Genomic DNA, 56478 nt, shown 5'->3' on the forward strand with positions numbered 1-56478 from the left:
AGCTATCAACAGTCGTTTCAGCAAAAGCCGCAGTAGAGCTGGCCATCACGGCCAATGCGCTAAAGATATGTTTCATGGGTTTGGTCCCGTATCAGAAGTATGAAGATCAAAGGTAAGGTGCTGCCGATCACTCACCGAAAGCGTTTCAACTTTCGTATGAACACCAAAGGCTTTGGCAACACGGTCAGACGTAAGAACATCAGTAGGGGGGCCGAACGCGATTTGTTCGCCCCGATGTAAAAGCAGAATATCGTCGCAGACGCTCGCCGCCATGTTCAAGTCATGCAGCGAGGTCACAATCGTAACTTCAAGATCGCCAATCAGCTTGAGAACCTCAAGCTGATGCCGAATGTCCAAGTGATTGGTTGGCTCGTCCAAAACCAAAACACTCGGTTCCTGCGCTAGGGCGCGCGCAACCATGGTGCGCTGACGTTCACCGCCCGATAGCGTGCCAAAGGCACGATCCGCCAGGTCACTCAGCTCCATTCGGGTCAGGCTGGCATCCACCGCTTCCGCGCATCGTTTACTCAGCGCGCCAAATCCCTGACGATGCGGAATACGTCCCAGCGAAACAACATCGCGCACGCTTAGGGCAAAATCATTCGGTTGTTCTTGCAGTACGGCCGCGATCTTACGGGCACAGGCGCGTGGCGACATCGCCCAAATTTCTTCGCCGCCCACTTCAACCGTGCCAGATAAGGGCCGAGCGTGGCGATAGATCATGCGCAATAGCGTGGTCTTGCCCGCGCCATTGGCTCCAACAACCCCCATGACCCGTCCGGCCTCTAGATGAAAAGACGTGGATTTTAGGATCAAAGGCGCAGAACGGCTTTGTCCCCAACTGACATTGTCTACGGTTAAACTGGCCGCTTTCATTCCGCGGCCTCCGCAGACATCGGATGGCTAAACAGCGTCGCAGGAATGCGCGCCAACGTGGACTTACGCAGCTTTCCGGGACGATCAACAGAAGAACACCAACCATCCTGTAACGTCGCATATTGCTTCGCAAAGGCGACAATATCCGCCACATCCTGCTCAGAAGTCATGTCACCAAACAGGTAGCTTGCCTTGCCCTGACCATGAAACCCAACCGTACACGGCCGGTCGCACCCCGCCATGCAGGCAACACCAGATACTTGAAATTGCGCATCAATCTGCGGGTCAGCAGCAATGGACGCTCGAAGCGTCTCAATCAAAGCATAGCCTTGGCGTTCGCCAGACTGTTTGTCTTTGCAACTCGTGCAAACCGCGATCCTACACGCCTTCTGGTCGAACATTCTGCCCTCCGCAGATTGACGAAACACTGGGCGAAAAGTTGACTGGATGTCTGAGGACCGCTCCCCGTTGCACATCTCAAGTATCAACCCCGCCCAGACACCCCGCCTGGGTTAAAAGTCATCTGGATGGCAGGTCTCCTGACTTACGGCGTTACACTCTGTCCCTTCCCAGCCCGAACAGGCCAGTGGTTATGACAAAGCGCATACCGCTCACAGTTGCGGGGGCAGTCGTGGACTATGCACATTCAGCGATGCAGCACCACGTTCCCTTTTCATCCAAGTTTGCCTTACGCATCCCCGGAACCATCCCCGAAGACGTGCACTTTCAGCCTTATGCTGTCAAGGGTGGAAGCATCCCGGTTAGCGCCATCAGAGCGCCTCCGCTGCAATGTTGATCATATCCAGCTTTAACAAGCAAAAGCCTGTGCCATCTAATCCTGCCGCGCTCAGTTATCCGCTTTCACAAAACCACCGGACAACGTAAGCATTCGCAACGCTGCTATTCTGGGAACCGTCATGGCGCAAAAATCCACGATCTATAAAGTTGAACTGTCCGTGTCTGATATGGATCGTCACTATTACGAAACCCACAAACTCACCGTAGCCAAACATCCGTCAGAAACGGACGAGCGGATGATGGTGCGCATTCTAGCCTTTGCGCTGAATGCACATGAGCAGTTGGAACTGACCAAAGGCCTGTCCACAGATGACGAGCCTGACATCTGGCAGAAAAGCCTTAGCGGCGAGCTTGAACTATGGATCGCGCTGGGCCTACCTAGCGAAAAGATTGTGCGCCAATCCTGTGCCAAAGCCAAGAATGTGATGATCTACAGCTATGGTGGTCGCACAGCAGAGATGTGGTGGGATAAACTCAAAAACAGCACCACGCGCTTTGACAACCTCCAAGTCTTCAACATCCCAGAGGACGCCACCCGTGAACTAGAGAAACTCGCCAGCCGTTCAATGAAGTTGCAAGTGAACATTCAAGACGGTGACGTGATGCTTAGTGTGGATGACAGCATTGTCTATGTGACGCCCGTCACATGGAAAGGCACTGATCACTAGGGGGCAACCCCGTCATGATCGACGCAGACAACCCTTTCGTGCAGTGATGCGGAATTTCTACCGCACCCCACTATCTTTCCCAGCCATTTAGCGTAATGGGGGAGAAACACTCAGGAGTATGAACAATGGGATCTTTGCAAAGCTTGCCAGAACTGGTCGCAGCGGCACAGGCGAATGCAAAAGCGTTAGAAGATCGCATTGCAGGTAATGCAACGCAGACAGACGGGCAGGGCGAAACCACCGATCATCACGCAGCGGTCAAAGCGCTAGAGCTGGCCGCCGTCGACATCCATTCTGTCTTTGAATCCCGCATGCAGCACCATTTCAAACGCGGCCCATTCTCGCGTAAGCTCAAAGCATTGCTGCTCGAAAACGGCAAAGCTGACCTCGCGGATCGGGCCTATCAGTCCTATCTGGCCATTAACGTGCTGAAACACGGCAAAGGCGCAAGCTATCGCGAGCTGCTGACCACACGCAAAGCCCGCTTCGCTGTTACACCTTCAGATAAGATAGCCACCGAAGGCCCAGACGCAGAGCTTGGCTTGGTTGATGTGACAAAACCCGGTTTCTTTGACGATCTCACCGCGACGATCCTAGAAGCGATTGATTTCCTCGAGGGTAAGTAACCCCCATATCGCCAATCGCGTTACCCCAAAAAGCTGGCCTTGATTTTGTCCTGTGTCGCGCGATCCTCAAACGCAAAGGCCCACAATGGCCCCTTAGGGTCCGTCGGATCATAGGGCAGGCCGTCATGGCTTTCGACGCGGCCCCCGCATTCCTCTAGCGCCAATATACCTGCCATGTGATCCCAAGGCTTTGACATCGGATTCAACGTAAAATCTGAATGCCCTGTCGCCATCATGCGATACTCATGGCACGAACACCGCAATGTCGTGATGCGTTTGAATTTCGGATAAGCCTGCGCAATGATCGGCTGCTGATCTTTCGGAAACAGATAAAGCGGTACGTATCCCTGCATTTGATCCATCGGCTTAACCGCTGGCACACGCAATTGCCGCGACTTCCCAGCCGCATTCACAAACTGCGTACCCTGGCCGCGCTCTGCAACCACCCAATCATCCATGATGGGATCATAAAGCAGCCCATATTCGGTTTGCCCATTCACGCGCACGGCCAACAGCACCCCAAAGGTGGCCAAGCCACTGACAAAAGCAGACGTTCCGTCAATCGGATCAATCACAACAGACACATCCGCATCCGCCATTTTCCCCAACAACGCGGGGTCGTCCGCCACTGCTTCCTCACCAATAATCAAGGCGCTGGGCAACAGCTTTGCGGCGCGCTCTGCAATCAGTAACTCAGATCGCTTATCGGCAATCGTCACCAAATCATCCGCATGGGCTTTGCTTTCAATCGACCCTTCAGGCAGGTTGCGAAACCGCGGCATAATCTCCGTTTTACCGGCCTCGCGCACGGCCGCCAGCAACCCATCTTTGACAGTCTGTGACAAAATCATATGCGTCATCCCATGCAGCTCTTCTTTCGCCAGACCATGCGCAAAAGGGCCAAGGCATACAAGCCCGCAAGCACCAGTTTAACAAAACGATCACAGAAGAATGGCAACTTATGAAAACAAAAAACGGACCCCGAAGGATCCGTCTTTTTGCATTTAGAATAAGCACTTATCGTGCTTAGTTAAATGGTGGGCGACCCTGGAATCGAACCAGGCGTGAGTCGCCTCGAGGGAGTTACAGTCCCCTGCCACACCTTGCGGCCTGTCGCCCACTGTCCAACGTTAAACGCTGAATGTGAGGCGCTGATTACAGGCCTTGTCTGGGGCCGTCAACAAGAAAATCTCTTGAAGATCGTCCGTCTTCACTGCATTGGTATGCCTCGCGTTTAAAGCGTTTCGAAATAGCCCTGAGGCACAGGGGGATTTCCAAACGCCCACACGGTCAAATGGGTCCAAACCGCTGTTGAAAAACAAGTGTTTTGGGATTCAAACAACGCTTTAGATAAGGCTTAAGACAATGAAAAAACCCAAGTGGGTCGTAGAGAAAGAGCAGGCGAAAAAAGTTGCAGCCGCTGAAACCGTTTGGCTATTTGGCCTCCATGCGGTGCGCGATGCGCTTTTAAACCCAGCCCGTGAAAAGCTTCGCCTTATCGTAACGCGCAACGCAGGCGATAAATTGGCCGAAGCAATCACCGAATCCGGCATGGAGCCTGAAATGGTCGATCCGCGCCGTTTCCCAAAGGTGTTGGACCCACAGTCCGTACACCAAGGCGCAGCACTAGAGGTGAAGCCGCTGAATTGGGGCTCTTTGCAAGACCGCGCCATCGGTGGCAATGCCGACCTTCCACCGCGTCTTGTGCTGCTGGATCGGGTCACTGATCCACATAATGTGGGCGCAATCCTACGATCTGCCGAAGTTTTTGGCGCCCAAGCCGTGATCGGCACACGCCACCATTCCGCGCCAGAAACCGGCGCCTTGGCAAAAACCGCCTCTGGCGCGCTGGAAAGACAGCCTTACCTACGGTTGCGCAATCTGTCTGACACCATCGTAGAGCTGCAAAACATGGGTTACATCGTGCTGGGGCTTGATGGCGAAGCAGAAACCACAATCGACGACGCCATGGAAGGCAAGCGCGACCGCGCGGTTGCATTGGTCATGGGCGCCGAAGGTCCCGGCCTGCGCGAAAAGACCAAAGAGACCGTGGATCAACTGGTGAAAATCGACTTCGCCAACAGCTTTGGGTCCCTAAACGTTTCCAACGCTGCCGCCGTCGCCCTTTATGCGGCACGCGCCAAAGGCTAACGTCTTGAAAGCGATGCCGCCGATGGCAATATCGGCGGCAACAATCAGGCAGAACAGGGCAGACCATGGGCACCAAAATCGCAACCTGCTGTTATTGCGGCACCCGCGCAGCACTTCGTTTGGGCGGAAAAGTGCAACATGAGCTGGCCTGCAGCTCTTGCGGCGCGCCCTTGCATGAATTGAAACAGATGCCGATCGAACCGCGCCGTGTTGAAAAACAACAGCACTACGACAAACCGCGATCCTACTCTAAGCCCTTGAAGAAAAACAAATACTACAAGAAGAAAAAGAAGAGTTGGAGCAAGCAGCTCTTTGATGGTCTCGACGACATCATTGATATTTTCGACTGAAACATTCGCTCGCGCACGATCACATCCGCGTAAGACCCCTTTGGGCCGGGGCAATGCCTGCCTATTCTCCAATCAGACACGAATGATGGAGACAGTCATGCTTAACCGCCGTACCTTTTTGATCAGCGCCGCCGCAGCGCCCGCCGCATTTACTTTGGCCACACCTGCGCTGGCCGCAAAACCCGAAATTTACGCCCCAAATGGCATCGCCATCAAAGGCTATGACACGGTCGCCTTTTTCACCCAGAAAACCCACGTAAAAGGCGATGCAGCCTTTGCCGTGAACCACAAAGGTGCGACATGGCACTTTGCCTCTGCCGATAATATGAAGGCCTTCCAAGCTGATCCATCTGCCTATGCCCCACAATACGGCGGCTACTGCGCCTTTGCCGTTGCCCATGGCGCAACTGCCAAAACAGATGCTGATGCTTGGACGATCCATGATGGCAAACTTTACCTGAATTTCAACAAATCTGTCCGCGCAAAATGGCGCAAAGACATTCCCGGATTCGTTGAACGCGCGGACGCAAATTGGCCGACAGTCCTAGAGGCCTGAGGCTAAATTGGAAAACTTGCTGAATTAACAAGTTGTTCACAAGTTTCTTACATCCTCTTTAAAGATCGAGATTAAGGCATATCTCAGTAACAGGAGGGCAAGACCGGAACTCTTGCTCTCACTTCACTGTCCCTCGTTCCGCACTGCGCCCGGAGTTTTTCCGGGCGCTTTTTTGTGCAGCCAATATGCAATAGCTAGGACTCATGGAAAATTATTCTGATTCTGATCTCTTAGAGATCTTTGAAAACACCAAAACCATCGCAGTTGTTGGCTTTTCAATGAACCCCTCGCGGCCCAGCCATTATGTGGCGAAGTACCTTGTGTCCCAAGGTTATAAGGTGATTCCGGTTAATCCCGGCCACGCAGGCACCGAAGTCTTTGGCACCACGATCCGCGCCTCGCTGGCGGATATTGATGAACCCGTAGACATGGTCGACGTCTTCCGCCGCTCTGATGCGGTGCCAGAGGTTGTGGATGCCGCGTTGGAACACCTACCGGGGCTTAAAACCATCTGGATGCAGCTTGGTGTGGAACACGAGGGTGCCGCCAAAAAAGCGCGCGCGCGCAAGGTGACAGTGGTGATGAACCGTTGCCCGAAAATCGAATACCCTCGGGTTATGCTAGGTCTTTAGGCCGGGCAGGGGGGCGTTGCCCCCCACGGCGAACCTGTGGTTCACCGCTCCCCCCAAGGTATTTGGATCAAGAAAAATCAGGACTTAGGGCGCGCAGCCTTTTCGGCGATGCCGCTGGTGCCTTGACGGCGGTCGAGTTCCGCCAGCACCTCGTCCAAGGCGATGCCGCGCGATTGCAGCATGACCAGCAGGTGAAAGAGCACGTCTGCGGATTCAGAGATCAGCCCCTCGCGGTTGTCTTTCACTGCTTCGATGATGGCTTCAACGGCTTCTTCGCCAAACTTTTCGGCACATTTTTCTGGGCCTTTGGCTAACAACTTGGCTGTCCAGCTGCTATCAGGGTCCGCTTTCGCGCGTTCGGTGATGGTTTGGGCAAGGGTATCTAGCGTGTTCATTGCAGCCTCATCGGAATGCCGTTGGCGATCATGTGTTCTTTGGCTTCTTGTACCGTGTATTCGCCAAAGTGGAAAATAGACGCGGCCAGCACAGCGGATGCACCGCCTTTGGTCACACCTTCGACGAGGTGATCCAAATTGCCAACACCACCCGAGGCAATCACCGGCACATTCACCGCATCAGAAATCGCTTTGGTCAGCGGCAGGTTAAAGCCAGACTTGGTGCCATCGCGATCCATGCTGGTCAGCAGGATTTCACCAGCCCCCTTGCTGGCCACAAGACGCGCAAATTCAACCGCATCAATGCCGGTTTCTTTTCGTCCGCCATGTGTGAAAATCTCCCACTTGCCGGGAGAGACGGTTTTGGCATCAATCGCGCAGACAATACATTGGCTGCCAAATTGATCGGCGCTTTCGGCGATCACATCAGGATTTGCGACTGCTGCAGAGTTAAACGACACCTTGTCAGCACCCGACAAAAGCAAGGCCCGCACATCATCTTTGGTGCGTACACCGCCACCAACTGTCAGCGGTACAAAACACTGTTCCGCCGTGCGACGCACCATATCAAACATCGTGCCGCGATTTTCATGAGTCGCGTGGATATCCAGAAAACAAATCTCGTCAGCGCCAGCCGCGTCATAGGCGCGGGCCGCTTCAACAGGGTCGCCAGCGTCACGCAGGCCGACAAAGTTCACGCCTTTGACCACACGGCCATCAGCAACATCCAGACAGGGGATCAGACGGGTTTTTAGCATTTGGGCACCTCTTGGGCGCCCTCATACCTGCTTATGGGGCGGTCGCCAATGGCGGAGTTTGCGCCGCAGCCGCCCGCGCGACACCATTGCGCGCAATCAAGATATGAAACGGTAAGATCGTCGCCAAATACAGCCGCCCGCCAAAATTATGCGGATGCACCCAAGTGGCCAGTGACAATCGCCCATCCCGGCACATCACGCTGACGCGAAAGTTCAGATGTTTGTCGTCAAAGCCTGCGATAATCTCATGCTCTGTTTCTTGATCAACTGGAAAAGGGCCCAGCTTATCTGCGGCTTCTGGTCCATCCTGACTTAGCCCAAAGGGCGATGTGATCAGGCTGCGCAGCTTTAACAGCGGTTGCGCCCAGCCGGGAAATTCCACGATGATCTCTGCCGCCTGCCGCGGGGAAATTGTGGCCGGGGCGGCAAAACAATCCACGAAGTCATCGCCAGACATATAGCCATGCAAAAGGCTATTGGTGGGCAAAGCAATTTTCCGAACACGCGTAGGCATGGCTTATCTCTGGTTGTGGTCTTTTAAAACAGATCACCCTGAAACCGGTTGATTTCAAGCCCATGCGCGCCCGTGTCGCAGCTTTATCGGTGGGACATTGCCCATGCCAAAAACGTGATTGGAAATCGTGCAAGTAGCCACTGAAAAAGGCACAGTGCATTCTTATTTGGAGATAGAAAATGAAGTCATTCTTACTTGCAGGAGTCATCGCCATGACCGCAGCCATCCCAGCCGCCGCAGAGCTGATCAAAGTGCCGACCGAAAAAACCGTGACCGCCGCACTTGATGCGCTTGAAGTCGCGCTTGGTAATGCCGGGGCCACCGTATTTGCGCGCGTCGATCACGCAGCCGGTGCCGCGAAAGTGGATCTAGAACTGGATGACGCGCAGGTCTTGATTTTCGGGAACCCAAAACTGGGCACGCCAGCGATGCAAGCTGATCCGCGTGCCGGTCTTTACCTGCCGCTCAAAGCGCTGGCGTACAAAGATGCCGATGGCCAGGTGTGGATCACTTACGAAGACCCAGCAGACATGTTTGCCGGTCTAGACATCGCAGCCGACGCCCCATTTGTTGCTAAAATGCAGGGCGCCTTGGGCAAGTTGACAGCCGCAGCTGCCAACTAAGTCGGCGAGTGCATGAAAAGACTGTTGTGAAATTGTTCTTCGCTAAAGTTTCCCAAGTTATGTCGTTGCTCTCAAAACTAACTTTGGTATCAATCACGTATTAATATTGGGAAAAGAATAATGATTTTACGCTCTCTTTTTGCAGCTAGTCTGGTTTGTGTAACAGTAGGGCAACCGCTCGCAGCGGCGTCCGCTGGGGTAGTTGCCGAATGCAAGCTGGCTGAAGCTGCTTACAAGGCTGTTCAAAAATCTGGCAGCTCACCGCTAAACGACATTTTGGTGGGTTGCCCGGGCTATGAAAGCTGGAAAGCTCAAATGACCTCGCGCCAAGACAGCAAAGCCTTTCGCAAGGCTGCGTTCGCAAAAAAACCGGCAGCTGTCAAAGCAGCTGGAAAACCAGGTACCTTAATTTTTCAACGCATGATTGCGCGTGGTGTGCCTGTTAAAGTCGCTCAAGAAATGACGGCAACCAAAGAATTCAAAAATGCGGTTGCCCAATTTGGGAAGTGATAAAAAAAGGCGCCAATCTCGGCGCCTTTTCAATTACGAAGGTGTCGGCTTAACCTTTGATCACCTTCAACGCTTCGGCCAGATCAATCGCACCATCATAGAGCGCCCGGCCAGAGATCGCGCCGTTCAGATCAGCACCACAGGATTTCAACGCGCGTAAGTCGTCCAAGGACGACACGCCACCAGAGGCAATCACCGGAATAGATACCGCATTCGCCAAATCAGCCGTCGCCTGAACGTTCGGTCCTTTCATCGCGCCATCGCGCAGAATGTCGGTGTAGATAATCGCCGCAACGCCAGCGTCCTCAAATGACTTCGCAAGGTCCGTCACCATCACGTCGGTCTCTTCAGCCCAACCTTTGGTCGCCACTTTGCCGTTGCGCGCGTCAATGCCCACAGCAACCTTACCTGGGAATTCACGCGCCGCTTCGCGCACCAGATCCGGGTTTTCCACGGCGACCGTGCCCAGAATAACCCGTGCCAATCCGCGATCAATCCAGCGCTCAATCGTGGCCATGTCACGAATACCGCCACCCAATTGGGCTGGCACTTTGCACTGTTTCAAAATCTCTTCGACGGGTGCGGCGTTCACTGGTTCCCCAGCAAAAGCGCCATTCAAATCCACCAAATGCAACCAGTCACAACCGGCTTCAACAAACTCAAGCGCTTGCGCGGCTGGGTTGTCATTGAACACGGTCGTTTTTTCCATATCCCCATGCAGCAATCGTACCGCTTGGCCGTCTTTCAGATCAATTGCAGGATAGAGGATCATGGCGCATTCCTTATGCATATCAACTGTTGCCGACCCTTTGGCATGACGCCACGCAAATTGCAACGTGACCCCAAGTCAATCTTGATCCAAAGCACCCGCCCAAGCCACCTTTCCCTCGTCAAACGGGAGAGAGACCACATGAAACGCGCATTTTTAGCAGTCACACTGTGCTTCGCAGCCACAACCGCACTGGCGGATAACGCGACCGGTACTTGGAAAACCGAAGCAGGCGATACAGGCGGCTATCTGCATGTGTCCATCGCCAAATGCGGCGCGGCGCTTTGCGGAACTATCGCCAAAGCCTTTGAAAAGGGCGGGGCGGCATCCAACACATACGAACACCTTGGCAAGAAAATGATCTGGGACATGCAGGCGGATGGCAATAACAGCTATTCCGGCGGCAAAATCTGGGCGCCAGACAAGGACAAAACCTACAAATCCAAGATGTCACTGAATGGCAATTCACTGACCGTCAAAGGCTGCGTCGCAGGTGGTGCTATTTGCAGGGGCCAAACATGGTCGCGGGTTAATTAAACATACCCAATTGCACAGGGATAACCGCATAACCATTCTTCAACTTGAGCGCCTTAAGCCGCTCAAGTTCTTTCACAGCCAAATCCGAGGCCGTCAGATAATCGCGCTGTTCTTGGCCAACACCATCAATCACACCCCATTCCCGCTCTAGGCAAAACTCACCAAACAACGTCTGCGTCAGTCGCAGGGCGTAGTACCGCTTTTGCTTGCGGGTGTGGTTGAATTTTTCAAGACGAATATGCACGAGATTGCCGAGGTTGATTCAGAGTATTGATCATATGCCCGGCGCGGCTGGCGCTGTCTATGTCACAAGAACACGTAACATAGACAGCGTCACCATTTGGTGACAGGGGATGGAAACTGCTCTGTCACCAAATAACATTAAACGGGGCCGGTATACTCGCCGCGCGCCGGATAGTTCTTGTCGATCGCGAAATCCAACGCGCCTAGCAATTCTTTGAAATGAGGGCGGACAAACGGCATCGTTTGAACCGCGCCGTAATACAGCGTCTGCTCTTGTGTTACCATGAACAGACCCGGTTCAGAGAACAGTGCAGGCTCTTCGATACCGATTGACGTCTTGCCGCGAGAGGTCGAAATATACAGGCCCCAATCCTTGGCTTGGCTCAACGGCAGATCATAGGCAAACCGCAAACCTTTTGCTTCGATCTTTTCAGCCATAGCAGCTGCGCGCTCTTCGCCATCGGAACTCACAGCAATGCAATTGACGCCACGCTCAGCAAAGTCTGCAACCAGCTTTTCAAACTCTTTCAAATAGGTCGCGCAAAGCGGGCAATGCAAACCGCGGTAGAAACAGATTACCGTGCCGCGTTCGCTGCCTTCAGTGGCCAGATCGAATGTTCCACCACCGACAAGTGGTAACGTGAGGCCAGGTGTTTTTTCGCGAGGGATCAGCATTTGGAAGTCTCCTGTTAGGTGCTTGCATTGAATAATATCAGAGTTTAATGTTTGAAAATTCCAATTTATCTAACCTAAAAGCCGAAAGTGACCCGATGGACCGCATCACAACCCTTATGAACCGGTTTCACCGTCATGTGCATGTCGCCACCTTAGATGGCGCGGATTTGGTGATTTTGGGGGATGCCAACAATCAACCCGCGCATATTCTGTTTTACCCGCGCAGCAAGGGTGCCCATCGCCCTACAGGGGCCGAGCTTTGGTACGCCAGCGTGGATTGGGCAGGGGACAACAATCCGATCCGCACGGCCTTACCCGAGGTCGTGGATTTCGACCTCACCCAAGATGTACAAACTCAGGCGCTGGTCAGCGTTATTTTGCAGGAAAGCGGTCAATCCCGTTGTGGCGCGCAATGGGTGTTGAACCGGTTGGGGGATGTGTTGTTGGTGCGTCTTCTGCGCGATCAATTGCAACGTGGGTCAACAGAGCCGGGCCTGATTGCTGGCCTCGCAGATGAACGCCTAAGCCGCGCGATTGTTGCCATGCATGATCACCCCGGAAAGATCTGGACGAATGCTGATCTCGCGACTGAAGCAGGCCTATCTTTATCAAGATTTAATGAACTCTTCGCACGCCAAGTTGGTGAAACCCCAATGAGTTATCTGCGCCGCTGGCGTCTGGCCTTAGCACAGCAAGATCTTGCACAGGGTCATCGCGTTGATAGCGTCGCTCGCCGCTATGGCTATTCCTCACCAGAGGCCTTTTCGCGGGCGTTCAAAAAATCCTACGGAACAACGCCGATCACCATGCGTGTGACATCACTAGCGGCAGAGTAGGGCGCAGCAAAAAGGAATCGTACGTTTCAGCGCGCGAAACGTACGAATTTCCACATTTTTCAACCGTTAAGTCACCGCGCGTTAAAGCGCAATTAAGGTTTCCACGTCAGGAAATTGCCGATCATCCGCAGGCCAACATGTTGGCTCTTTTCCGGGTGAAACTGCATGCCAACCATCGTGTCACGGCCAATAATTGCAGTAATATCACCAGCATAGTCCACATGGGCGATCCGCTCTTCGGGTTTTGCGACCTGAAACTGGTAGCTGTGCACAAAATATACGTGCTGCCCGCTTTCAACCCCATCCAAAAGCGCATGCGGTTGATCAATCACAAGGTCATTCCAACCCATGTGCGGAACCTTAAGGCTTTGATCTTTAGGGGAAATTTTAACAACATCACCCGCAACCCAGCCAAGGCCCTTGGTCTCTTCATACTCATGACCGGTTGTGGCCATCAGCTGCATTCCGACACAAATTCCCAGGAACGGACGGCCTTTTTGCTCCACCGCTTCAACCATTGCGTCATAAATTCCCTTATGACCCCGCAATTCTTCCGCACAGGCCGGAAACGCACCGTCACCCGGCAAAACCAAACGATCCGCTTTCGCAACAACATCCGCATCAGATGTAACAACCACATCCCCCGCATCAACCTCTAAGGCCATGCGTTGAAACGCTTTTTCCGCACTATGCAGGTTGCCGCTTTCGTAATCGATGATCGCTGTGAGCATGTGATTTACCCGAATTTTTGTGATGTCTTTCAACTGACGCCAAATCCGCTTCGGGTCAAGAGGGTGCAAGCCGATCCAGCAAAGCCATCACCTGATCAAACGGCCCATCGTCAATCTGAGTAACCTCACCTTGGTTCAAACGCCCCGAAAGGAACAATTGCGTGTACCCATGGATCAAGGACCAAACCTGAAACTCGACAATATGCGGCTCAACACCTTCTGGAACAAAGGGCGCGCAAGCCTGTCTAAGTACTTGATAAGAATTGGAATCCCCAAGGTCACCACGCAGCTTTGCAATCTCTGCAGGGGCGATGCCAAACATCACATCCAGCCAAGATTTGTGGTCGATCCCAAACTGAACGTAACCCCGGCAAATCCCTTTAAGTCGCGCAATGTCAGAGTCCCCCTCACGCGCGGCGGCATCCTGCATGTATTTGGAAAATATGGTAAAAACCTCAAATCCAATCGCACCTTTCAGCCCCGCAAGATTGCCAAAGTGATGGGCCGGCGCCGCATGCGACACCCCAGCCTTTGCCGCACATTTGCGCAAGCTCAGCCCCTCAAGGCCTTCTTCGTCAAGCAACGCCAGACCCGCTTTTACCAATGCGTTCTTTAGATCGCCATGATGATGTTTGGTTTTTGTCGTCATGGGCGCACCGTACTTGCAAACTTGACAGTGTCAAGGGAATCGTATCTTTACAGTGTAAAGTTTGCATTCACACAACGCAGGAGGCAGCCATGCTGACCCGTCAAAATATTACCCGCGCAATCGGTTTGTGGTTGTTTCCCATCCTTATCTCTTTGGTTTCATGGAGATTTATTGTCGGCGGCGTTGAGGTGACCATGCCGCATATGCTCTATCATTCGCTGGAGCGACCACTTGCATTCTACTTCCACGTCGGCTTCGCACCTGTCGCTTTGGCGCTGTTACCCTTCCAATTTTGGTCAAACCTACGCTTCCGCCGCCCACAGGTGCACCGCTGGCTTGGCCGTCTTTACGGCGTCTCAATCCTGTTTTCCGGAGTAGGGGGCCTGTTCATGGCTCTCGGAACAGAGGCAGGCCCCTTTGCCGCATGGGGATTTGGCTTGCTTGCCGTGCTGTGGTTGGCCGTCACCGCCAACGCCGTCTGGCTGGCCACACAACGCCGTATTTCAGAACACCGCGTTTGGATGATGCGGTCTGCCGCACTGACCTTTGCCGCCGTCACACTGCGGCTTTACCTGCCGTTCCTAATCATGGGGTTTGGATTTGAGCTGGGGTATTCCCTAGTTTCATGGCTTTGCTGGGTGCCGAATGTCTTAGTGATGGAATGGTTTTTGCGCCGCCGCGGGAAACAGTACGCATAAAAAAGGCCTGCAATTGCAGGCCTTTAATCAACATAGTTCTTGTAAATTCACAATGCGCCTTTGGTCGAGGGAATATCCTCGGCCTTACGCGGATCTGTTTCAACAGCGGTCCGCAACGCCCGCGCCACAGCCTTGAACGCAGCCTCCACAATGTGGTGGCTGTTCACGCCGTGCAGCTGATCAATGTGCAAGGTAATGCCGCCATGCGTCGCAAAGGCAGTAAAGAACTCGCGCACCAGTTCCGTATCAAAGGTGCCAATTTTTTGCGTCGGAATATCAACATTCCACACCAGAAACGGACGCGCCGACAAATCCAAAGCCGCACGCACCTGCGCATCATCCATCGGTAAGTGACATTCGCCATACCGATTGATTCCGCGTTTATCCCCAAGGGCTTGCACTAAAGCCTGTCCCAAAGCGATACCGGTGTCTTCGACGGTGTGGTGGTCATCAATGTGGTAATCGCCTTTGGCTCGGATCGTGAAGTCGATCAACGAGTGGCGCGAAAGCTGATCCAGCATATGGTCAAAGAACCCAACACCCGTTTGGTTGTCGTAGGTTCCTGTTCCATCCAGATTGATTTCAACGGAAATCTCTGTTTCCGCCGTCTGGCGTTTGACGCTGGCAGTCCGCATGCGCTTTATCCTTATTAAGAGTCAGCGCGCTTATACAAGGGCAGGGGCCACACGCCAAGACACCGGGTGAGTGTCTTTGTTACTGCGTGTCTATTTTGACAATGAAAACAACATTTTGGAGCGGGCGAGGCGATTCGAACGCCCGACCCTAACCTTGGCAAGGTTATGCTCTACCCCTGAGCTACGCCCGCGCTACAAAATGTCTGGAACCGATGGAGCGGGCGAGGCGATTCGAACGCCCGACCCTAACCTTGGCAAGGTTATGCTCTACCCCTGAGCTACGCCCGCACCGTCAGTTCTAGTTACTCGTTGGAGCGGGCGAGGCGATTCGAACGCCCGACCCTAACCTTGGCAAGGTTATGCTCTACCCCTGAGCTACGCCCGCTTCCTTGAGTGAGGCGTGAAATATAAACTCTATCCCCGCGCCGCAAGAGGAAAATAGCATTGCTGGGAAAAAAATACAAAACATGCGACGGAAATTGATCTGGCGCTCGTAATACTTGCCATGAGAAACGCAAAACTTATCCTATTTCGGCCCATTTTATCTTTGATAATAACGACATGGCTGACCTTAATCCCTTTGATTGTTAAGGCCCACCAGGGCCACGGCCAAATTTCGGTGGTTGCAGATGCCATAAACATCAAAGTGACCGAGCAATCGCTAGAGTTTGAGATTCAGCTCACAAACTATGGGCATAACGACGTCACTCTTGGAAACCTCACTGTCCCAGATGGCAAAGCTGAGCAGTTTACCCCCGAAACTTTAAGTGGCGGCGAGGCAAAGGTGATTCCTGTGCGTGTGATCTTTGATGGGCCAATGCCGGGGATATTTACCGCGATTCTTGATTTTGGCGAAGACGGGCAGGGCCCGCTTTTGGTGATGCCCTAGCAAACAGGTGGAACGATGATGATGAAATCAAAAGATAATATCCGAGTTGCGGTGCTTGTGATTGCGATTCTGACAGCCTTTGGCATTCAAGCGGATGCACAAGGCCGTCCAACACCTCGGAGGCACACGGTCACAGAGGCAGAGCCGCTTAACTTGGTCAAAGCCACCCAAAGCAATTCAAACGCGCGCGTGTCGATACAGGTAACGAATGGTCGGCGGATTATTCGATCCAACGGGCTACCGGATCACGCAGTAGGCCGTTTCCCGAACCGGGGAAATCCCCACAGGATCAAGGCGCAAAACTATTCGTTTTCTATGCCGATGACGCCAAGGGTTGGTCAAAGCAAGAGCATTAGCCGCAGTAGCTTGTTTGGCGTCGCTGTAAATGGCGTTCCATTTGATCCGGGCACCGCGGAGGTCTGGAAGGGCAACCGCCGCAGTGGATGGCACTATGAGGCGTTAGGAGGGGCTATCAGCCTTGGTCTGGACAGCAACTATGCCCACGTACAACCAAATGGCGCTTATCACTATCACGGGCTGCCTGTGGGGCTTATGCAAGAGCTTGGATGGACTTCGAAGGCGGCATCTCCGTTGATTGGATATGCGGCAGATGGGTTTCCGATTTATGCTGTGACGGCGACCGTGAATGGGGCGGTTCAGAAAATGACCAGCTCTTATCAGCTTAAATCGGGGGCACGGCCGAGGGGCAGTGGCCCATCCGGGCGGTATGATGGTGCGTTTGTTGAGGATTATACATTTGTTGCGGGATCGGGGACGTTAGATCAGTGCAACGGTACAACGCTGAAAACGGCTGAATATCCGAATGGAACCTATGCCTATTTCCTGACAGAGCATTTCCCTGTGGTGCCGAGATGCTTGGTAGGTCAGGCCAATGCGAGCTTCTCCAAGCGTCCACGGTAAAAGAAAACGCCCCTCACATTGTAAGGGGCGTTTCCTTGATCATTCTACGAAGAGTTCGATTACTCGAGTTCGACAAGTAGGTCTTTTGCGTCAATCTGGCCGCCGGCTGTTGCGTGAACGGCTTTGACAACCGCATCGCGTTCCGCGTGAATGCCAGTTTCCATTTTCATGGCTTCGATGGTCAGCAATAGATCACCTTCACAGACCTTCTGACCAGCTGTCACGCCAACAGATGCGACAACACCCGGCATAGGTGCGCCGATGTGGTTTGCGTTGCCGATCTCGGCTTTTGGACGTTGTGCCGTGGATGCTTTGACCAAGCGGTTTGGCACACGGATGACTCGTGGCTGACCGTTGAGTTCAAAGAACACTTTCACTTCGCCATCTTCACCGGTTTCACCGATGGCCTGCAGGCGAATTTCCAGTTTCTTACCCGGGTCGATTTCCGCAGTGATTTCTTCACCCGGTTCCATACCGTAGAAGAACGTCCGCGTTGGCAGGGTCCGAACTGGACCATACTGGCGATGACGCCCCATGTAATCCAAGAACACCTTTGGATACATAAGGTAGCCGTTCAGGTCCTCATCATCGACAGCAAAGCCGTTGAGTTCTTTGGACAATTCAGCGCGTGTGGCCTCTAGATCAACGGGTTCTAAGTGTTTGCCCGGACGCTCAACATTCGGTGCTTCGCCCTTGAGAACCTTGTTCACGATACCTGCAGGGAAACCACCCGGAGGCTGACCCAGGTTACCACGCATCATGTCGACAACTGAATCTGGGAACGCGACCTCTTTGTCAGCACTTTCAACGTCTTCGCGGGACAGACCTTGGCTAACCATCATTAGGGCCATGTCACCCACAACTTTGGATGATGGTGTGACTTTGACGATGTCGCCAAACATCTGGTTCACATCCGCATAGGTCTGCGCCACTTCGTGCCAACGCTCTTCAAGGCCTAGGCTGCGCGCTTGTGCCTTGAGGTTGGTGAACTGGCCACCTGGCATTTCGTGCAAGTAAACCTCAGAGGCTGGTGCCGCGAGACCGCTTTCAAAGGCCGCGTATTGTGCACGAACGCCTTCCCAATATTCACTGATTTCGCGGATGGATTTGATATCCAGTCCTGTGTCGCGGTCAGTATTGCGCAGGCCTTCGACGATTGAACCTAGGCAAGGCTGTGATGTCCCGCCTGAGAACGCATCCATCGCCGCATCAACCGCATCTACGCCCGCATCTGCAGCCGCTAGAATGGTCGCGCCGGCAATGCCAGAGGTATCATGCGTGTGGAAGTGGATTGGCAAGCCAGTCTCTTCTTTCAAGGCGCGGATCAGAACCTTGGCAGCCGCTGGTTTCAGCAAACCAGACATGTCCTTTAGGCCAAGGACATGTGCACCTGCTGCTTCAAGCTCTTTTGCCATGCCGACATAGTATTTTACGTCGTACTTCGCGCGGTTCGGATCAAGGATGTCGCCGGTGTAGCAAATTGTACCTTCGCAAACCTTGTTGGACTCGATCACGGCATCCATCGCAACGCGCATGTTTTCAACCCAGTTCAGGCTGTCAAATACGCGGAAGACGTCGATGCCCGAAGTCGCGGCTTGTTTAACAAAAGATTCAACAACGTTGTCTGGGTAGTTGGTGTAACCCACGCCATTGCTTGCGCGCAGCAACATCTGCGTCATGACGTTGGGCAAACGAGAGCGCAGATCACGCAAACGCTGCCATGGGCATTCTTGCAAGAAACGATAGGCTACATCGAATGTCGCACCGCCCCAGCATTCGACAGAGAAAAGCTGCGGCAGGTTCGCGGCATAGCTTGGCGCGACTTGCAACATATCAACGGAGCGCATGCGGGTCGCCAGCAATGACTGATGACCATCGCGCATGGTTGTGTCGGTCAACAACAGTTGCTTTTGTTGCTTCATCCAATCCGCAACCGCTTTTGGACCTTTTTGTTCCAAAAGATTGCGTGTGCCCATTGCCGGATCAGCCTTTGCCGCAGGTGCGACTGGTAATTTCAGATCCTCTGCAGGTGCTGGACGGTTTTCCGTTTCTGGGTGACCATTCACGGAAATATCGGCGATGTAGGTTAGAACCTTGGTGCCACGGTCCCGGCGCTTTTCAAATTTGAAAAGATCGGGCGTGTTGTCGATAAACTTGGTTGTATAGGAATAATCCAAGAATGTCGGGTGCTTTAAAAGGTTTTCCACAAAGGCGATATTGGTGGAAACCCCCCGAATACGGAATTCGCGCAGGGCCCGATCCATACGTTTGATTGCCTTTTCTGGGGTGGGGGCCCAGGCCGTTACTTTGGTCAGTAGCGAGTCATAGTAGCGCGTAATAACGCCGCCCGCATAAGCGGTGCCGCCGTCCAAACGGATGCCCATGCCCGTCGCTGAGCGATAAGCGGTAATGCGACCGTAATCAGGAATGAAGTTGTTGGATGGGTCTTCTGTGGTCACACGCGTTTGTAGAGCATGACCATTCAAGCGAATTTCGTCTTGAGAGTCTTTGCCCGTCGCTTCGGCAATGGATTTGCCTTCGGCAATTAGGATTTGCGCTTGGACGATATCAATGCCTGTCACTTCTTCAGTGACTGTGTGCTCTACCTGTACGCGGGGGTTCACTTCGATGAAATAGAACTTACCCGTTTCCATATCCATCAGGAATTCAACGGTACCTGCACACTCATAGTTTACATGTTTACAGATTTTGTAACCAAGATCGCAGACTTCAGCGCGTTGTGCTTCAGTCAGATACGGTGCAGGCGCACGTTCCACGACTTTTTGGTTGCGCCGCTGAACGGAACAGTCACGCTCAAACAGGTGGTACATGCCGCCATGTTTGTCGCCAAGAATTTGCACTTCGACATGGCGTGCCTTGATGATCATCTTTTCCAGATAACCTTCGCCATTGCCAAAGGCCGCTTCCGCTTCGCGGCGACCTTCTAGGACTTTTTCTTCGACTTCGTCTTCACTTAGGATGGGGCGCATACCCCGTCCGCCGCCACCCCATGATGCTTTGAGCATCAGCGGGTAACCCACTTCTGCGGCTTCTTTCTTGATCGCCGCCATGTCATTGCCAAGCACTTCGGTCGCTGGGATAACGGGTACGCCAGCCTTCATCGCAACACGACGCGCGCTGGCTTTGTCGCCAAGGGAGCGCATGGTTTCGGCTTTCGGGCCGATGAATGTGATACCATTTGCAGCACAAGCGTCCACAAAATCGGGGTTTTCCGAAAGTAGACCATACCCGGGGTGGATCGCATCGGCGCCACATTCCCGTGCGACGCGGATAATCTCTTCGATACTCAAGTAAGCGGCCACTGGCCCCATGCCCTCGCCGATGCGATAGGCCTCGTCAGCCTTAAAGCGGTGAAGACTCAATTTGTCTTCTTCAGCGTATATGGCAACCGTCTGTTTCCCCATTTCATTCGCGGCGCGCATTACACGAATTGCAATTTCGCCGCGGTTGGCAATGAGGATCTTTTTGAAGTCTGTCATCGGGTGGAGGCCCTTCCTGAGTAACCGTCTAATTCAGATCGTTCTTGGCTAGGGCGCGGAGGGCACCGGAATCAATACCAAGGAATACGGATCGGTGACGGATTTGTGGCGGTTTTCGAACCTTTTTCCACCCCCAAATTAAGAAATAGCTCAAAAAAACATTACCAAAATCGGAAAGTAGTTACATTTTCTGAATTTAGGTCAGCTTTGGTGTCTTAAATTTGTATGATCATCGTGCAGAAATCGTCTTTCTTTGTCGTTCAGAATGACCTGTTTCTCTATTCTGCTGCCATGTCTGTTGCGCAGATATCCTCATTTTCCAAGGATTCGGCAGGATTGGTCGGCATCTGTTCTCCAGCATACTCGACCCGATTACGGCCATTTGCTTTTGCAAGATACATCGCGTCATCCGCGGCGCGCATCAGCGTTTGCGGTATGTAGCCTTGCTCAGGGGAGGACGCCACGCCCAAGGATGCTGTGATCTTTGGCAAATGTTGGTCGCTATATTTTAGTGAAATGTCAGAGATTGCTTGTAGTAAAGATGATGTTCTTTTGCGAAGCTCTTCATCAGCCGCATTTGGCCAAATCAGCATGAATTCTTCGCCGCCCATGCGACAGGCAACATCTTCGCCTGAGCAGGCATTTTCTAACACTTCGCCAACTGCACGAAGCACATAGTCGCCAGCATCATGGCCATGTGTGTCGTTAAAACGTTTGAAGTGATCAATGTCCAGGTAAACAAGGTGGACTTGCCGCCCAGATTCACCACCAAGGTCAAGAAGTCGGCGGAGCCTGTCTAGCATATGACGGCGGTTATAGAGTCCGGTTAATGGATCGCGAATGGATTGTTCTTGAAGCTGATCGCGCATGCGGACGTTTGCAACCGCCATCGAAATTTGTTCGGCACTCATTTGTGCCAGCTTTTTTACGGAAAAAAATTGCTCTTTATCGACACCCATGAGCTTCTTTAGGTGCATTAAACCGACCGTTTCGCCGTGGGCGAGGATGGGAAAACAGAAATAGGGTTGGTCATCATGAGGTTCAGCGTGTTCACAAACAAAGTCAACTTCACTGGTGCCAAATGTATAGGTGCGACCGCGGCGAAGGCCCCAACAGCCTTCGGGGTGAATGTGCTTTTTGCAATTGCCGTCGTTCCATGATGCCACGCCATCTAGTACGTCTCGAGAGTTTGAATAAACGTATATCGAGCCAGAACATTCCGGAAGCATATGGGTCATGAAGCGGATGACCATCTGAAACAATTCGCTTAGGGATCGGCTGGATTGAAGCCATTCGTTTAATTCCCCTAATAGCTTCACTTCGCGCGTTAACTGCATTTGGCTTTCTAATAGTTCGCGTTCTTCCCGGTTTCGTTTGTTGATGTGCCGCATTTGACGCATTGAGGTTCGCAGCATAACCGTAGCGGCGATCGTCATGAAAACTGTCAAAACCACCGATGCGATAGTTACGCCCTGACGAACCCGGTCGAGCAAGACACTATAAACATCTGTCACATCTGTAAAAAATTCGATGGCTCCGACGAACTCACCATTTGAGAAAACGGGTGTAAAAACCTCATATACAAGGTGCCCGGCAATGTTGGCATCGTTAATGCCCTCGCCAGTATCTAGGGAATGGATGCTGAGCCCATCAATTTCACTGGCTGGTTTGATGGATGAAATAATATGGATATCACCACCAGAAACGGTTTCTTGAAAAACTTGGGGGCTAAGCTTGTCTCCTTCCTTTTCTTGGTTGGTCGACCAAAAAGACTGCCCTGTATTCGAAAATAGGCGGATGCGATAGATGTCAGATGTTTTGGGGATTAGGTTTAGAAAAACCTGATCCGCTTCAGTTAAGCTTTGGCTGGCAAAGCTCGCAGCTTCATTCTGTATTTGCAGCAAAACGCGTTGCCGCCACACTTCGGCTTGGGTGCGGGTGTCTGTATCGAGCATCCATAAAACGACCGGCTGTGGCAATGCACGAGACGCCCAAAATGCTGACACGAGGGCAAGGCCGATCATTGATAGGATTAGCCCAGCCCAAGCCCAACTCCGAATTTTTAAAAAATCTGTGCGCATTTCTACCCTCAGTGATAATTAGTTAAGCATCAACTGGAGGTCTGACCAAAAGGTTAAGCTGTTTTCTGGGATTAGTTCGAAATTACATGATTTCTTCTATTTTGGATCGGCGATTTTTGCGGAACATTAAGAGAACGCTTCTTTTCATTAAGCCATAGACCCGATATTGTCTGCGCTATGAGCAACTTTGATGAATTCGATGCCTTTGAGGGCGCCTCATTGTCCGCGCGCGCCATGGCCGCACGTCCGTCGCCCTATTTGGATGACCTGAATCCAGCGCAACGTGAAGCGGTTGAAACCCTTGACGGGCCGGTCTTGATGCTAGCCGGCGCCGGGACTGGTAAAACCAAGGCGTTAACGTCGCGAATTGTTCATTTGTTAAATACTGGACGCGCTAAGCCGAATGAAATCCTAGCGGTGACATTCACGAATAAAGCTGCGCGAGAGATGAAGAATAGAATTGGCCGACTTTTGGGCCAAACAGTTGAGGGGATGCCGTGGCTGGGCACGTTCCACTCGATTTGTGTAAAACTGTTGCGTCGGCATGCGGAACTGGTCGGGTTGAAATCCAATTTCACGATTTTGGATACCGATGATCAAATCCGCCTTTTAAAACAATTGATTGCCGCTGCAAATATTGATGAAAAGCGTTGGCCAGCCCGTCAGTTGGCCTCACTGATTGATAATTGGAAAAACAAAGCCTTAACGCCAGAAAGATTGCCCTCTGCAGATGCAGGGGCTTTCAATAACCGCGGCGGCGAGTTGTATCAACAATATCAAACACGCCTGAAGGAGCTGAATGCCGTTGATTTTGGTGACTTGCTTTTGCATGTGGTCACAATTTTTCAGAAGCATGACGATGTGTTGGAACAGTATCAACGTTGGTTCCGATATGTTTTGGTTGACGAGTACCAAGATACGAACGTCGCACAATATTTGTGGCTTCGGCTGATTGCGGGTGGGCACAAGAACATTTGTTGCGTTGGCGATGATGACCAGTCGATCTATGGCTGGCGGGGGGCGGAAGTTGGCAATATCCTAAAATTCGAAAAAGATTTCCCGGGCGCGCATGTCGTTCGGTTGGAACAGAATTATCGCTCTACTCCACATATTTTGGCCGCGGCATCTGCCGTGATTGCGGGTAATGAAACACGTCTGGGTAAGTCTTTGTGGACTGATCAGAAAGATGGCGAAAAAGTCCGGTTGATCGGTCATTGGGACGGCGACGAAGAAGCGCGCTGGATCGGTGAAGAGGTTGAAGCCATGCAGCGTGGGACACGCGGCATGCGGGCTTTTGGGCTGGAAGACATGGCCATTTTGGTGCGCGCGAGCCATCAAATGCGCGCCTTTGAAGATCGGTTTTTAACGATTGGCTTACCGTATCGCGTTATTGGCGGTCCGCGTTTTTACGAGCGGATGGAGATACGTGATGCGATGGCCTATTTCCGGGTCGTTGTCAGCCCAGATGATGATTTGGCATTTGAGCGGATTGTTAATACGCCAAAGCGGGGGCTTGGAAATGTCGCCCAACAAAAAATCCAGAACTGCGCCCGCGCACATGGTGTTTCCTTGGTTGAAGGAGCGCGGATTCTTTTGAGTGAAAAGGGAATTGGCGGCAAAGGCGGTAAGGAATTGGCCACGCTCATTGCGTCGATTGACCGTTGGCGTGGTTTGGCCGCGCGACGCGAGGTTGAAATTCCGCTTAATGATGAAGACGTAATTGACGAGGGCGTAACGCAATCAGCGCTTCGGTTTGCGCCGTCACAAGATGACATGCCGCATCCTGAATTGGCGGAGGTCGTTCTGGACGAGTCCGGCTATACGTCGATGTGGCAAAACGACAAAACGCCCGAAGCACCGGGACGATTGGAAAACCTGAAGGAACTGGTTGGTCAGCTGAATAACTTCGAAAACCTCCAAGGATTTTTGGAGCATGTCAGCCTGGTTATGGATAACGAAACGGAAAACGCAGACGCCAAGATTTCTATCATGACGCTTCATGCGGCAAAGGGATTGGAGTTTCCGGTCGTGTTCCTACCGGGGTGGGAAGATGGGCTGTTCCCCTCGCAACGATCAATGGATGAGAGCGGCCTTAAAGGCCTCGAGGAAGAGCGGCGTTTGGCCTATGTTGGAATTACCCGCGCTGAAGAGGTTTGTACGATCTCTTTTGCAGGTAATCGGCGCATCTTTGGTCAATGGCAATCACAGTTGCCGAGCCGGTTCATAGATGAGCTGCCTGAACAACATGTTGACGTTTTGACCGCACCTGGTCTGTACGGTGGTGGCTATAACGGTGCGGCTGGTGATTATGGCGGCGGCGGAATGCAGTCAAAAATGCAATCCGCGAATACCTACAATTCGCCAGGTTGGAAGCGGATGCAGGACCGGGCCGGTCAACGTGGATTGAGCCAACCCAAAGAAAATCGGACGACTGTGATTGATCTGGAAGCAGTTAGCAGCTTTTCAGTTGGTGATCGCGTCTTTCACGACAAATTTGGTTATGGCGAAATCATGGAGATCGAAGGCGATAAGCTTGTCGTTGAATTTGACAAGGCCGGTGAAAAAAAGGTCGTGGCCAAATTCGTAACTGCTTCAACTGATATCCCGTTCTAGCGGCCATTACGCAGCTGTCGATACATGTGAAACACGTGCACCGCTTTCTTGATCCAAGGCTGTCATGCTGACGTTATAGCCCCAAAGCCGACGGACGTGTTTTAACACCTCGTCGCGGTTTTTCGGGTCTAGAATGATACCCTCGCGAACCGCATGGGTCAGTTTGAGTTCCCGATCACCGCGTAAATCCGCATCTTGAACTTGTATGTCAGGCTCTTGATAGGCCAAATCATAAGACTGCGCCAAAGAGCTCCGAATATCGCGATAGCCCTGCTTGTTGTGAATTTGGCTAACCACCAAATTGGCTTGTTTGGCATCATCCGCGATCATGAACAGTTTGAACTTTCGGATCAGATTGGGTGAAAGGTACTGAAGAATAAAGCTTTCGTCGCGGTAATTTGCCCATGCGTCGCGCATGACCGCTTTCCAATCAGGATCCCCCGCAAATCCAGGAAACCATTCACGATCTTCGTCAGTCGGGTTTTCGCAAATGCGCCGTATATCCTGCATCATCGCGAAGCCAAGCGCGTAGGGGTTAATCCCGCTATAACGTGGGTCATCGTATTCTGGTTGCAATACCACATTTGTGTGGCTGTGCATCATTTCCAAATAGGACCCTTCGGTGATCAAACCCTTTTCTCGTAAACGATTAATAATGAAGTAATGCGTAAACGTGGCACAGCCTTCGTTCATCACTTTCGTCTGTTTTTGGGGGTATAGATATTGGGCAAGGTAGCGAACAATCCGCAGTAGCTCACGTTGCCAAGCCTGAAGGGAAGGGCTGTGTTTTTCTAGGAAGTATAGGATGTTCTCTTGCGGTAGGTTCATCTTGCCCTGCCGTTTTGCCAGCGCTTCATCGCTTGGCGTTTGATTATTATCCTCGCTGGTCATGGTGCTATCCGTCCATAGATCCAGAACGCTTTTTTGACTTACATATCCATCGCGTTGGCGTTGCATCGCCTGCATTTCCTGCGCCGTCGGCCGAGGAGGGCGCCCATACCGGAACACGCCCTGTGTTTGCAAAGAATGTGCGGCATCTAGGATTTCTTCGACCGCGTCTAAGCCATATCGTTCTTCGCAGTTGGCGATGAAGTTCTTGGCAAATGCTAGATAATCATGAATCGCGGCGGCATCCGTCCAGTTTTGAAACAAGTAGTTGTTTTTAAAGAAATGATTATGCCCAAATGCGGCATGTGCCATGACCAGAGTTTGCATCGACATGGTGTTTTCTTCCATGTTGTAGCTGATGCAAGGGTTGGAATTAATGACAATCTCGTAGGCTAACCCCTGACGTCCGGTACGGTAGAGCGCTTCATCTCTGGCAAAGCGTTTCCCGAAAGACCAATGTTGATACATCAGCGGCAGACCAACACAGGAATAGGCGTCTAGCATTTGTTCGGAACTGATGATTTCAATTTGATTTGGATAGACATCTAAACCAAGTTCCCCGAGCGCAATTTCTTCAATCGCATCGTGGGCTTTGCCCAATAGTTCGAACGTCCACTCTGGGCCATCAAATAAGAGTTTGCTCAACGTGCGGTCTCCTTTTTTCCTGCGGCGAATAGGTCTCGGAATATGGGATAGATGTGCCCGGGTTCTGCAACGCGGCGGATTTCGAACTGCGGGAATTGAGTGTGCACTTTGCGGAAATTTTGCCAAAGGTCAGCGCCTTCATCAGCATTGTTCAGAAGTTTTTCATCTTCTTCACCGACGATTTCGACATAAGCGTAATACTGGCAGATCGGTAGCAATTCTTGCGTCAGAAGTGCTGCGCATTTTTCACTGTCATTACCAAAGTTCTCACCGTCAGAGGCCTGTGCGCCATAGATGTTCCACTCATCCGTCGGGAAACGCTCATCAATGATTTCTTTCATTTTGGCCAGTGCTGTACTGACAATGGTGCCACCGGTTTCGCGGGCATAAAAGAACGTCTCTTCATCCACTTCCTGAGCGTGGTGCGTATGGCGGATGAATACGACCTCTGTGTGCTCATAGGCACGCTCAAGGAAGAGGTGGAGTAGCATAAAGAACCGCTTGGCTAAGTCCTTTTCCCGCTCTTGCATTGAGCCTGACACATCCATCAAGCAGAACACGACAGCCTTGGAATTTCTGATCTTTTCCGGAACGTTTGTGTCATACCGTAGGTCGATTGGGTCAATGTAGCCCACCAGCTTTCTACGCCGATCCAGCAGCGTGAGCTTTTCTTGCAGAGCTACGATCCGAGCTTGTTCTTCCTCATCGGGCGTTGGGGTACTTTCCAGCTCTTTAAGTTCATCAACAATTGCCTGATAGGCGGCAACAGAAGGCCGCTGCAAGGCAATGCGACGTCCTAAAGAATTTCGCATGGTTCGAATAAGATTAAGGTTATTTGGAGTACCAGCAGTCGTTAGACCCGCACGGCGCGTGCCAACTGTTTCTGTTTCAACTGTGGTTTTCTTAACAAGATCAGGTAGTTCTAATCCTTCGAATAGGATTTCAAGATATTCTTCACGCGTCAGCGAGAATGAAAATCCGTCTTCCCCTTCGCCATCTTCTGATGCCTTGCGTCCACCTTCACCAGCGCCGCCTTTAGGGCGAGGGATGGTATCACCGACAACAAAATCTTTGTTGCCCGGTAAAACATGTTTGCGAAACCCACCTTTGGGTGAATGGGCGAAATGCGGTTCTTTGATCCCCCGAGCGGGAATAGTAACCTGTTCAGCGCCTTCGAGGTCAGCGCCGGTTACAGACTTTTCACGCACCGATTTATCGACCATCTTTTTGATGTTTTCTTTGGCGCGTCTGAGAAACCGTTGCCGGTTTCCCAAACTTTTGCCTTTTGGATTAGGGCGTCTGTCTATGAAATGGTGCATTCAGCAGTCACCCCGCTTTGTTGACGCGCATATACCATTCTACTAAGCGGCGGACTTGCCGCTCGGTATAGCCATGGCCTTTCATCCGTTTGACGAATTCCATGTGCTTGCTTTCAGTGTCGCTGTCTTTCTTGCTGCCAAAACTGATGACAGGCAGCAGTTCTTCGACCTGACTGAACATGTGCTTTTCAATGACATCGCGCAGTTTCTCGTAGCTGTGCCATGCTGGGTTTTCACCGGTATTGGCGCGGTTGCGTAAAGAGAATTTGACAACTTCGTTTCGGAAATCCTTGGGATTAGATATGCCGCAGGGTTTTTCAATTTTGGACAGTTCGGCATCTAGGATTTCGCGATTATAAAGCTGCCCTGTATCGGGATCTTTGTAATCTTGTTCTTCGATCCATGCGTCCGCGTAGGAAATGTATCGGTCAAAGACGTTCTGGCCATACTCCGTGTAGCTTTCTAGATAGGCCTTCTGAATTTCGCTGCCTATGAATTCCTCGTACCGAGGCGCCAGCTCTGTTTTGATGAATTCCAGATACTGCGTTTCAATCTCTGTCGGGAATTGTTCGCGTTTGATCATTTGCTCGAGAATATACATCAAATGCACTGGATCAGCGGCAACTTCAGTCGTGTCATAGTTGAACACGTTTGATAGAACTTTAAAGGCAAATCGAGTGGACACGCCATTCATGCCTTCATCAACACCTGCGGTGTCTTGGTACTCTTGAACGGTCTTGGCCTTTGGGTCCGTGTCTTTCAGGCTTTCACCATCGTAGACGCGCATCTTGCTATAAAGGTTAGAATTTTCGTGTGGCTTTAACCGAGAGAGCACAGAGAAGCGGCTTAGAATTTTGAGTGTCTCTGGCGCGCATGACGCCTCTTTCAGTTCTGAATTTTCCAACAACTTTTCGTAGATCAAAGCTTCTTCACTAACGCGCAGGCAGTAGGGCACTTTAACGATACTGACGCGATCAATGAAGGCTTCGTTGTTTTTGTTATTCTTAAACTGTTGCCATTCGCTTTCGTTGCTATGCGCTAAGATCAGGCCATTGAAGGGAATAGCACCGAAGCTTTCGGTCCCCATATAATTACCTTCTTGGGTCGCTGTTAGCAGCGGATGCAGCATTTTGATCGGCGCTTTAAACATCTCAACAAACTCAAGAATACCTTGGCTGGCACGGTTCAGACCGCCAGAGAAGCTGTAAGCATCCGGGTTATCCTGGCTGAAATGCTCCAGCATTCGGATGTCGACTTTGCCCACCAAGGTTGAAATATCTTGATTGTTTTCGTCGCCTGGTTCGACTTTGGCTACACATATGCGGCGCAAGCGAGATGGATGAATTTTAACAACACTGAATTTCGAAATGTCACCGCCGAATTCGTCCAATCGGCGGACGGCCCAAGGTGACATCAGGCCGGGCAGGCGGTGCTGCGCAATTCCGTATTCTTCTTCTAGCAGCTTGCCCATTTTCAACGGATCGAAAAGGCCAAGGGGGCTTTCGAATATTGGACTAAGATGCTCACCCGCCTTCAGAACATAGATGGGCTGTTCTTCGATAAGGCGCTTTAATCTTTCTGCGAGAGAAGATTTGCCCCCGCCAACAGGGCCAAGAAGGTAGAGGATTTGTTTGCGTTCCTCTAAGCCTTGGGCGGCATAACGGAAGTACCCGACGATACGTTCAATCGTATCTTCCATCCCGTAGAAATCTTTGAAGGCTTCGTACCGTTTGATTGTACGGTTTTGGAAAATGGGTCCAAGTCGTGTGTCTTTGGATGTGTCGACCAGTTCTTCGTGGCCAATGGCTTGTAACATGCGTTCTGCGACGTTGGCGTACATGCTTGGATCATCGCGGCAGGCGAGCAAGTAGTCTTGCAAAGACATTTCCTGTTCGCGGGCGCCTGAGTACTGTTCTGCGAAAAGCTCGACGATATCCTTCATTCGGTCATTACCTCCTAAGAAAAACTAGCCCGGATCCTCCTCGGGTTTGGGGTGACGGCGCACAGCCTAATGCAAACGGAATTCACCGATCTTTAATGGCAACGCAGACTGCGCGAATGTTCAGAATTAGCTCGATGTTGCCATTTGGTCCGACCGGTAGCGTTATCCCGAAAGTACGGGAACTTATTGAAGCCATTGGCTTTTTGGTCGGTCTTTATATGTCAATGGTACACGAAAAGTTCCGATCTTTCTATATGAATTTGTTACGTTTCACTGGAATTGCCAGAGCAGCTCAATAAAACGTGTTCAATTTCACTAGATAGGTGAAAGCGGAAAAAAGTGTTAAGGACAGCAAATATTTTTCAACGATGACAATTATTGAACCACCATCTGTGCTTTATCTTAAGCAGGTTGGTCTTGTTTTTCAGCGGTTTCTCTAGAAGTTGCGAGCAGCCATTCAACATGAAATTCTGTGTCAGAATTTAGGGTAAGCTGCAGTGTTTCGCATCCTGCAGATTGACAGTTTCGAAGCCAGACTACGTTTTTCCCACCGCTCGCGGCACGTTTCACAAATGAAACACTCATGCGCATTGGCCAGGGTTCTGTACCATTTGCACCGCCCAACAAATGGCGTTCAGCATCACGACGAGCCAATTCAAGAATCGCTTGGTCGTGTTGTGTTTCAAAAAAGATGTCATCGGCTTCTTGCAAGCGCTCGACTGCGCGCAAGGATATTAGGTCGGCTGCGCGGGCCGAGGTGTCAATAATAGTGATACTGCCCTTAGCAGGTAAATGGCGTTCGCTTCGGATCATCTCTTTCAGGTCCGAAATGGCCTGACGTTCAGCACCGGACTTAAACTTTTGCCAGATAGATCCGGTAAACACGTCTCGCCAGAAACCGCGCCGTTGGTTGCTGGGCACATAACGCGCAACCATATCGCGGAGGTTTCCTGCGGCTGCTGCAAAACGACCAATATTTGGATCTAGCATCTGTTCAACGCGGGTCTTGATGCGTCGCCCTAGCACCGGCGCGGTTCCCTCTGTACCAATAGCAACAACAACAGGATCGCGATCAACGATAGACGGCGTCGTCACGTCGCAAAGGGTAGGGCGGTCGACGACATTGACTAAGGCACCTGTCTGTTTTGCAAGATCGTGAATGCAAACATCGGCAACGGGACTGCCCGTTGCGATGAACGTTAATGGCGCGCCTTTGAATGTCTCCGGAGAGATTGACCCTGAAACCTGTTTTATCCGCCCTTTGTTAATCAGTGCCCGAAGTTCATCCTCGGGTGCCTCTGCTAACAGATCAATCTGCACGTCCGTTTTCAGCAGCAGGCGGCATTTCTGTGCGGCTTGCTCTCCTTCGCCAGCCACCACAAACCGGCGGCCAGAGGTTTTGAAGAACATTGGAAAACTTTGCATGGCTACTCCGCTGCTGTTTTTAGCGCGCTTTGTTGCAGAAGTGCAGACAGCTCTGGCCGACATGATCCGCAATTGGTACCGGCCTGCAGAGCATTGCCAATCTGTTCAACAGAGATCAGTTGATCTTTGTGTATCGCGCGCAAGATCGTATTTAGTCCGACATTAAAGCACGCGCAAACAACCGCGCCGGGATCTGGCTGATCATTTCCAGGACGTCCTGCTAGAATTGGTGTGTCCGTGCCTAGTGCATTTCCAAGGAATGGGCGCGAAACCGCAACCGGAGCGTGTGAAGTGAAGAGGGCGGCAACCACTTTTCCATCTTGGGTAAACGTTGCACGAAAAGTTGCTGGGTGAGGTCCCTCTACAACGCAAATGTCATCTGCTTTTACACCAAACAAATCCTGCGCAAAGCTTTTCCAATCCGAAGGCAGCTCCGAATTGGCAAGCTCATATTGCCAGCCGCTCTCGGTTTTTGCTTTAGCCCAATAGGCGACGTTTGGTTCAAGTTCAGCCTTACAAATCGCGTATCCATACCATTTTGCCGGAAAGCTGCTGACTTGAACCGGGCTTGCCTTGCTTTCTGGTTGGCCCGAAACCGGATCAACATTTGCTGAAACCAATGCATTGATCCGGCCCATCGGAGCGGAATCTTCTGTCCAATGCAGCGGCGCGAAAACGGTCCCTTTCTGGGTCCGGTCGGTGATCAAAGCCCGTAGTGTGGCCTCTCCATGGGGGCTGGTTACACGCACGAGGCTGGATGGTTTGACAGATAGGCGCAGCGCATCCTCGGGGTGCAACTCAAGATAAGGCTCGCCCATGTGGCGTGTTAGCCTAGGGGATAGGCCCGTTCGCGTTTGCGTATGCCAATGATCACGGATACGGCCGGTGTTGAGGCGGAATGGGAATGCATCACTGGTGCTTTCGGCGGGTGCCCTATGGTGGATAGCAAGCATATTTGCCTTGCCGCTAGGCGTATAAAACGCTCCATCTGCGAAGAAGCGGCCACCCATTTTCGTTTTCGAAATAGGCCATCGTGTTGGGGCGAGGCTGTCGTATTCTAAATCGGAAATCTCTGCCAAGCCCGAAATATCAAAGTCTTTACCTAGAGCCGCAGCTTTGCCAGACAAAGCTGCGTGTTCTCTGAAAATCTCGCTAGGCGAGCTATATGCAAAGGCGTCTTCCCACCCCATGCGCTTTGCAACATCGCAGATGATTTGCCAGTCATGACGTGCTTGACCGGGGGCCTCTAGAATTGATCGCTGACGGCTTATCATCCGGTCGCTGTTTGTAACGGTTCCGGTTTTTTCGCCCCAGCCGGTTGCTGGCAGTAACACATCTGCCACTTTGGCAGTATCAGTTGTTGCGTACATGTCCGAGACGACAACAAACGGGCAGTTATCAATCGCTTTTCGCACGCGGTCTGCTTCGGGCATCGATTGCGCCGGATTGGTACACATCACCCAAAGGGCTTTTATCTTGCCGCTTTCGACTGCGTTGAACATGTCGACAGCTTTTAATCCTGCACTTTCCGGAACCGTAGGCGACTGCCAAAATGATTGAACCGTCTGTCGGTGCTCATCGTTTTCAATATCCAGATGAGCGGCGAGCATATTTGCCAATCCACCAACTTCGCGGCCACCCATCGCATTGGGCTGGCCTGTGGCTGACAAAGGCCCCATTCCAGGGCGGCCGATGCGTCCGGTTGCAAGGTGGCAATTCAAGATGGAATTAACCTTGTCAGCCCCGCTTGTGGATTGGTTCACCCCTTGAGAGAAGACTGTCACCGTTTTCTCGGTGCTTAACCAAAGCTCGGCGAAGGCCGCCAGATCGGCCTCGGTTAGCCCCGTTGCTGATATATCCGATAGGCGTGCGGCCTCGACCGCTGCATCGAAATCATTAACGTGGTTGGTCACAAATTCATCTGCAACAATTCCACGGTCGACGCTTTGCGCCAGTAGGTGATTAAACAGCGCGACATCGCTTCCGGGTGCAATCTGTAGATGCAGGTCAGCTAGATCGGTTGTGGCTGTGCGACGGGGGTCAATATTGACCACTTTCATATTAGGTCGCGCCGCTTTGGCCGCCGCAATGCGTTGATACAAAACAGGATGGCACCAAGCCAGATTGCTACCCACCAGAACGACCAAATCGGCCTCTTCTAAATCTTCGTAGGTTCCCGGAACGGTATCTGTACCAAATGCGCGTTTGTGGCCGGCAACAGTGGATGCCATGCATAATCTGGAATTCGTATCAATGTTGGCTGTTCCGATGAAGCCTTTGATCAGCTTATTCGCCACATAGTAATCTTCGGTCAGCAACTGTCCTGAAACATAAAATCCGACGGCATCCGGGCCATGTTCGGCGATGACACCACGAAATTTGTTTGCAACCAAATCTAGCGTTTCATCCCAACCTGCTTCGCGGTCACCGATCATCGGCGCAAGAAGCCGACCCTCTGTACCAAGGGTTTCACCCAGCGCAGACCCTTTTGAGCACAAGCGCCCGAAGTTTGCTGGGTGATCGGCGTCGCCGCTTATGGTGACACCCTCAGGACCGGGAGCAGCAATTACGCCGCAACCCGTCCCGCAATAAGCGCAGGTGGTCTTGATTGTCATGCGGCAGTCCTTGCCTGTAGCGCTTCGCCATCTAATAGCAAACGCCCAGTTTCGACTTTGATCGCAAAGGTGGAAATTTGCCCCTCGTCGGCCCCCTGTGCTTCGCCGGTTTCCAGCGAGAACACCCAGTTATGCAAAGGGCAGGTAACGCTTTTCCCATGCACGATACCCTCGCTTAGAGGGCCGCCTTTATGCGGGCACCGGTCAGAGGTCGCGAAAACCTCGTCCTCTGCTGTACGGAAAACAGCAACACAGCCCACAGCGGTTTTAACGATCCGCGCGCCCAAAACGGGAATGTCGTCGAGCGATCCAATATCAAGCCAGCTCATTCTGCGGCCTCCAAAGTTAGATTTGCCAATGGGTTGAATTTTGGTGCTTCTTCCTTGCTGGCCAGTTTGGCCCAAGGATCATCGCGGTAGACGCTTTGCGAAATCTCAAACCGCTCGGCTAATGCCTTTCTGTTGTCCAGATCGTCAACGATGGTCTCTTTGCACCAATCCAAGCCAACCTTTGCGACCCATTTGAACACACGATCCAAGTATTTTCCGTTTTCACGATAGGCTTGGGTAAAGGCAGAGATGATCTCAATGGCTTCTTCTTCGGTCTCGACCTTACACAACAGCTCGGTCTGTTTGACCTCCATGCCAGCAGCACCTGCTACGGAAATTTCAAACCCGGAATCGACACAGACAACGCCGATGTCTTTACATGTTGCTTCTGCACAATTCCGTGGACAGCCTGAGACCGCGAGTTTCAGTTTATGCGGTGCCCAAGATCCCCATAGGTGTTTCTCTAACTTAATACCTAGGCCGGTACTGTCTTGCGTACCAAAGCGGCAATGATCTTTACCGACACAGGTCTTAACTGTCCGCAAACCCTTGGAGTAGGCGTGACCAGAAACCATGCCAGCTTTGTTTAGATCAGCCCACATGGACGGAAGGTCTTCGCCTTTGACGCCCAACAGGTCAATCCGCTGACCACCGGTGACGTGAACCGTTGGTACGTTGTATTTGTCTGCGGCATCCGCAATGGCGCGCAGCTCATCTGGCGTGGTCATGCCACCCCACATACGTGGGACGACGGAATAGGTGCCGTCCTTTTGAATGTTCGCGTGTTTGCGTTCGTTCACAAATCGGCTTTGTGGGTCATCTTGATACTCAAGCGGCCAATCCGACAGCAAGTAATAGTTTAGGGCAGGGCGGCAGACATGGCAGCCGTTTGGAGTGCTCCAGCCCAACTCCTGCCACACAGCGGCCTGCGATTTCAGCTCTTGGCTTTTGATCAAACGACGCACATCTTCGTGCGTTAGATCGGTACAGCCGCAAACCGATTGCGCGGCAGGCATGACAAAGTCATCACCCAAAGTTGTTGCCAAGACCTGCTCCACCAAACCTGTGCAGGTTCCGCATGATGCGCTGGCTTTTGTGTTCGCGCGAATAGCGCCTAAATCTGTGGCACCGTCTTGAATGGCCTCTACGATCTGCCCCTTGCATACACCGTTACAACCGCAGATCTCCGCATCAAGCGGTAAGGCTGCAACGGCCGCCATGGGGTCCAGCGAGTCGCCCCCTTGGTAGGCGGGGCCAAAGATCAAAGTTTCGCGCATTTCGGAAATGTCGGTTTTGTCTTTGATCAGGCCGAAGAACCAATTCCCATCTGCTGTATCACCGTACATGACGGCGCCGACCAGCAGATTTCCTTCAAGAACCAACCGCTTGTATACGCCCCGAGCTGGGTCGCGGAAAACGATGTCTTCTCGACCTTCTCCTTCGGAGAAGTCCCCAGCGCTGAACAAATCGCAGCCCGTTACTTTAAGTTTCGTGGCGACTTCTTTTGGTTCAAAGCTCGCGCTTTCATCCAACAGGGTTTTTGCCACAACTTTTGCTTGGTCATAAAGTGGTGCAACAAGACCAAAGAGTTGGCTGCAATGTTCGACACATTCACCAACAGCCAAAATATCAGGGTCAGAGGTCTGCATTTCGTCTGAAACAGTAATCCCGCGTTCAACGGCCAGACCTGCGTCAACCGCAACTCGTGTTTCAGGACGGATACCAACCGCCATCACAACCAAATCAGCCGGAATGACTGTCTTGTCTGCAAGCAAAACACCTTCGACCTTATCTTCACCAAGAATGGCAGAGGTCGATGCTTGGCATTTGATTTCGATCCCTTTGTCTTCCAAGGCACGACGCAATAGGTAACCCGCTGCCTCGTCCAGTTGGCGTTCCATCAGGTGACCCATCAGGTGGATCACAGTCACGTCCATTCCGCGTGCTTTCAATCCCGCCGCTGCTTCCAATCCCAAAAGCCCGCCACCAATTACAACAGCTTTGGCACCGGGCTTTGCACTGGCATCAATCATTGCATTGGTGTCTTCGAGATCGCGGTAGGCGATCACACCGGGCAGGTCTTTGCCCGGAACGGGAATGATAAAGGGGGCCGAGCCAGTCGCAATCAATAGCTTGTCATACGCAACTTCGCCGTTTTGCCCGACGACCACTTTGCGCTTGCGGTCAATCTTGGTGATGTACTCACCAAACCGGCAGGTCACACCATTTTCAGCGTACCATGCGTCGTCATGCGTCACGATCTCTTCAAATGCTTTGTCGCCGGACAATACAGGCGAAAGCATAATGCGGTTATAGTTGCCGCGGGGCTCGCCGTTGAATAGCGTGATGTCGTATGCGTCTTTGTTGGTTTCGACCAGATGTTCGATAACCCGACCCGAAGCCATTCCGGCGCCGACAATAATCAGTTTCTTTGTCATGTATTCACTCCGCTGCGATCTGGGACTTTGTCCCATCCGGTGTGGGCTTTGGTTTTGGCTTTGCACCGCCTTCGTATTCCTCAAGGAAATCAAGAACATCTTGGCGGTACTTGTAGTAGTCAGGATGCTCTAGCAGTGCTTTACGCGTGCGTGGTCGTGGCAGGTCCACATCCACAATCTTGCCGATTGTTGCCTGTGGGCCGTTCGTCATCATGACAACGCGGTCGGCCAATAGAATGGCTTCGTCGACGTCATGGGTTACGCAGATGGCTGTCACTTTTGTGCGGTCCCACACTTCCATCAGCACCTCTTGCAACTCCCAGCGTGTCAGGCTGTCGAGCATGCCAAAAGGTTCGTCCAGCAACAAAAGTTTCGGGGAAAGTGCAAAGGCGCGAGCGATCCCAACGCGTTGTTTCATACCGTTGGACATCGAATGCGCCGGTCGGTCCATTGCGTCAGCCATTCCGACCCGTTCAAGGTAGTATTCGACAACGTCCTGACGTTCGCCTTGGCTGGCCTTTGGATAAACTTTGTCGACACCAATCGCGACGTTTTCTTTGGCAGAGAGCCATGGAAACAGGTTCGGCGATTGGAACACAACAGCCCGTTCTGGGTCCGCACCTTCAACGTGGCGACCATCCAAACGAATAGCCCCTTTGGAAATGTCGTTGAGGCCAGCAGCCATCGTCAGAACAGTCGACTTGCCGCAACCGGAGTGTCCGATCAACGAGATGAACTCACCCCGATTGAGTTTCAGGTTGAAGTCTTCGACAACCGTCAACGGACCTTTTGGTGTTGGATACACTTTGTGAAGTTGCGAGAAATCGAGGAAGTTCTTGTCGATCATCCCTTTCTGAGCATCCGCAACAGCCTTTGGTGCACCATGAATAGGGGTCACATCTGGCAAAACGCGTGTGCCTTCAACTTTACCCTCAATACCCACATCCATCAGATATTTGGTGACATCGGCGCGAAGCTTTTTGAAGGTGTCGTTGTCATTCATTTCGATACGGTCGCGTGGGCGTTGAATGTCGACTTTGAACTCTTCACCCAATGTTCCGTCTGGATTCAGCGCGATAATCCGGTCGGCCAGAATGATGGCCTCGTCCACATCGTTAGTGATGAGAACGCAGGTCTTTTTGTCGGCCTGCCAAATTTCTTCAATCTCATCCGCGAGATTTGCGCGCGTTAGAGCGTCAAGCGCGGACAGAGGTTCATCCAACAAAAGGACTTCTGGGTTCATCGCCAAAGCGCGGGCCACATTCACCCGTTGACGCATACCACCGGACAGCTCCGCTGGGCGACGCGTTGCAGCGTGGCTTAAGCCAACCATCTTGATGTAATGCGCGACTTTTTCGGCTTTTTCAGCCTTTGGCATCTTAGGGAAAACTGAATCCAGCGCCAACATGACGTTCCCTTGCACCGTCAACCACGGCATCAAAGAATAGCTCTGGAAAATCACCCCGCGTTCCGGGCCTGGGCCAGTGATAGGCAGGTCCTTGAATGTAACTTCGCCCTTTGAAGGGGCCTCAAGACCCGCCATCAAGTTGATTAGGGTGGATTTTCCGGTACCGGAGAACCCGAGCAGAACAAGGAACTCACCCTGTTTCACTTCTAAGTTGATGTCTTTCAATACATCGGTGCGGGCTGTGCCCTCACCGAAGCTCTTGCTGACATTTGTAAATTTCATAATGCTCATATCAATCACCGGTTCGAGCTAAAGGTGAAGAGCGATTGGATGGCGTACATCACGCGGTCCAACATGAAGCCGATGATGCCGATGGTGAAAACGGCCACCATGATCTTTGCAAGTGAGCTGGAGGAACCGTTTTGGAATTCATCCCACACAAATTTACCAAGCCCGGGGTTCTGCGCTAGCATCTCTGCAGCGATTAATACCATCCAGCCCACGCCCAACGACAGGCGTAAACCGGTGAAGATAAGCGGCAGGGCAGAGGGGAGAACCAATTTGGTGATTTTTGTCCATGTGTTCATTTTCAACACTTTGGAAACGCTAACCAAATCCTTGTCGATGCTGGCCACACCAAGTGCTGTATTTATCAATGTCGGCCAAAGCGAACAAAGCGTAACTGTCACGGCGGACGTCAGAAATGACTTAGAGAATAGCCCATCTTCTACCGTGTATGTCGCCGATACGATCATGGTTACAATCGGTAGCCATGCCAATGGAGAGACCGGTTTGAAAATCTGAATAATGGGGTTCACAGCGGAATTTGCGATTGGGCTGAGACCTGCCAAAATCCCGACAGGAACTGCAATCACAGTCGCCAAAAGAAACCCGAAAAAGACCGTTTTAATGGATGTCCAAATCTGGTCGTAGTAGCTTGGCGAACCAGTATAGGCGATTTCTTTCACCTTCTCTGGTTGACCGTTGGCAATGAATTTTTCATTGCGTGCTTCAACGCGCGCCAAAAACTTCTCTTCTTTTGCGGCTTTAACTTGCGCGTCTTTGTGCAAGTTAACCGTTTCGGTCCACACCGCAGAAGGGCCGGGAATGGCGCCTAAAGATGTTTGAACCTTTGGCGCAAGTGTCGCCCAAAGAGAAATGAATACTGCAATCGCCAACAAAGGAACGCCGAGCAAGCGCCAAATCTCTTTCATTTGTGCACGAGGGTTGTCGCCAGCGACGGCTTTTAGGATCGGAGTTACCCAAGCTAAGCCAATGACCTGAAACCAAGCGTCAGCTTTGTTGATACGTGTAAAAAGGCGGGCGCGACGGGCTTCGCGATCATCTGCGAGCGTCTGCGGGTCAATTGCGGTCATGGGTTTGATCCTGTTTGAAAAGTCAGGCAAGAGGGGACACGCAAGTGCCCCCAGCTTCCTATTTTGATTAGCCTTGGACTTCGGCACCGACGACTTTTTGGTCGCCCTTCAGGCCGATTGGCAGGCTTTCAAGGTATGCATTTGGAGTGCGGCCGTCGTAGGCGATACCGTCAATGATATCCCCGGCTGGTGTTGGCGCTTTGTAGCCATCACTTCCGAATGGGAAGTCAGATTCGTTTGCCAAACCTTCTTCTATCAGCAGCTTTGCAGCTTCTAGGTAGATCTCAGGTTTGTAGACGGATTTAGCCACTTCGTCGTACCAGCTGTCTGGCTTGGCCTCGGCAACCTGGCCCCAGCGACGCATTTGGGTCAAATACCAAACCGCGTCAGAGTAGTAAGGGTAGGTCGCGTTATAGCGGAAGAACACGTTGAAATCAGGAACTGCGCGGATGTCGCCTTTTTCGTATTCAAATGTGCCGGTCATAGATGCGGCGATAACGTCGTAATCTGCACCCACATATTCTGGCTGGCTCAGCAGTTTTACCGCTTCTTCACGGTTGGCATTATCGTTTTCATCCAACCACATCGCTGCACGGATTAATGCTTTGACGACTGCCAACGTTGTATTCGGGTTTTCTTCGGCAAATTCTGCGTTTAGCCCGAATACTTTCTCTGGGTTGTTTTTCCAAAGCTCATAGTCGGTAATGACAGGAACGCCGATGCCTTTTGCAACAGCTTGCTGGTTCCAAGGCTCACCCACGGAGTAACCATAAATTGTGCCCGCTTCCATCGTAGATGGCATCTGCGGAGGAGGCGTTACAGACAACAGAACTTCGGCACCGATTTGACCGGTGGTGTTCTCTGGGCTGTAGTAACCTGGCTGAATGCCGCCAGCAGCCAACCAGTAACGTAGCTCGTAGTTGTGCGTGGAAACAGGGAAGACCATGCCCATGTTGAATGGCTTGCCTTCAGATTGATATTTCTCGACCACAGGCTTTAGCGTTGACGCTGAAATTGGGTGAACCGGCTTACCGTCTTCATGCGGGATATGCGGTTTCATCTCGCTCCAGATTTGGTTGGAAACGGTGATGCCGTTGCCGTTCAAATCCATAGAGAATGGTGTGATAATGTGCGCTTCGGTGCCGTAACCGATGGTTGCAGCCAGGGGCTGGCCCGCCAGCATATGCGCGCCGTCAAGCTGGCCGTCGATCACGCCATCCAACAAGACTTTCCAGTTTGCCTGCGCCTCTAGGGTAACAAACAAGCCTTCGTCATCGAAAAAACCTTGCTCATAGGCAACCGCCAAAGGTGCCATATCTGTTAGCTTAATAAAGCCGAACGTCAGTTCGTCTTTTTCAAGCTCCAGCTCGGCGAACGCGGGTGAAACCATCATCGTGGTTGCCGCAAGAATGGAAGCGATACGTTTCATATTCTTTGTCCTTTTCTGGCCCTGCTGGGCATAAAAAAAAGCCGCCGACAATCCGGGCCCTGGGAGGAGGTAGGGCCTAGCTGTCGAGCGGCTTTGCTCAGTTTCCCGGATCAACGGGAGGAGTTCTTAAGCGCGACGCCATTGTTGCGCTGTCAAAATGAGTATGCGGTTGTGACCTAATACCTGCGAGTGGTTTTAAGTATGTGATTGCCGCACTGCAGCGTCAAAAGGTGATTTCTGCATAATTTTTAGGCAAGTCTAGCTGCTTGGTCCGTATTTTGCGCATTCAAAGAAAGCGGTTTGGCCCGAGAATCAGTTCTTCGGAATGATCTTCCGCAGTTTGAATTTCGTTTGAGGCATCCTCTGTTGCATCAGAAACCAAAGTCATATTCGCACCAAGGCCTGCTAGGTTCTCGCGGAATAGGTCGCTTCGAAACACAGATTCAGCGGAGGCTTTAGAAGAGAGAGGCTCTAAGCCATACCGGCAGGACAAGCTTTCGCCGATCCAAGCGGCTTTTGATTTCCATGGGAAACACGTGTCACTCCCATGCAAGCGCAGAAAGTCCGGCGTTTTGCGCAAATCGCCTTGGCTATTGACGATCAACTCGCCGGTCAATGCCCGTTCTATGATGTCTGGACCAAGGCCTAGGTAGCGATCTACAGCCATAAACTCTGCAGCCATCGCTGAATTTCCTTTGCGTCCCAGCCATTCAGCTGCGCGCCAAGTTGCCCGCATCAATCGCGCAGTTTCGTCCGGATGCTTTTCGGCCCAATCTTCACGTACAGCCAATACTTTCTCTGGCGCAGAGGACCAAATTGCCGAACCCGGCACCAATAATATACCTGACGCCCTTTCGACCGTGACCGACCCCCATGGTTCGCCCACGCAAAATGCATCAAGATCACCGTTCTTTACGGCCTGTGCCATCATGGGAGGAGGGACAGCGCAAATTTGAAAATCCTCACCTGCCACCATCCCGGAACGGGTTAACCACAATGACACAAGTTCGTGGTGCATCGAGAGGATAAAGGGAACACCAATCCGAAGTGGCGTTTTAAGCTCTGCAAGTGCACGGCCCGCAGCCTGTGCACCTGAAAAATCAAAAGCAAAACTCGTGTTCTCTAGGCGCTGCGCAATGCTTTCGGATATGCCAAAGACCGTGCCATTTACGGAAAGCACCATAAGCGCATTCAAGCGCGGAATGCCATTCATTAGCCCGAGTGCAGAGGCCACAGGCACAGGAGACAGCATGTGGGCGGCTTGGATTTGTCCAAATGCCAACATATCGCGCAGCGTGGACCAACTAGGTGCGCTAACGAGATCAAGTGCCAAGCCTTCTTCTTCGGCGAAACCAAGTTCTTTTGCGACGATAAGCGGAGCTGCATCAACAAGTGGAATGAAGCCAGCAGAGAGGGGGCGCAATTTCATAACAACAAGTCCGCCGCTGATACGAGGGCACGAGACACCTCTGCGACACGCTTTCCCTGGTCCATCGCCGTTTTGCGCAACAGGGCATAGGCCTCTTCTTCGGAAATATTCCGGGCTTTGATCAGCAGGCCTTTTGCGCGATCAATGATTTTCCGATCTTCCAGCGCACGTTTCGTGGTTTCCAATTCGGTTCTCATACGTTGGTACAATTGGAACCGGGCAATGGCCGCATCTATGACAGGCTTAATTCGGTCGAATTGTAGCCCATCGACGACGTAGGCGGAAACGCCTGCTTCGATCGCGGTCTTGGTCATTTGCGCATCGCTATGGTCAACAAATAGCGCCACCGCGCGATCCATCGGGCCAGAGGCCAAGGCAATCTGTTCAATAGAGTCACGCGACGGATCAGCAACGTCGATCAGGACTACATCTGGCTCAAGTCGCATGACGGAACGTGCCAAACCGCTTTCGCCAGCTAACACATGAATGTCGTGCTCGCCTGTTTCACGCAGACTTTCGACAATGGCCGACGCGCGGTCCTTGTCCTGCTCCACGATTACAATGGTTAGTGCATTTGCCACGGCTATTCTCTTTTGGCGTGCGGTCAGTCGGCGAGAATAAGAGGCTTTAGTGAAATGGCGAGGGGCGTGTTGAAGCAAAGCTCCGTAGGCACGCAATTAAGTGGGGGATTGCAGGGGATGTCTGTTATTTAGGCATATCGATGGAAAATTAGGCTTTTGGGTGGGCCTTGTTGTAGACATCCATCAATCGCGCTGTGTCGACTGCCGTATAGGCTTGAGTCGTGGAAAGTGATGCATGCCCTAACAATTCTTGGATCGAACGCAGATCACCACCGGCTTCTAGCAAATGGGTCGCAAAGCTGTGCCTCATCGCGTGCGGTGTTGCCGTGGCTGGTAGACCAAGCTGCATACGAACGTTTTGCATGACTGACTGTATTTGCCGCGCATTCAATCGCCCGCCGCGTGTTCCACGAAAGAGTGGTCCATCCGGTTCACGCGGAAATGGTGCCAATTTTAAATAAGTTTCCACCGCATCACGCGCAGCGGGAATGACTGGAACAATGCGTTCCTTCCCGCCCTTACCAACAATACGCATCACATCTGGTAGCGGGGCATCACTACCATTTAAAGCAAGTGCTTCGGAAATCCGCAGACCGCAACCATATAAAACAGTAATCACGGCAGTGTCGCGCGCACCAACCCAGCCTTCTTTGGACTGGAATTCGACAGTGTCCAAAACCGCTTGTGCCGCGTCTTTTGCCAGTGGTCGAGGCAGCTTTTTCTGAAACTTCGGCGCGCGGGTTGAAAGGACGGCAGTTGGGTCAAAGCCTTCGCGTTCTGCAAACCACCGGTAAAAGCTTTTGACCGCAGAAAGTTTGCGCGCCAAAGACCGTGCCCCAACATCGCCAGATCGCATTTGCGCCATCCAAGAGCGCATATCAGTGATTGTGATTTTGGAAAGGGGGGCGAGGCCTTGTTGCTCGCCCTTATGCTGCGTCATGAAGACAAGAAACTCGGTAATGTCACCGAAGTAGGCTGTCAGCGTATTCTCTGCCGCACCTTTCAGCGCGCGCTCGGCTTCAAGCCACTTATCACGTGCGTTTTGTGCTGCCGCGGATATCAAGACAACCAGCGGCGCATTGCGCGTTCAAACACACCAGCAAAGAAGGTCAGCAAGTCAGAGCCTTGCTGCGGTGTGAAATGGTGGGGATCTTCTGCACCCATGATCAGCATGCCCGGCAGACGACCCTCGCCAAGGTCCAACCGTAGGCAGGCCTCAGAGCGGACAAAACCAGATTTGTCGCCGTAGATATTATCAGGACCCGCTTCGACCTGGCGTAGTGTGACCTGACGGACTGGAACATTGCGCCCTTGGGTCAGGTAAGTCTCGACAAACCCCGGTTCAGCAACAGACAAAACATTGCCCAGCTTGTTGATCGCGGGGTCATCGTCGTTTTGTTCGGTTTCAAGGACAAGGCGCACGGCGTCTACACGCAGAATATCAGCAACTTCGCCGTCCAAATCACGCAGGAAGGTTTCAAATTCCAGCGGGTCCATCATACGCAAAATGGCGCGATGAACCTGGTTGGTGCCAGCCAAGTTTTCATAGGCTGCGGCAATAACGCTGCGGTGTGTGTCTTCGAGACGATCCAAACGCGCCTCGAGCCGTTCCATTGCGATTCCACGTAAATCAACAATGTTGCCGCCCATAGAGCGCTCGTTTGCTGCGATCAATGCGTTCATAACGTCTTGATCATCCAGAATCATTTCCGGTGCTGAAATGATCTTATCCCGCAGGGTTTCTTCGATTTTTGCTGTGTTGGTCATGCTCGTGCCAATGTTCTTTTGCCGTAACTCTAACAGAAGAATTTGCGGAATTCTGCAACTAATTGGCAAATGTGCGGTAAATTGCTTGGGTTGGGGGAGGGGCTTTGCCCCTCTGGGCCTATGGCCCATTCCCCCCAGAGTATTTTTGGAAAGGTGAAGAGGCTAAGTGCCTCTTACAGGATTTTGATATCCGCCGCTGCGATGTCAGCCAAGAAAGCGTCTAGGCCTTTGTCTGTCAGCGGATGGTTTACCATTGCTTTGATTACCGCAGGTGGCGCTGTCATGACGTCTGCGCCAATGCGAGCGCTTTCAAGAACGTGGTTTGCACTGCGGATAGACGCTGCAAGGATCTGTGTTTCAAAACCGTAGTTGTCGTAAACGCTACGGATGTCTGCGATCAAGTCCATGCCATCTAGGTTGATGTCGTCCAAACGACCGATGAATGGTGAGATGAACGTTGCACCCGCTTTTGCAGCCAAAAGTGCTTGGTTTGCAGAGAAGCATAGCGTCACGTTGACCATTTTGCCTTCGTCACTCAGTGTCTTACAGGCTTTCAGGCCATCCCAAGTCAACGGAACTTTGACCGCGATGTTTTCCGCGATCTCAGCCAACTTGCGGCCTTCTGCGATCATTGTTTCGGCGTCTGTTGCAGTCACTTCTGCGGAAACAGGGCCGGACACCATGTCACAGATTTCTTTAGTGACTTCTAAAATGTCACGACCAGATTTCTTGATCAGCGATGGATTGGTTGTTACGCCATCTACCATGCCCAGATCATTAAGTTCGGCAATGGCGTCGATTTCTGCGGTATCAACGAAGAATTTCATAGGGCAGGTCCTTTGATGGGTTGGCCTTGGTTTGCAGCTCGTTTACCTCATAGAGAGATGTGCTGAAACCCCTTTTGCAGAGGTGGCCTTGGACGAAACTGACTTCTTTGACGAAGGTGCGCTGGTTGGCGTGTTAACCACGCAGCCTTTGGATCGCATACTTGATTACAAAGCTCCCGCTGGCGGGTGTTGGTTGGGTGCGTTTGTCGAGGTGCCCTTGGGCCCGCGCAAGGTGCTTGGTGTTGTATGGGGCAAAGGGCGGGGCGACTGGGATATATCCAAAGTACGATCTGTGATCCGTGCGCTGGATGTTGCGCCCATGCGGGACGAGATGCGCAGCTTTGTCGAAAAATCGGCGCAATACACGCTGACCTCATTGCCTTCGATGTTGCGTTTGGCGACTCGCGCGCCGGGTCTGTCTGATCCGCCCTCTATGCGAAAAGTTTACCGGTTTGGCGATAAAGAGCCAGACCGGCAAACAGATGCCCGAAAGCGTGTTATCGAAACGTTGAAAGAATACGGCGGATTGGCATTCACGTTAAAAGAACTGTCCGAAATGGCTGGGGTAACGTCCTCTGTTGTGAAAGGGCTGGTCAAACAAGATGTCGTTTTGGAAGAGAACAGCCCACGTGATCTGCCGTTTCAACGAATGGAACCGGATCACGGTGCGCGGGAGTTAACGCCCGAGCAAGAAGCCGCTGCGCTTCGATTGCGCGAGGGCATTGAAAGTCAAACATACGGCACCACGCTACTGCGGGGGGTAACCGGTTCTGGTAAAACCGAAGTTTACCTCGAAGCCATCGCAGATTGCCTGCGGGTTGGGCGACAGGCGCTGGTGTTGTTGCCAGAGATCGCCTTAACCGCCGAGTTTTTCACGCGGATTGAAGCGCGGTTTGGCGCAAAGCCCGCGGAATGGCACTCTGGCGTGACAATGACAGAGCGGCGGCGCATTTGGAAAATGGTCGGGCAGGGTGGCGCGCAGGTTGTGATTGGTGCGCGCTCGGCCTTGTTCCTTCCCTTTCAAAATCTGGGCCTGATTGTCGTCGATGAAGAACACGATACGTCCTATAAGCAAGACGATGGCGTTCTCTATAATGCACGCGACATGGCCGTCCTTCGGGCCAGCCTGTGCGGCGCGCGGGTTGTATTGGCCTCGGCGACGCCGTCGCTTGAAAGCTGGGCAAATGCAGACGCTGGTAAATACGAACGCCTTGAACTGACCTCACGCTTTGGCCCCGCAGTGATGCCCGATATGCGTGTCATTGATATGCGCGCAGAATCGCTGCCGTCAGGCACTTGGATCTCACCAACAATGCAGGCCGCCGTTAAAACGCGCATTGAGAAGGGCGAGCAATCGCTGCTGTTTATCAACCGTCGTGGCTATGCGCCGGTTACCCTGTGTCGTGCCTGCGGAGAGCAAATCGGTTGTGATCATTGCGATGCGCGAATGGTCGAGCACCGTTTCCTCAAACGGCTTTTGTGCCACCAGTGTGGCGAAAGCAAACCCATGCCAGAGGAATGCCCAAGCTGTAAGGTTGAGGGTAAACTTGCCCCGGTCGGCCCCGGTGTCGAAAGATTGGCCGAAGAAGCCCAGGCGCATTTCCCGGATGCGCGGTTGGCCGTTTTGTCGTCAGACTTGTTTGGTTCTGCACGCGCCCTCAAAGAAGGCATTCAGGCGATTGCAGCCGGTGGCGCTGATATTATCATCGGGACACAGTTGGTGGCAAAAGGTCATAACTTCCCATTGCTGACTTTGGTTGGCGTGATCGATGCGGATCTTGGCCTTCAAGGGTCGGACTTGCGCGCGGCAGAGCGGACGTTCCAATTGATGCGCCAAGTTGCAGGCCGCGCTGGGCGGTCCGAACGCAAGGGCACAGCATTGATGCAAAGCTTTCAGCCAGATCACCCGGTGATCCGCGCTATTCTAGCGGGTGACGAAGAAGGGTTTTGGAAGGCTGAAGCCGCAGAGCGCCAACAAGCAGGCGTTCCACCCTATGGGCGCATGGCTGGGATCATCCTAAGCTCAACCGATGTGCAGGAAATCTTTGACCTCGGGAATGCGCTGGCACGCAGCGATGGCGCGTTACGGCAGATTGGTGCGCAGGTGTTTGGCCCGGCACCAGCACCCATTGCGCGTGTGCGCGGGCGCCATCGTGTTCGGCTATTGGTCAAAGCTGATAAAACGGCGCCGCTTCAAGCGGCTCTGTCCAAGTGGATTGGGCAGTTCAAAATCAAAGGCGATATTCGACTGTCCGTCGATATTGATCCTCAGTCGTTTTTTTAATGTGAATTTGGGGCGTAGGGCCGGTGCAAATTTGCACAGAAACTGGTGCTGAAAATGATCGCTATCTTGCACCTTTGGGTGTAATCCAAGCCTATGTTTGAAAGAATGCAGCTGGCAGAAGCCACCACCCTTCCGTTTTGGCGCCGACCTGTCACGCTGTTATTCATAATGGCCGCAGCGTTACCAATTGCCTTTTCGACGTGGTTTGCGCTGTTGAACAACTTCGTCATCGAGGTCGCCAACTTTGACGGTTCAGACATCGGCTTGTTACACACAATCCGTGAAATCCCCGGGTTTCTAGCATTTGGTGTGATCTTTCTCATCATGGTCATGCGCGAGCAAATACTGGGGGTGACCTCGCTCATCCTATTGGGAGTGGCGACTGCAGTAACCGCGTGGTTCCCAACACTTGGCGGTATCTTGATGATCACCATGCTGAGTTCGATTGGGTTTCATTACTATGAAACGGTAAACCAAAGTCTACAGCTCCAGTGGTTGGACAAGAAGCGCGCACCCAAAATGCTGGGCTGGATCACGGCCGCGGCCTCTGCCAGCACGATAGTTGTGTATCTTTTGATTATCATGACCTGGGAAAGCCTAGGGCTAAGCTACAATTTCGTCTTCCTTGCGACGGGCGGAACAACGGCAGCCTTAGCCTTGTTTCTATTGCTTGCCTTCCCACAATTCGAAAGCCCAACACCGCAAGTCAAAAAGATGGTGCTGAAAAAGCGCTATTGGCTCTATTACGCCCTGCAATTTATGGCTGGGGCACGTCGGCAAATCTTTATCGTCTTTGCCGGCTTCATGATGGTCGAAAAGTTCGGCTTCGAAGTGCATGAACTTACGGGGCTTTATTTGATAAACCTCGTGGCCAATATGATCTTTGCGCCAATGGTCGGTGGAATCGTTCATCGTTTCGGCGAACAGCGCACATTGCTGGTCGAGTACATAGGCCTCGTCGCGGTGTTCCTCGCTTACGGAGGCATCTATTTCTTCGAATGGGGCGTGATGTTGGCGATGGTGCTTTACGTTGTGGACCATCTGCTTTTCTCCATGGCGCTTGCGCTTAAAACCTACTTCCAGAAAATCGCAGAACCGCAGGATATTGCGCCGACTGCAGCAGTGGCCTTTACCATCAACCATATTGCAGCTGTTTTCCTGCCCGTGCTTCTTGGTATTCTTTGGTTGGCGTCACCTGCCGCGGTCTTTGCTTTTGCTTCAATGATGGCCGCCGCATCATTTGGATTGGCTTTGATGATCCCACGGCATCCGCAGATAGGCCACGAAACCCGTTTCCAAGAAGCAGGACCGCTTCCTGCGGAGTAACGCTTGACCTTAGGGCGAGGGCGCTCTAGGCCGCTGATATGTTGACTGGAGCCTGAAGAATGCCAACTTTTACTGCCCTAACGACCCTCGTCGGAAAAGACGCCGCTGATCGTCTCGGCGAAGCGATGGAAAACCTGTACCCAGAGCCAACAGGCGTTGGTGTCTTTGAAATCGAAGATGGTTCAGGTCTATGGGAAGTCGGTGCCTATTTTACCGAAGCTCCAGATGAAACCGAATTGGCCCTGTTACAGGTCGCCTTTGGGGCAAAGCCCTTTGCTGTTTCTGAATTGCCCGAAGTGGATTGGGTTTCAAAGGTCAAACGCGAATTGTCCCCTGTTCAAGCAGGCCGCTTCTTTGTGTATGGCAGCCATGACGCTGATCAAGTTCCTGCAGACGCAGAGCCGCTTTTGATTGAGGCTGCTATGGCCTTTGGAACGGGGCATCATGGCACTACGCTTGGTTGCCTCAAAGCATTGGATCGTTTGGCCAACGAAGGCTTTGTTGGTGCAAATGTGGCCGACGTTGGCTGTGGGACTGCTGTCTTGGGCATGGCCGCTGCGCGCATCTGGGCCAATCCGGTCATGGCCAGCGACATTGATCAAGTGGCAGTGGACGTGGCCGAGGCTAACGTCAAAGCCAACGACCTGGTTGATCGCGTGCTTTGCGTAGAGGCCGCTGGCTTTGATCACCCTGATCTTATCGCGAAGGCACCATTTGATTTGGTCTTTGCTAATATCCTAAAAGCACCGCTCATTATGTTGGCTCCTGATATGGGCAACTACATTGCAGCAGCTGGTCACGCCATTCTATCTGGTATTCTGAACGAGCAAGCCGACGAAGTCGTCGCGGCTTATCAAGCGGCTGGCTTTGATGTGCATACTCGCGAAGAGATCGGCGAGTGGACGACTTTGACGCTCACGCGCGGCTGACGCGATTCGCTAGCCTTTAAAGTAAAGCGGCCTTTGGGCCGCTTTTTTTATGCCGTCTTGCGTCCAAATGAGCCTCGATAGCGGTGCAAATCAGGCCATTTTATGAAAATCGTGCCCTGTTGCCATAGTTTCGCCACATTTTTGGGGGAATGTGGCCTTGTTTGGTGGGGGCCAAACTTAGTGTGTTGCCATGTCCTATCAAAGTGATGATTTTTCCCATCGCCTGCGCCGCTTGAATAAGAAGCGCCGTAAGGATCTTAAAAAATCCCGTTCCGCATTCGTTGACAGCGATGGCTACGTGATTGTGCGTGGCTACGAGCAGCGTCGTGGCATTCCAATGCTTGGCTTGATGCTTTTGGCTGTAGGCTTTTTTGGTCTCAAAGGGGCCATGATGGCGCAGCTAGGCGATGCCAATTATACGCAAAAAATTGAATCTTTAGGTGAATCTGAATCCAGCGTTGCTGTTGTCGGCGTTTGGACGATGCAACCAGATCCTGTTTCATCTTTTGTCGCGGATCAGCTGAGGGGGCTGCTCTAAGACATTGATGACCTTCTCGGGTTTCCAATACGCAGGATCCAAAAAAACCGCAACTGCCTAGCAGTTGCGGTTTTTCTATTACCGAAATCGCTCTGTGCGATTTATTTGATGGAGTGGATGTCTCCACGAACCAGACCGATGTCTAGCAGCTCACGATCAGATAGTTGTGACAGAGCAGAGCGTGTACGACGCGCCTCGTTCCATGCCAAAACGGCTGCGAATAGGGATGCGAAGGACAGGCCGACACGGCCAGCAAATGCGGTTTGAACGCGGGTGGTTTCAAAAGCGGCCATATCTTTGTTCCTTTGATAAGTTTATGGTCATTGATTTCGTAAGCCCGATTTAGGAGCGAATTGCTTACGAAACAAGCAATTTGAAAACATGGCCGATATGCATTTTTTGCATATCGAATTTTGCGTCTAAGGTATTGATTTTTTGTGTTATTTTTTAAAAATTTACTTTTTGAACCTGTGGCGGAAATACAATTCATAGAAAGCTGCTTGGTATTTGTTCTTGTTTTGTGCTAGCGATTAACAAAACGCCGAAAAAAGGCAGGAGCAGGCAATATGCGCGTATTAGGAATCGATCCCGGTCTACGTAACATGGGATGGGGCGTCATTGATGTTGCGGGAAGCCGTATCAGCCATGTCGCAAATGGGATTTGCCATTCAACCGGTGATGATCTCGCGCAAAGGCTTCTCTCTTTATATGACCAGCTGACCGATGTTGTGCATCAGTTTCAGCCAGACCATGCCGCGATTGAGCAGACCTTTGTGAACAAAGACGGGGCTGGCACGTTGAAACTTGGTCAAGCGCGCGGGATTGCACTTTTGGTTCCGGCGCAGGCTGGGCTAACGATTGGGGAATATGCCCCCAACAAAGTGAAAAAGACCGTTGTTGGTGTTGGGCATGCTGAAAAGCATCAGGTCGAACATATGGTAAAGCTTCAATTACCCGGTGTGCAGATTAAAGGCGCAGATGCGGCAGATGCTCTGGCCATTGCGATTTGTCATGCGCATTATGCGAAAGCAGCCGGTGGGCTGGAGAAAGCCCTAAGGAGAGCGGGTGCATGATCGGAAAGATTTCAGGTCGCATTGAGTATCGCACAACAGACCACGTGCTTATCGATGTCAGGGGCGTAGGTTATATCGTCTACTGTTCCGAACGCACCTTGATGGAAATGCCCGCAAATGGTGAAGTTGTCGCGCTGTATACTGAAATGCTTGTGCGCGAAGATCTGATGCAGCTCTTTGGCTTTACCACTTTGTTTGAGAAAGAATGGCATCGGTTGTTGATCTCTGTGCAAGGCATCGGCGCTAAGGCGTCATTGGCGATCTTAAGCAGCCTAGGTCCAGAAGGTGTTGGACGTGCAATTGCGCTGGGGGACATCCCTGCGATCAAGGCGGCCAAAGGTATTGGCCCTAAAACCGCGCAACGTGTTGTGCATGAGTTAAAAGACAAAGCACCCGCCGTCATGGCTTTGGGCGGTTCGTTGCAAGACGCAACGGGGGATGCGCCGGCGCAAGTGGATGATGTGATTGAACCGGCAGTCTCGCCGGCGCCTGCACGTAAAGCGCCTGCTGCCCCAAAAGCTGGGGTTGCGGCGCAGGCGGAAGCTTTGTCGGCTTTGTCGAATTTGGGATATGGTCCCGGAGATGCGGCGTCGGCAGTGGCGCAGGCTTCTGGGGATGACCCTGATCTGGATACCAGCGGATTGATCCGGGCTGCTTTGCGGCTTTTGGCGCCGAAGGGATAAGTCATGGAAACGCCTGATCCAACATTGCGTCCTGAACCTCAGTCCGGGGATGCGGACCGTGCTTTGCGGCCGCAGGGCCTTGGCGAGTTCATTGGCCAAGCCGAAGCGCGTGCGAACCTAAAGGTCTTTATTGAATCCGCGCGTCAGCGTGGGCAGGCGATGGATCATACTTTGTTTCATGGCCCCCCGGGTTTGGGGAAGACCACCCTTGCGCAGATTATGGCGCGGGAATTGGGGGTGAACTTTCGGATGACATCTGGTCCAGTCCTTGCAAAAGCGGGGGATTTGGCAGCTATTCTGACAAATCTTGAGGCGCGGGATGTTTTGTTTATCGACGAAATTCATCGTCTCAATCCGGTCGTTGAAGAAATCCTTTATCCAGCGATGGAGGACTTTGAACTTGATCTTGTGATCGGCGAAGGGCCTGCTGCGCGGACAGTTCGTATTGAATTACAACCGTTTACACTGGTTGGGGCGACGACACGGTTGGGATTGCTGACCACGCCTTTGCGGGATCGATTTGGGATTCCGACGCGGTTGCAGTTCTACACCGAAGACGAATTGAACGAGATCGTCACCAAAAACGCCCGTAAACTCGGCGTTCCAACCGAAGAGGGTGGCGCGCGTGAGATTGCGCGGCGTTCGCGTGGGACGCCACGGATTGCGGGGCGGTTGTTACGACGGGTTGTGGACTTTGCCCTTGTTGAGGGGAATGGCCGTATTTCACATGAGCTCGCCGATGGGGCGTTGACCCGACTTGGGGTGGATAACCTAGGTCTTGATGGCGCTGACCGCCGCTATCTACGCTTTATTGCAGAGAATTATGCGGGTGGCCCTGTTGGGGTAGAGACCATTGCAGCCGCTCTAAGCGAGAGCCGGGATGCGATTGAAGAGGTGATTGAACCGTTTCTTTTGCAGCAGGGGTTGATCCAACGCACGCCACGCGGACGGATGCTGGCGCAGAAGTCTTGGCAGCATTTGGGGTTATCGCAGCCGAAACCCGCCAAGAGCACAGACGACCTGTTTGAATAGGATAGGTTTCGCGGCGAAACGGTTGCGCATCCTGCGCACGGATACCGAACATCTGGTTAATGTGGAAATTCGTACGATTCACGGGGTGAAACGTACGTTTGAGTTTGCGTGGGGCTTTGCCCCCTTGGCCCCCCTGACGGGATGGCCAATTCCCCCAGAGTATTTTTGGGAAAGATGAAGAGGGGGCTAGGTGGTGTTGGTGTCGTGGTTGAGGTGTGTTGGTAAACGGGGGCTATGCGGACAAAGCGAGCTTTCACAGCAGTTCCGCTAAGGTCTGCTTTTCTAACAGCTCAACTTATGGTCATCGCAGGTCTTGTGGGCGGGCCCATTGCCTGAAGCGGGATGCTAGAAATCGTCAAATTCCGGAACATTTCCAAGCCGTATAAGGAAGTTCGGTAATCCGACTTCACCACTGTCTGGGTCTTCATGAATCATGTAGGCATCCGCACCAGCGCAATCCTCGGATTGCGCCTCCCGCTCGGCTCTATTCTGAGCTTCTGCTGCTGTTGAATATTGAAATTGCTTACCAATCTTCAAGCTTGCTTGCCCGTGCTGACCGGGCTTCTGTTCCACATATGTCTGACAGATATAGTGAACTTTTGTGGTGCTCTCGTCTGCGTGGGTCATAGGTAGATCCTTTGCGCGTGTTGTAGCGCGCCCGAAGCTTGATAGGAATGGGCAACAGGTGTGTTATCGACAAGAGCGGCCCGGGTAGAACTTGGCGTGTTTTACCGCGTCGGCTTTGCCGGAGTGTTGGCTTCGCGTTCGAGGCGAGCAATCCGCAAGCGGTCGTTTTTGGCTTGCTGTTTCTGAGCCTCTTCTTCGACCATCTTTCGAACGATCCGGGTCGTCTTATCCATTGGCGTTTCTGCTTTGGGAACTTGCGCTTTGAACACGCTTGTTTTTGTCAGCTTTGCCATTTGAGTTTCTCCTTCTGATTTTACCTGAGCGCGTGTAAATCGGGGCGCTCAAACCGATGCTAGATAAGTGCCCGGCTCATCGGCACCGGGTGCGTATTGGGCGGGTCGGTCATTGCTTAAATGTATCTGAATATCCGGGGCCGCCGTGGCGCGCATCAAAGCAGCGTAGCCCATCTTAAAACGCATTTCTGATCCGACGCAGAGCGCCGGGTCTGGCATGCTAATAACAAGATGGTCGCTTGTTGCACCGATAAGTGTCGTGCCAACAAGCATCGAAAGCCCCGTCATATCCGAGTCTTGTTGCCCAACGGCAAGAATGAGCCGCGTTGTCCCTGATATGTCGGGTGCATTCTGAAATCCCGCCATTGAAGAGCGGTCAGCCGGGCTTACGACAGGTTGCATCGACTTAACGTCCACCTCGATGACTTCGGCGACTAGCGTGAAAGCATCCGAAAACAAGCCATCAATTTGATCTCCAGTGACCGGGTCAACGCCAAGCAGTATAGCTTCTCCAAGGCGCAGATCGTTGATCCGGCCAATGGCTGGTTGCTCAAGCGCCCATGGCAAGTTTGCAGAATTGCCGCCAGATACCGTTTCAAGGAATGGGCCACACTGCCTATCGATATCATTGGCAAGAACAGTCAGCGCCTGCATCTTTGCAGCAGTTGGAGCAAGGCCACTCAGACACGCGAAGTTGGCCCCAATGCCTTTCAGCGCCACACCGGGCATATCCACCACGTGCTGTGCCATGTCGCCAAGGTCGTGTGGCCTGATTCCCTCGCGCTGATCACCCAATTCGACCATCAGGATAATGCCGTGAACCGTGTTTTGTTGGCGCGCCGCAACTGCTAGGGCTGCAATCACCGCTCTTTCTGTGTTGTAGCTCGCCTCACAGTATTGCACCACGTCATCGACCTGACTGAGCATTGGCGTTCTGATCAGGGTGATCGGGCACGCCATTCCTGCCTGGCGCAACCGCTTTACGTTGCTTAAACGCGCTTCAGCCAAACCCACAGCGCCCCCGTCCAACATCGCGCGCGCGATGGCTGGATGGCCGCAGACAGCTTTAGTTACTGCGGTTACACGAATACCGGGCACTGCCAACCGTTCAACAATGATCCGCGTATTGTGGCGCACTTTGCGCAGGTCGACTTCTAGGCGCGGGCAACTCAAATCGCAGCCACTGGTGTTTCTTGCCGCAGGCCGGGATAAGCGGCAACGACCATGGCAAGCAAATGTGCAGTTGGTCGGCTGAGCGCGTCGGTCACAGGCAGGCCAAGTTTTTCCGTTTGAGCGGCAATGGTGTTTGTGATCTCGGTGTCGGACATACCCTCGTGATTAAGCGTGACGCCGATGACCTTGGTATCAGAAAACGCCTCGATCAAAGCAATCTCACTCGCCGGGGTAGGCATTGGCATGTCAGGAAAATCGCAACGATGCGCCCGTTTTGGTGCATGCTGAAGGATAACAGCGTCCGGTTGGCTACCTCGCAGGATAAAGGCAGAGGTACAGAACGCGGGATGGCTCAACGCACCTTGGCCCTCAATCAAAATGACATCGGGTTGCTCAGCTTCGGAAGCCGCGACAATTGCCCCCTCAAGTTCTCCACAACAAAATTGAGGGGGGACCGCGTCCATCGTCACACCATATTTTGCGCCTTGCATCAGGCCCGTTTGACCTGTTCCAACCAGAACGGTCTTGATGCCCTTTGCGTTCAAAGAATGAGCCAAAACCGTTGCAGTGGTCCGCTTTCCGATGGCGCAATCGGTCCCAAGAACGGCAATGCGCAGCGCATCAACATTTGCGATGCTGCCATCGAACAAACGCATGTCTTTGCTAGGCTTGGGTTTGCGAATGTCACGGATAGTGACCTGTCTTTCCAATGCCCTTTGCGAAAATTCAGTATCGTCGCTCAGATATTCATGCAGACCACTAACGATATTCATACCCCGTGCAATTGCATCCAGTATCACACCACGATCAGCTGTTGAAAGCCGTCCTGTAGAGGGGGCCATTCCATAAATGAAGGTATCAGGTATCG

At 52.3% G+C, this 56478-nt stretch carries 56 protein-coding genes, 4 tRNA genes and 1 riboswitch (2 of these 61 running past the window's edge); of the genes, 21 read left to right on the plus strand and 39 right to left on the minus strand.

All coding sequences use genetic code 11. The features are described from left to right. The 3 genes in view from Q4544_RS06115 to Q4544_RS06125 are tightly spaced (each overlapping or abutting the next) and all read right to left on the minus strand, a layout consistent with a single transcriptional unit that may run on beyond the window. On the minus strand, positions 1–76 hold the beginning of the coding sequence (locus Q4544_RS06115) for an ABC transporter substrate-binding protein (RefSeq protein WP_303504613.1). Its footprint begins 869 nt before the window's first position; the window shows 76 of its 945 coding nt (coding positions 1–76); the start codon lies at positions 74–76; the stop codon falls past the left edge of the window. Further along, positions 73–876 carry an ABC transporter ATP-binding protein gene (locus tag Q4544_RS06120; protein WP_303504614.1) on the minus strand — a complete coding sequence of 268 codons (804 nt, stop codon included), beginning with the start codon at positions 874–876 and terminating at the stop codon, positions 73–75. The genes Q4544_RS06115 and Q4544_RS06120 overlap by 4 nt, the downstream gene beginning before the upstream one ends. After that, a complete protein-coding gene (locus tag Q4544_RS06125) occupies positions 873–1277 on the minus strand; it encodes a DUF1636 domain-containing protein (protein ID WP_303504615.1) in 405 nt (134 codons plus the stop codon). The genes Q4544_RS06120 and Q4544_RS06125 overlap by 4 nt, the downstream gene beginning before the upstream one ends. A 110-nt stretch (positions 1278–1387) precedes the next feature. Then, positions 1388–1600, minus strand: a riboswitch (cobalamin riboswitch). Positions 1601–1793: 193 nt separating this feature from the next. Between Q4544_RS06125 and Q4544_RS06130 the strand changes: the two genes are divergently transcribed. Together Q4544_RS06130 and Q4544_RS06135 are read left to right on the plus strand one after the other, a co-directional pair. Beyond that, positions 1794–2342, plus strand: coding sequence for a YaeQ family protein (locus Q4544_RS06130; RefSeq protein ID WP_303504616.1), 549 nt, complete (start codon positions 1794–1796; stop codon positions 2340–2342). 125 nt (positions 2343–2467) lie between these two features. Beyond that, entirely contained in the window at positions 2468–2968 is a 501-nt protein-coding gene (locus tag Q4544_RS06135) for a hypothetical protein (protein ID WP_303504617.1), read from the plus strand. A 20-nt stretch (positions 2969–2988) separates the two neighbouring features. Here the strand turns inward: Q4544_RS06135 and Q4544_RS06140 are convergent, their stop codons facing one another. Beyond that, positions 2989–3828, minus strand: coding sequence for an inositol monophosphatase (locus tag Q4544_RS06140; protein WP_303504618.1), 840 nt, complete (start codon positions 3826–3828; stop codon positions 2989–2991). A 175-nt stretch (positions 3829–4003) separates the two neighbouring features. Then, positions 4004–4087: transfer RNA gene (locus Q4544_RS06145), tRNA-Tyr, on the minus strand. Positions 4088–4333: 246 nt separating this feature from the next. Here Q4544_RS06145 and rlmB point away from each other — a divergent pair. From rlmB to Q4544_RS06165, 4 genes are all read left to right on the plus strand, one after another. Beyond that, positions 4334–5119: a 23S rRNA (guanosine(2251)-2'-O)-methyltransferase RlmB gene (rlmB, locus tag Q4544_RS06150; protein ID WP_303504619.1), complete on the plus strand. Its 786-nt coding sequence runs from the start codon at positions 4334–4336 to the stop codon at positions 5117–5119. Between the two features lie 65 nt (positions 5120–5184). After that, complete coding sequence (locus Q4544_RS06155; protein WP_303504620.1) at positions 5185–5469, plus strand: hypothetical protein; 285 nt, start codon at positions 5185–5187, stop codon at positions 5467–5469. 97 nt (positions 5470–5566) lie between these two features. Beyond that, a complete protein-coding gene (locus tag Q4544_RS06160; RefSeq protein ID WP_303504621.1) occupies positions 5567–6025 on the plus strand; it encodes a YHS domain-containing (seleno)protein in 459 nt (152 codons plus the stop codon). A gap of 203 nt (positions 6026–6228) precedes the next feature. Further along, positions 6229–6657 (plus strand): CoA-binding protein, encoded by a 429-nt coding sequence (locus Q4544_RS06165; RefSeq protein ID WP_303504622.1) that lies wholly within the window; start codon positions 6229–6231, stop codon positions 6655–6657. A 77-nt stretch (positions 6658–6734) separates the two neighbouring features. On the opposite strand, the gene Q4544_RS06170 is transcribed toward Q4544_RS06165, so the two are convergent. The 3 genes from Q4544_RS06170 to Q4544_RS06180 are packed head-to-tail and all read right to left on the minus strand — an operon-like array spanning position 6735 to position 8324. Next, positions 6735–7052, minus strand: coding sequence for a phosphoribosyl-ATP diphosphatase (locus tag Q4544_RS06170; protein ID WP_303504623.1), 318 nt, complete (start codon positions 7050–7052; stop codon positions 6735–6737). Then, positions 7049–7810 (minus strand): imidazole glycerol phosphate synthase subunit HisF, encoded by a 762-nt coding sequence (gene hisF, locus Q4544_RS06175; protein ID WP_303504624.1) that lies wholly within the window; start codon positions 7808–7810, stop codon positions 7049–7051. The genes Q4544_RS06170 and hisF overlap by 4 nt, the downstream gene beginning before the upstream one ends. A 31-nt stretch (positions 7811–7841) precedes the next feature. Then, entirely contained in the window at positions 7842–8324 is a 483-nt protein-coding gene (locus Q4544_RS06180; RefSeq protein ID WP_303504625.1) for a DUF2867 domain-containing protein, read from the minus strand. A 179-nt stretch (positions 8325–8503) separates the two neighbouring features. Between Q4544_RS06180 and Q4544_RS06185 the strand changes: the two genes are divergently transcribed. Continuing rightward, positions 8504–8947, plus strand: coding sequence for a DUF302 domain-containing protein (locus tag Q4544_RS06185; protein ID WP_303504626.1), 444 nt, complete (start codon positions 8504–8506; stop codon positions 8945–8947). 120 nt (positions 8948–9067) lie between these two features. Beyond that, entirely contained in the window at positions 9068–9457 is a 390-nt protein-coding gene (locus Q4544_RS06190; protein ID WP_303504627.1) for a hypothetical protein, read from the plus strand. Positions 9458–9506: 49 nt separating this feature from the next. Here Q4544_RS06190 and hisA read toward each other — a convergent pair whose 3' ends face one another. Beyond that, positions 9507–10229 carry a 1-(5-phosphoribosyl)-5-[(5-phosphoribosylamino)methylideneamino]imidazole-4-carboxamide isomerase gene (hisA, locus tag Q4544_RS06195; protein ID WP_303504628.1) on the minus strand — a complete coding sequence of 241 codons (723 nt, stop codon included), beginning with the start codon at positions 10227–10229 and terminating at the stop codon, positions 9507–9509. 138 nt (positions 10230–10367) lie between these two features. Here hisA and Q4544_RS06200 point away from each other — a divergent pair, with 138 nt between their 5' ends. Continuing rightward, positions 10368–10763: a DUF2147 domain-containing protein gene (locus Q4544_RS06200; RefSeq protein WP_303504629.1), complete on the plus strand. Its 396-nt coding sequence runs from the start codon at positions 10368–10370 to the stop codon at positions 10761–10763. On the opposite strand, the gene Q4544_RS06205 is transcribed toward Q4544_RS06200, so the two are convergent. Both Q4544_RS06205 and Q4544_RS06210 read right to left on the minus strand, forming a co-directional pair. Next, on the minus strand, positions 10756–11007 hold the full coding sequence (locus Q4544_RS06205; protein WP_303504630.1) for a WGR domain-containing protein: 252 nt from the start codon (positions 11005–11007) through the stop codon (positions 10756–10758). The genes Q4544_RS06200 and Q4544_RS06205 overlap by 8 nt on opposite strands. A gap of 137 nt (positions 11008–11144) precedes the next feature. Beyond that, positions 11145–11681 (minus strand): peroxiredoxin-like family protein, encoded by a 537-nt coding sequence (locus Q4544_RS06210; protein ID WP_303504631.1) that lies wholly within the window; start codon positions 11679–11681, stop codon positions 11145–11147. 47 nt (positions 11682–11728) lie between these two features. Between Q4544_RS06210 and Q4544_RS06215 the strand changes: the two genes are divergently transcribed. Next, entirely contained in the window at positions 11729–12517 is a 789-nt protein-coding gene (locus Q4544_RS06215) for an AraC family transcriptional regulator (protein WP_303504632.1), read from the plus strand. Between the two features lie 92 nt (positions 12518–12609). Here Q4544_RS06215 and hisH read toward each other — a convergent pair whose 3' ends face one another. Both hisH and Q4544_RS06225 read right to left on the minus strand, forming a co-directional pair. Beyond that, the gene (gene hisH, locus Q4544_RS06220) at positions 12610–13248 is read right to left on the minus strand and encodes an imidazole glycerol phosphate synthase subunit HisH (protein ID WP_303504633.1); all 639 of its coding nucleotides are present in this window, start codon (positions 13246–13248) and stop codon (positions 12610–12612) included. A 55-nt stretch (positions 13249–13303) separates the two neighbouring features. After that, entirely contained in the window at positions 13304–13897 is a 594-nt protein-coding gene (locus Q4544_RS06225; RefSeq protein WP_303504634.1) for a TetR/AcrR family transcriptional regulator, read from the minus strand. Positions 13898–13986: 89 nt separating this feature from the next. Here Q4544_RS06225 and Q4544_RS06230 point away from each other — a divergent pair, with 89 nt between their 5' ends. Continuing rightward, positions 13987–14595 (plus strand): DUF2306 domain-containing protein, encoded by a 609-nt coding sequence (locus Q4544_RS06230; protein WP_303504635.1) that lies wholly within the window; start codon positions 13987–13989, stop codon positions 14593–14595. A 47-nt stretch (positions 14596–14642) separates the two neighbouring features. Here the strand turns inward: Q4544_RS06230 and hisB are convergent, their stop codons facing one another. The 4 genes from hisB to Q4544_RS06250 form a co-directional block, all read right to left on the minus strand. Further along, complete coding sequence (gene hisB, locus Q4544_RS06235) at positions 14643–15230, minus strand: imidazoleglycerol-phosphate dehydratase HisB (RefSeq protein WP_303504636.1); 588 nt, start codon at positions 15228–15230, stop codon at positions 14643–14645. Between the two features lie 116 nt (positions 15231–15346). Next, positions 15347–15421 (minus strand) — tRNA-Gly (locus tag Q4544_RS06240). A 22-nt stretch (positions 15422–15443) separates the two neighbouring features. Next, positions 15444–15518 (minus strand) — tRNA-Gly (locus tag Q4544_RS06245). A 22-nt stretch (positions 15519–15540) separates the two neighbouring features. Next, a tRNA-Gly gene (locus Q4544_RS06250) sits at positions 15541–15615 on the minus strand. A gap of 234 nt (positions 15616–15849) precedes the next feature. Between Q4544_RS06250 and Q4544_RS06255 the strand changes: the two genes are divergently transcribed. Together Q4544_RS06255 and Q4544_RS06260 are read left to right on the plus strand one after the other, a co-directional pair. Further along, on the plus strand, positions 15850–16119 hold the full coding sequence (locus tag Q4544_RS06255) for a hypothetical protein (protein WP_303504637.1): 270 nt from the start codon (positions 15850–15852) through the stop codon (positions 16117–16119). A 15-nt stretch (positions 16120–16134) separates the two neighbouring features. Next, entirely contained in the window at positions 16135–17040 is a 906-nt protein-coding gene (locus tag Q4544_RS06260) for a YHYH protein (RefSeq protein WP_303504638.1), read from the plus strand. 59 nt (positions 17041–17099) lie between these two features. Here Q4544_RS06260 and Q4544_RS06265 read toward each other — a convergent pair whose 3' ends face one another. Continuing rightward, positions 17100–20540: a pyruvate carboxylase gene (locus Q4544_RS06265; protein WP_303504641.1), complete on the minus strand. Its 3441-nt coding sequence runs from the start codon at positions 20538–20540 to the stop codon at positions 17100–17102. 278 nt (positions 20541–20818) lie between these two features. Further along, positions 20819–22495, minus strand: a complete 1677-nt coding sequence (locus Q4544_RS06270) for a sensor domain-containing diguanylate cyclase (RefSeq protein WP_303504642.1) — start codon at positions 22493–22495, stop codon at positions 20819–20821. 303 nt (positions 22496–22798) lie between these two features. Here Q4544_RS06270 and Q4544_RS06275 point away from each other — a divergent pair, with 303 nt between their 5' ends. Beyond that, on the plus strand, positions 22799–25234 hold the full coding sequence (locus Q4544_RS06275; RefSeq protein ID WP_303504643.1) for an ATP-dependent helicase: 2436 nt from the start codon (positions 22799–22801) through the stop codon (positions 25232–25234). A 6-nt stretch (positions 25235–25240) separates the two neighbouring features. Here the strand turns inward: Q4544_RS06275 and Q4544_RS06280 are convergent, their stop codons facing one another. From Q4544_RS06280 to fsa, 15 genes are all read right to left on the minus strand, one after another. Beyond that, on the minus strand, positions 25241–26767 hold the full coding sequence (locus Q4544_RS06280) for a SpoVR family protein (RefSeq protein ID WP_303504644.1): 1527 nt from the start codon (positions 26765–26767) through the stop codon (positions 25241–25243). Next, complete coding sequence (locus Q4544_RS06285; protein WP_303504645.1) at positions 26764–28086, minus strand: YeaH/YhbH family protein; 1323 nt, start codon at positions 28084–28086, stop codon at positions 26764–26766. Before Q4544_RS06285 ends, Q4544_RS06280 begins: the two co-directional genes overlap by 4 nt. 7 nt (positions 28087–28093) lie before the next feature. Beyond that, positions 28094–30028 carry a PrkA family serine protein kinase gene (locus tag Q4544_RS06290; RefSeq protein ID WP_303504647.1) on the minus strand — a complete coding sequence of 645 codons (1935 nt, stop codon included), beginning with the start codon at positions 30026–30028 and terminating at the stop codon, positions 28094–28096. 402 nt (positions 30029–30430) lie between these two features. Then, positions 30431–31453, minus strand: a complete 1023-nt coding sequence (locus Q4544_RS06295; protein ID WP_303504648.1) for an NAD(P)-dependent oxidoreductase — start codon at positions 31451–31453, stop codon at positions 30431–30433. 2 nt (positions 31454–31455) lie between these two features. Beyond that, the gene (locus tag Q4544_RS06300; protein ID WP_303504649.1) at positions 31456–34068 is read right to left on the minus strand and encodes a nitrate reductase; all 2613 of its coding nucleotides are present in this window, start codon (positions 34066–34068) and stop codon (positions 31456–31458) included. Beyond that, entirely contained in the window at positions 34065–34397 is a 333-nt protein-coding gene (nirD, locus tag Q4544_RS06305; protein WP_303504650.1) for a nitrite reductase small subunit NirD, read from the minus strand. Before nirD ends, Q4544_RS06300 begins: the two co-directional genes overlap by 4 nt. Continuing rightward, positions 34394–36835, minus strand: a complete 2442-nt coding sequence (gene nirB, locus Q4544_RS06310) for a nitrite reductase large subunit NirB (RefSeq protein ID WP_303504651.1) — start codon at positions 36833–36835, stop codon at positions 34394–34396. Before nirB ends, nirD begins: the two co-directional genes overlap by 4 nt. A 4-nt stretch (positions 36836–36839) precedes the next feature. Continuing rightward, positions 36840–38534 carry an ABC transporter ATP-binding protein gene (locus Q4544_RS06315; protein WP_303504652.1) on the minus strand — a complete coding sequence of 565 codons (1695 nt, stop codon included), beginning with the start codon at positions 38532–38534 and terminating at the stop codon, positions 36840–36842. A 5-nt stretch (positions 38535–38539) separates the two neighbouring features. Continuing rightward, entirely contained in the window at positions 38540–39619 is a 1080-nt protein-coding gene (locus tag Q4544_RS06320) for an ABC transporter permease (protein ID WP_303504653.1), read from the minus strand. A 67-nt stretch (positions 39620–39686) separates the two neighbouring features. Further along, the gene (locus Q4544_RS06325; RefSeq protein WP_303504654.1) at positions 39687–41048 is read right to left on the minus strand and encodes a CmpA/NrtA family ABC transporter substrate-binding protein; all 1362 of its coding nucleotides are present in this window, start codon (positions 41046–41048) and stop codon (positions 39687–39689) included. Between the two features lie 286 nt (positions 41049–41334). After that, complete coding sequence (locus Q4544_RS06330; protein WP_303504655.1) at positions 41335–42477, minus strand: ABC transporter substrate-binding protein; 1143 nt, start codon at positions 42475–42477, stop codon at positions 41335–41337. Beyond that, positions 42474–43058, minus strand: coding sequence for an ANTAR domain-containing response regulator (locus Q4544_RS06335; protein WP_303504656.1), 585 nt, complete (start codon positions 43056–43058; stop codon positions 42474–42476). Before Q4544_RS06335 ends, Q4544_RS06330 begins: the two co-directional genes overlap by 4 nt. A 148-nt stretch (positions 43059–43206) precedes the next feature. Then, positions 43207–44130, minus strand: a complete 924-nt coding sequence (locus Q4544_RS06340) for a tyrosine recombinase XerC (protein ID WP_303504978.1) — start codon at positions 44128–44130, stop codon at positions 43207–43209. Then, positions 44118–44825, minus strand: a complete 708-nt coding sequence (locus Q4544_RS06345; RefSeq protein ID WP_303504657.1) for a DUF484 family protein — start codon at positions 44823–44825, stop codon at positions 44118–44120. Before Q4544_RS06345 ends, Q4544_RS06340 begins: the two co-directional genes overlap by 13 nt. 173 nt (positions 44826–44998) lie before the next feature. Continuing rightward, a complete protein-coding gene (fsa, locus tag Q4544_RS06350; protein WP_303504658.1) occupies positions 44999–45652 on the minus strand; it encodes a fructose-6-phosphate aldolase in 654 nt (217 codons plus the stop codon). A gap of 88 nt (positions 45653–45740) precedes the next feature. On the opposite strand from fsa, the gene Q4544_RS06355 reads away from it, so the two are divergent. From Q4544_RS06355 to Q4544_RS06370, 4 genes are all read left to right on the plus strand, one after another. Continuing rightward, positions 45741–47936 carry a primosomal protein N' gene (locus Q4544_RS06355; RefSeq protein WP_303504659.1) on the plus strand — a complete coding sequence of 732 codons (2196 nt, stop codon included), beginning with the start codon at positions 45741–45743 and terminating at the stop codon, positions 47934–47936. 93 nt (positions 47937–48029) lie between these two features. Further along, the gene (locus Q4544_RS06360) at positions 48030–49262 is read left to right on the plus strand and encodes an MFS transporter (protein WP_303504660.1); all 1233 of its coding nucleotides are present in this window, start codon (positions 48030–48032) and stop codon (positions 49260–49262) included. Between the two features lie 59 nt (positions 49263–49321). Next, positions 49322–50191 carry a 50S ribosomal protein L11 methyltransferase gene (locus tag Q4544_RS06365; protein ID WP_303504661.1) on the plus strand — a complete coding sequence of 290 codons (870 nt, stop codon included), beginning with the start codon at positions 49322–49324 and terminating at the stop codon, positions 50189–50191. Between the two features lie 190 nt (positions 50192–50381). Next, positions 50382–50729 carry a hypothetical protein gene (locus Q4544_RS06370; RefSeq protein WP_303504662.1) on the plus strand — a complete coding sequence of 116 codons (348 nt, stop codon included), beginning with the start codon at positions 50382–50384 and terminating at the stop codon, positions 50727–50729. Positions 50730–50830: 101 nt separating this feature from the next. Here Q4544_RS06370 and Q4544_RS06375 read toward each other — a convergent pair whose 3' ends face one another. Continuing rightward, positions 50831–51022 carry a DUF1127 domain-containing protein gene (locus Q4544_RS06375; protein ID WP_303504663.1) on the minus strand — a complete coding sequence of 64 codons (192 nt, stop codon included), beginning with the start codon at positions 51020–51022 and terminating at the stop codon, positions 50831–50833. 273 nt (positions 51023–51295) lie between these two features. Here Q4544_RS06375 and ruvC point away from each other — a divergent pair, with 273 nt between their 5' ends. The 3 genes from ruvC to ruvB are packed head-to-tail and all read left to right on the plus strand — an operon-like array spanning position 51296 to position 53517. Continuing rightward, the gene (ruvC, locus tag Q4544_RS06380; RefSeq protein WP_303504664.1) at positions 51296–51802 is read left to right on the plus strand and encodes a crossover junction endodeoxyribonuclease RuvC; all 507 of its coding nucleotides are present in this window, start codon (positions 51296–51298) and stop codon (positions 51800–51802) included. Then, positions 51799–52485, plus strand: a complete 687-nt coding sequence (ruvA, locus tag Q4544_RS06385) for a Holliday junction branch migration protein RuvA (RefSeq protein ID WP_303504665.1) — start codon at positions 51799–51801, stop codon at positions 52483–52485. The genes ruvC and ruvA overlap by 4 nt, the downstream gene beginning before the upstream one ends. 3 nt (positions 52486–52488) lie before the next feature. Beyond that, entirely contained in the window at positions 52489–53517 is a 1029-nt protein-coding gene (ruvB, locus tag Q4544_RS06390; RefSeq protein WP_303504666.1) for a Holliday junction branch migration DNA helicase RuvB, read from the plus strand. A 345-nt stretch (positions 53518–53862) separates the two neighbouring features. Here ruvB and Q4544_RS06395 read toward each other — a convergent pair whose 3' ends face one another. The 4 genes from Q4544_RS06395 to Q4544_RS06410 all read right to left on the minus strand — a co-directional run. After that, positions 53863–54144: a hypothetical protein gene (locus Q4544_RS06395; RefSeq protein WP_303504667.1), complete on the minus strand. Its 282-nt coding sequence runs from the start codon at positions 54142–54144 to the stop codon at positions 53863–53865. Between the two features lie 101 nt (positions 54145–54245). Further along, a complete protein-coding gene (locus Q4544_RS06400; RefSeq protein WP_303504668.1) occupies positions 54246–54437 on the minus strand; it encodes a hypothetical protein in 192 nt (63 codons plus the stop codon). Between the two features lie 48 nt (positions 54438–54485). Further along, on the minus strand, positions 54486–55610 hold the full coding sequence (locus tag Q4544_RS06405; RefSeq protein WP_303504669.1) for an alanine/ornithine racemase family PLP-dependent enzyme: 1125 nt from the start codon (positions 55608–55610) through the stop codon (positions 54486–54488). Then, positions 55607–56478, minus strand: partial view of a DUF1611 domain-containing protein gene (locus Q4544_RS06410; RefSeq protein ID WP_303504670.1) — the 3' portion only. Its footprint extends 319 nt past the window's final position; only the last 872 of its 1191 coding nucleotides appear in the window; its start codon lies off the right edge, out of view; its stop codon occupies positions 55607–55609. The genes Q4544_RS06405 and Q4544_RS06410 overlap by 4 nt, the downstream gene beginning before the upstream one ends.

It is taken from the genome of Cognatishimia sp. 1_MG-2023 (genome assembly GCF_030548175.1).
Lineage (GTDB): Bacteria > Pseudomonadota > Alphaproteobacteria > Rhodobacterales > Rhodobacteraceae > Cognatishimia.

What these genes read in the sequence shown, in the direction of transcription:
- ruvC (WP_303504664.1), top strand. Translation starts at nt 51,296, where the DNA reads ATGCGCGTATTAGGAATCGATCCCGGTCTACGTAACATGGGATGGGGC.
- Q4544_RS06400 (WP_303504668.1), bottom strand. Translation starts at nt 54,437, where the DNA reads ATGGCAAAGCTGACAAAAACAAGCGTGTTCAAAGCGCAAGTTCCCAAA.
- Q4544_RS06365 (WP_303504661.1), top strand. Translation starts at nt 49,322, where the DNA reads ATGCCAACTTTTACTGCCCTAACGACCCTCGTCGGAAAAGACGCCGCT.
- Q4544_RS06230 (WP_303504635.1), top strand. Translation starts at nt 13,987, where the DNA reads ATGCTGACCCGTCAAAATATTACCCGCGCAATCGGTTTGTGGTTGTTT.
- Q4544_RS06120 (WP_303504614.1), bottom strand. Translation starts at nt 876, where the DNA reads ATGAAAGCGGCCAGTTTAACCGTAGACAATGTCAGTTGGGGACAAAGC.
- Q4544_RS06275 (WP_303504643.1), top strand. Translation starts at nt 22,799, where the DNA reads ATGAGCAACTTTGATGAATTCGATGCCTTTGAGGGCGCCTCATTGTCC.
- Q4544_RS06295 (WP_303504648.1), bottom strand. Translation starts at nt 31,453, where the DNA reads ATGCAAAGTTTTCCAATGTTCTTCAAAACCTCTGGCCGCCGGTTTGTG.
- hisH (WP_303504633.1), bottom strand. Translation starts at nt 13,248, where the DNA reads ATGCTCACAGCGATCATCGATTACGAAAGCGGCAACCTGCATAGTGCG.
- Q4544_RS06265 (WP_303504641.1), bottom strand. Translation starts at nt 20,540, where the DNA reads ATGACAGACTTCAAAAAGATCCTCATTGCCAACCGCGGCGAAATTGCA.
- Q4544_RS06200 (WP_303504629.1), top strand. Translation starts at nt 10,368, where the DNA reads ATGAAACGCGCATTTTTAGCAGTCACACTGTGCTTCGCAGCCACAACC.
- Q4544_RS06130 (WP_303504616.1), top strand. Translation starts at nt 1,794, where the DNA reads ATGGCGCAAAAATCCACGATCTATAAAGTTGAACTGTCCGTGTCTGAT.
- Q4544_RS06165 (WP_303504622.1), top strand. Translation starts at nt 6,229, where the DNA reads ATGGAAAATTATTCTGATTCTGATCTCTTAGAGATCTTTGAAAACACC.
- Q4544_RS06315 (WP_303504652.1), bottom strand. Translation starts at nt 38,534, where the DNA reads ATGAGCATTATGAAATTTACAAATGTCAGCAAGAGCTTCGGTGAGGGC.
- hisB (WP_303504636.1), bottom strand. Translation starts at nt 15,230, where the DNA reads ATGCGGACTGCCAGCGTCAAACGCCAGACGGCGGAAACAGAGATTTCC.
- Q4544_RS06290 (WP_303504647.1), bottom strand. Translation starts at nt 30,028, where the DNA reads ATGAAGGATATCGTCGAGCTTTTCGCAGAACAGTACTCAGGCGCCCGC.
- Q4544_RS06160 (WP_303504621.1), top strand. Translation starts at nt 5,567, where the DNA reads ATGCTTAACCGCCGTACCTTTTTGATCAGCGCCGCCGCAGCGCCCGCC.
- ruvA (WP_303504665.1), top strand. Translation starts at nt 51,799, where the DNA reads ATGATCGGAAAGATTTCAGGTCGCATTGAGTATCGCACAACAGACCAC.
- Q4544_RS06320 (WP_303504653.1), bottom strand. Translation starts at nt 39,619, where the DNA reads ATGACCGCAATTGACCCGCAGACGCTCGCAGATGATCGCGAAGCCCGT.
- Q4544_RS06210 (WP_303504631.1), bottom strand. Translation starts at nt 11,681, where the DNA reads ATGCTGATCCCTCGCGAAAAAACACCTGGCCTCACGTTACCACTTGTC.
- Q4544_RS06140 (WP_303504618.1), bottom strand. Translation starts at nt 3,828, where the DNA reads ATGACGCATATGATTTTGTCACAGACTGTCAAAGATGGGTTGCTGGCG.
- Q4544_RS06125 (WP_303504615.1), bottom strand. Translation starts at nt 1,277, where the DNA reads ATGTTCGACCAGAAGGCGTGTAGGATCGCGGTTTGCACGAGTTGCAAA.
- Q4544_RS06260 (WP_303504638.1), top strand. Translation starts at nt 16,135, where the DNA reads ATGATGATGAAATCAAAAGATAATATCCGAGTTGCGGTGCTTGTGATT.
- ruvB (WP_303504666.1), top strand. Translation starts at nt 52,489, where the DNA reads ATGGAAACGCCTGATCCAACATTGCGTCCTGAACCTCAGTCCGGGGAT.
- Q4544_RS06285 (WP_303504645.1), bottom strand. Translation starts at nt 28,086, where the DNA reads ATGCACCATTTCATAGACAGACGCCCTAATCCAAAAGGCAAAAGTTTG.
- Q4544_RS06325 (WP_303504654.1), bottom strand. Translation starts at nt 41,048, where the DNA reads ATGAAACGTATCGCTTCCATTCTTGCGGCAACCACGATGATGGTTTCA.
- Q4544_RS06300 (WP_303504649.1), bottom strand. Translation starts at nt 34,068, where the DNA reads ATGACAATCAAGACCACCTGCGCTTATTGCGGGACGGGTTGCGGCGTA.
- Q4544_RS06185 (WP_303504626.1), top strand. Translation starts at nt 8,504, where the DNA reads ATGAAGTCATTCTTACTTGCAGGAGTCATCGCCATGACCGCAGCCATC.
- Q4544_RS06225 (WP_303504634.1), bottom strand. Translation starts at nt 13,897, where the DNA reads ATGACGACAAAAACCAAACATCATCATGGCGATCTAAAGAACGCATTG.
- Q4544_RS06360 (WP_303504660.1), top strand. Translation starts at nt 48,030, where the DNA reads ATGTTTGAAAGAATGCAGCTGGCAGAAGCCACCACCCTTCCGTTTTGG.
- hisF (WP_303504624.1), bottom strand. Translation starts at nt 7,810, where the DNA reads ATGCTAAAAACCCGTCTGATCCCCTGTCTGGATGTTGCTGATGGCCGT.
- Q4544_RS06135 (WP_303504617.1), top strand. Translation starts at nt 2,468, where the DNA reads ATGGGATCTTTGCAAAGCTTGCCAGAACTGGTCGCAGCGGCACAGGCG.
- Q4544_RS06190 (WP_303504627.1), top strand. Translation starts at nt 9,068, where the DNA reads ATGATTTTACGCTCTCTTTTTGCAGCTAGTCTGGTTTGTGTAACAGTA.
- Q4544_RS06375 (WP_303504663.1), bottom strand. Translation starts at nt 51,022, where the DNA reads ATGGCCGCTTTTGAAACCACCCGCGTTCAAACCGCATTTGCTGGCCGT.
- Q4544_RS06395 (WP_303504667.1), bottom strand. Translation starts at nt 54,144, where the DNA reads ATGACCCACGCAGACGAGAGCACCACAAAAGTTCACTATATCTGTCAG.
- hisA (WP_303504628.1), bottom strand. Translation starts at nt 10,229, where the DNA reads ATGATCCTCTATCCTGCAATTGATCTGAAAGACGGCCAAGCGGTACGA.
- nirD (WP_303504650.1), bottom strand. Translation starts at nt 34,397, where the DNA reads ATGAGCTGGCTTGATATTGGATCGCTCGACGACATTCCCGTTTTGGGC.
- Q4544_RS06345 (WP_303504657.1), bottom strand. Translation starts at nt 44,825, where the DNA reads ATGACCAACACAGCAAAAATCGAAGAAACCCTGCGGGATAAGATCATT.
- Q4544_RS06180 (WP_303504625.1), bottom strand. Translation starts at nt 8,324, where the DNA reads ATGCCTACGCGTGTTCGGAAAATTGCTTTGCCCACCAATAGCCTTTTG.
- fsa (WP_303504658.1), bottom strand. Translation starts at nt 45,652, where the DNA reads ATGAAATTCTTCGTTGATACCGCAGAAATCGACGCCATTGCCGAACTT.
- Q4544_RS06170 (WP_303504623.1), bottom strand. Translation starts at nt 7,052, where the DNA reads ATGAACACGCTAGATACCCTTGCCCAAACCATCACCGAACGCGCGAAA.
- Q4544_RS06270 (WP_303504642.1), bottom strand. Translation starts at nt 22,495, where the DNA reads ATGCTCGATACAGACACCCGCACCCAAGCCGAAGTGTGGCGGCAACGC.
- Q4544_RS06215 (WP_303504632.1), top strand. Translation starts at nt 11,729, where the DNA reads ATGTTTGAAAATTCCAATTTATCTAACCTAAAAGCCGAAAGTGACCCG.
- Q4544_RS06155 (WP_303504620.1), top strand. Translation starts at nt 5,185, where the DNA reads ATGGGCACCAAAATCGCAACCTGCTGTTATTGCGGCACCCGCGCAGCA.
- Q4544_RS06330 (WP_303504655.1), bottom strand. Translation starts at nt 42,477, where the DNA reads ATGAAATTGCGCCCCCTCTCTGCTGGCTTCATTCCACTTGTTGATGCA.
- rlmB (WP_303504619.1), top strand. Translation starts at nt 4,334, where the DNA reads ATGAAAAAACCCAAGTGGGTCGTAGAGAAAGAGCAGGCGAAAAAAGTT.
- Q4544_RS06370 (WP_303504662.1), top strand. Translation starts at nt 50,382, where the DNA reads ATGTCCTATCAAAGTGATGATTTTTCCCATCGCCTGCGCCGCTTGAAT.
- nirB (WP_303504651.1), bottom strand. Translation starts at nt 36,835, where the DNA reads ATGACAAAGAAACTGATTATTGTCGGCGCCGGAATGGCTTCGGGTCGG.